Source organism: Cryptosporangium japonicum, assembly GCF_039524755.1.
Taxonomy (GTDB): Bacteria; Actinomycetota; Actinomycetes; order Mycobacteriales; family Cryptosporangiaceae; genus Cryptosporangium; species Cryptosporangium japonicum.
On record NZ_BAAAGX010000046.1, the window covers coordinates 437,859 to 479,538 of the forward strand.

36 protein-coding genes and 3 pseudogenes (1 of these 39 running past the window's edge) are annotated in these 41,680 nt (G+C 71.2%); 23 read left to right on the forward strand and 16 right to left on the reverse strand.

Features of this window, described 5'->3' with window-relative positions; all coding sequences use genetic code 11:
* From ABD437_RS42425 to ABD437_RS42440, 4 genes and pseudogenes are all read right to left on the reverse strand, one after another.
* Window positions 1-432, reverse strand: partial view of a hypothetical protein gene (locus ABD437_RS42425; protein WP_344654655.1) — the 5' end (the start) only. The gene continues 732 nt to the left of window position 1, outside the view; only the first 432 of its 1,164 coding nucleotides appear in the window; it begins with the start codon at window positions 430-432; its stop codon lies off the left edge, out of view.
* A gap of 305 nt (window positions 433-737) precedes the next feature.
* Window positions 738-1,402 (reverse strand): annotated as a pseudogene (locus tag ABD437_RS42430) (HAD family hydrolase).
* Between the two features lie 293 nt (window positions 1,403-1,695).
* Window positions 1,696-2,769 (reverse strand): redox-regulated ATPase YchF, encoded by a 1,074-nt coding sequence (gene ychF, locus ABD437_RS42435; RefSeq protein ID WP_344654656.1) that lies wholly within the window; start codon window positions 2,767-2,769, stop codon window positions 1,696-1,698.
* Window positions 2,770-2,780: 11 nt separating this feature from the next.
* Entirely contained in the window at window positions 2,781-3,368 is a 588-nt protein-coding gene (locus ABD437_RS42440) for an NADPH-dependent FMN reductase (protein ID WP_344654657.1), read from the reverse strand.
* Window positions 3,369-3,469: 101 nt separating this feature from the next.
* Here ABD437_RS42440 and ABD437_RS42445 point away from each other — a divergent pair, with 101 nt between their 5' ends.
* Window positions 3,470-4,348, forward strand: coding sequence for a helix-turn-helix transcriptional regulator (locus ABD437_RS42445; protein ID WP_344654658.1), 879 nt, complete (start codon window positions 3,470-3,472; stop codon window positions 4,346-4,348).
* 77 nt (window positions 4,349-4,425) lie between these two features.
* Here ABD437_RS42445 and ABD437_RS42450 read toward each other — a convergent pair.
* Window positions 4,426-5,037 (reverse strand): annotated as a pseudogene (locus ABD437_RS42450) (CPBP family intramembrane glutamic endopeptidase); the annotation flags it as partial.
* A gap of 63 nt (window positions 5,038-5,100) precedes the next feature.
* Here ABD437_RS42450 and ABD437_RS42455 point away from each other — a divergent pair.
* Window positions 5,101-6,972 (forward strand): sensor histidine kinase, encoded by a 1,872-nt coding sequence (locus ABD437_RS42455; protein ID WP_344654659.1) that lies wholly within the window; start codon window positions 5,101-5,103, stop codon window positions 6,970-6,972.
* On the opposite strand, the gene ABD437_RS42460 is transcribed toward ABD437_RS42455, so the two are convergent.
* Complete coding sequence (locus tag ABD437_RS42460; protein WP_344654660.1) at window positions 6,932-7,822, reverse strand: CPBP family intramembrane glutamic endopeptidase; 891 nt, start codon at window positions 7,820-7,822, stop codon at window positions 6,932-6,934. The genes ABD437_RS42455 and ABD437_RS42460 overlap by 41 nt on opposite strands.
* Window positions 7,823-7,940: 118 nt before the next feature.
* Here ABD437_RS42460 and ABD437_RS42465 point away from each other — a divergent pair, with 118 nt between their 5' ends.
* The 5 genes from ABD437_RS42465 (at window position 7,941) to ABD437_RS42485 (ending at window position 15,067) form a co-directional block, all read left to right on the forward strand.
* Window positions 7,941-9,932 carry a sensor histidine kinase gene (locus ABD437_RS42465; RefSeq protein ID WP_344654661.1) on the forward strand — a complete coding sequence of 664 codons (1,992 nt, stop codon included), beginning with the start codon at window positions 7,941-7,943 and terminating at the stop codon, window positions 9,930-9,932.
* A gap of 8 nt (window positions 9,933-9,940) precedes the next feature.
* Entirely contained in the window at window positions 9,941-10,600 is a 660-nt protein-coding gene (locus tag ABD437_RS42470; protein ID WP_344654745.1) for a response regulator, read from the forward strand.
* Window positions 10,600-11,427: a 1-aminocyclopropane-1-carboxylate deaminase/D-cysteine desulfhydrase gene (locus ABD437_RS42475; RefSeq protein WP_344654662.1), complete on the forward strand. Its 828-nt coding sequence runs from the start codon at window positions 10,600-10,602 to the stop codon at window positions 11,425-11,427. Before ABD437_RS42470 ends, ABD437_RS42475 begins: the two co-directional genes overlap by 1 nt.
* A gap of 71 nt (window positions 11,428-11,498) precedes the next feature.
* Complete coding sequence (locus ABD437_RS42480) at window positions 11,499-13,253, forward strand: ABC transporter ATP-binding protein (RefSeq protein WP_344654663.1); 1,755 nt, start codon at window positions 11,499-11,501, stop codon at window positions 13,251-13,253.
* The gene (locus tag ABD437_RS42485) at window positions 13,250-15,067 is read left to right on the forward strand and encodes an ABC transporter ATP-binding protein (RefSeq protein WP_344654664.1); all 1,818 of its coding nucleotides are present in this window, start codon (window positions 13,250-13,252) and stop codon (window positions 15,065-15,067) included. The genes ABD437_RS42480 and ABD437_RS42485 overlap by 4 nt, the downstream gene beginning before the upstream one ends.
* Here the strand turns inward: ABD437_RS42485 and ABD437_RS42490 are convergent.
* Window positions 15,053-15,859, reverse strand: a complete 807-nt coding sequence (locus ABD437_RS42490; protein ID WP_344654665.1) for a MurR/RpiR family transcriptional regulator — start codon at window positions 15,857-15,859, stop codon at window positions 15,053-15,055. The two genes, ABD437_RS42485 and ABD437_RS42490, sit on opposite strands and share 15 nt — an antisense overlap.
* Before the next feature lie 191 nt (window positions 15,860-16,050).
* Between ABD437_RS42490 and ABD437_RS42495 the strand changes: the two genes are divergently transcribed.
* Window positions 16,051-17,253 carry a DNA recombination protein RmuC gene (locus ABD437_RS42495; RefSeq protein WP_344654666.1) on the forward strand — a complete coding sequence of 401 codons (1,203 nt, stop codon included), beginning with the start codon at window positions 16,051-16,053 and terminating at the stop codon, window positions 17,251-17,253.
* Here the strand turns inward: ABD437_RS42495 and ABD437_RS42500 are convergent.
* From ABD437_RS42500 to ABD437_RS42510, 3 genes are all read right to left on the reverse strand, one after another.
* Entirely contained in the window at window positions 17,188-18,771 is a 1,584-nt protein-coding gene (locus ABD437_RS42500) for a methyl-accepting chemotaxis protein (protein WP_344654667.1), read from the reverse strand. The two genes, ABD437_RS42495 and ABD437_RS42500, sit on opposite strands and share 66 nt — an antisense overlap.
* 67 nt (window positions 18,772-18,838) lie before the next feature.
* Window positions 18,839-19,810, reverse strand: coding sequence for a 4-hydroxy-3-methylbut-2-enyl diphosphate reductase (locus tag ABD437_RS42505; RefSeq protein ID WP_344654668.1), 972 nt, complete (start codon window positions 19,808-19,810; stop codon window positions 18,839-18,841).
* Window positions 19,811-19,907: 97 nt separating this feature from the next.
* The gene (locus ABD437_RS42510) at window positions 19,908-20,297 is read right to left on the reverse strand and encodes a hypothetical protein (RefSeq protein ID WP_344654669.1); all 390 of its coding nucleotides are present in this window, start codon (window positions 20,295-20,297) and stop codon (window positions 19,908-19,910) included.
* Between the two features lie 193 nt (window positions 20,298-20,490).
* Between ABD437_RS42510 and xseA the strand changes: the two genes are divergently transcribed.
* A complete protein-coding gene (gene xseA / locus ABD437_RS42515; protein WP_344654670.1) occupies window positions 20,491-21,738 on the forward strand; it encodes an exodeoxyribonuclease VII large subunit in 1,248 nt (415 codons plus the stop codon).
* 19 nt (window positions 21,739-21,757) lie between these two features.
* On the opposite strand, the gene ABD437_RS42520 is transcribed toward xseA, so the two are convergent.
* The gene (locus ABD437_RS42520) at window positions 21,758-22,420 is read right to left on the reverse strand and encodes a hypothetical protein (protein ID WP_344654671.1); all 663 of its coding nucleotides are present in this window, start codon (window positions 22,418-22,420) and stop codon (window positions 21,758-21,760) included.
* A 128-nt stretch (window positions 22,421-22,548) separates the two neighbouring features.
* Between ABD437_RS42520 and ABD437_RS42525 the strand changes: the two genes are divergently transcribed.
* The 3 genes from ABD437_RS42525 (at window position 22,549) to ABD437_RS42535 (ending at window position 25,172) form a co-directional block, all read left to right on the forward strand.
* Window positions 22,549-22,743 carry an exodeoxyribonuclease VII small subunit gene (locus tag ABD437_RS42525; protein WP_344654672.1) on the forward strand — a complete coding sequence of 65 codons (195 nt, stop codon included), beginning with the start codon at window positions 22,549-22,551 and terminating at the stop codon, window positions 22,741-22,743.
* Window positions 22,744-22,849: 106 nt separating this feature from the next.
* Window positions 22,850-23,557, forward strand: a complete 708-nt coding sequence (locus ABD437_RS42530; protein ID WP_344654673.1) for a response regulator transcription factor — start codon at window positions 22,850-22,852, stop codon at window positions 23,555-23,557.
* Between the two features lie 10 nt (window positions 23,558-23,567).
* Window positions 23,568-25,172, forward strand: a complete 1,605-nt coding sequence (locus tag ABD437_RS42535) for a sensor histidine kinase (protein ID WP_344654674.1) — start codon at window positions 23,568-23,570, stop codon at window positions 25,170-25,172.
* Here the strand turns inward: ABD437_RS42535 and ABD437_RS42540 are convergent.
* A complete protein-coding gene (locus ABD437_RS42540) occupies window positions 25,154-25,792 on the reverse strand; it encodes a TetR/AcrR family transcriptional regulator (protein ID WP_344654675.1) in 639 nt (212 codons plus the stop codon). The two genes, ABD437_RS42535 and ABD437_RS42540, sit on opposite strands and share 19 nt — an antisense overlap.
* A gap of 68 nt (window positions 25,793-25,860) precedes the next feature.
* Between ABD437_RS42540 and ABD437_RS42545 the strand changes: the two genes are divergently transcribed.
* The 4 genes from ABD437_RS42545 to ABD437_RS42560 all read left to right on the forward strand — a co-directional run bounded on the left by ABD437_RS42545 (window position 25,861) and on the right by ABD437_RS42560 (window position 29,024).
* Window positions 25,861-26,568, forward strand: a complete 708-nt coding sequence (locus ABD437_RS42545) for an ABC transporter ATP-binding protein (protein WP_344654676.1) — start codon at window positions 25,861-25,863, stop codon at window positions 26,566-26,568.
* A complete protein-coding gene (locus tag ABD437_RS42550) occupies window positions 26,565-27,281 on the forward strand; it encodes an ABC transporter permease (protein ID WP_344654677.1) in 717 nt (238 codons plus the stop codon). The genes ABD437_RS42545 and ABD437_RS42550 overlap by 4 nt, the downstream gene beginning before the upstream one ends.
* A 67-nt stretch (window positions 27,282-27,348) precedes the next feature.
* Complete coding sequence (locus ABD437_RS42555) at window positions 27,349-28,236, forward strand: ABC transporter ATP-binding protein (RefSeq protein WP_344654746.1); 888 nt, start codon at window positions 27,349-27,351, stop codon at window positions 28,234-28,236.
* On the forward strand, window positions 28,233-29,024 hold the full coding sequence (locus ABD437_RS42560; RefSeq protein ID WP_344654678.1) for an ABC transporter permease: 792 nt from the start codon (window positions 28,233-28,235) through the stop codon (window positions 29,022-29,024). The genes ABD437_RS42555 and ABD437_RS42560 overlap by 4 nt, the downstream gene beginning before the upstream one ends.
* 144 nt (window positions 29,025-29,168) lie before the next feature.
* Here the strand turns inward: ABD437_RS42560 and ABD437_RS42565 are convergent, their stop codons facing one another.
* A complete protein-coding gene (locus ABD437_RS42565) occupies window positions 29,169-29,462 on the reverse strand; it encodes a GlsB/YeaQ/YmgE family stress response membrane protein (protein ID WP_344654679.1) in 294 nt (97 codons plus the stop codon).
* 202 nt (window positions 29,463-29,664) lie between these two features.
* Entirely contained in the window at window positions 29,665-30,282 is a 618-nt protein-coding gene (locus tag ABD437_RS42570) for a DUF4245 domain-containing protein (RefSeq protein ID WP_344654680.1), read from the reverse strand.
* Between the two features lie 167 nt (window positions 30,283-30,449).
* On the opposite strand from ABD437_RS42570, the gene glpX reads away from it, so the two are divergent.
* Together glpX and ABD437_RS42580 are read left to right on the forward strand one after the other, a co-directional pair.
* Entirely contained in the window at window positions 30,450-31,475 is a 1,026-nt protein-coding gene (gene glpX, locus ABD437_RS42575; RefSeq protein WP_344654681.1) for a class II fructose-bisphosphatase, read from the forward strand.
* A complete protein-coding gene (locus ABD437_RS42580) occupies window positions 31,472-32,446 on the forward strand; it encodes a carbohydrate kinase family protein (RefSeq protein WP_344654682.1) in 975 nt (324 codons plus the stop codon). The genes glpX and ABD437_RS42580 overlap by 4 nt, the downstream gene beginning before the upstream one ends.
* On the opposite strand, the gene ABD437_RS42585 is transcribed toward ABD437_RS42580, so the two are convergent.
* A complete protein-coding gene (locus ABD437_RS42585; RefSeq protein WP_344654683.1) occupies window positions 32,439-33,137 on the reverse strand; it encodes a TetR/AcrR family transcriptional regulator in 699 nt (232 codons plus the stop codon). The two genes, ABD437_RS42580 and ABD437_RS42585, sit on opposite strands and share 8 nt — an antisense overlap.
* Window positions 33,138-33,202: 65 nt before the next feature.
* Between ABD437_RS42585 and ABD437_RS42590 the strand changes: the two are divergent.
* Both ABD437_RS42590 and ABD437_RS42595 read left to right on the forward strand, forming a co-directional pair.
* Window positions 33,203-34,645, forward strand: a pseudogene (locus ABD437_RS42590) (MFS transporter).
* An 11-nt stretch (window positions 34,646-34,656) separates the two neighbouring features.
* Window positions 34,657-35,991: a serine hydrolase domain-containing protein gene (locus ABD437_RS42595; protein ID WP_344654684.1), complete on the forward strand. Its 1,335-nt coding sequence runs from the start codon at window positions 34,657-34,659 to the stop codon at window positions 35,989-35,991.
* Window positions 35,992-36,006: 15 nt separating this feature from the next.
* Here the strand turns inward: ABD437_RS42595 and ABD437_RS42600 are convergent, their stop codons facing one another.
* Window positions 36,007-37,191 (reverse strand): RtcB family protein, encoded by a 1,185-nt coding sequence (locus tag ABD437_RS42600; protein ID WP_344654685.1) that lies wholly within the window; start codon window positions 37,189-37,191, stop codon window positions 36,007-36,009.
* A gap of 241 nt (window positions 37,192-37,432) precedes the next feature.
* Here ABD437_RS42600 and ABD437_RS42605 point away from each other — a divergent pair, with 241 nt between their 5' ends.
* From ABD437_RS42605 to ABD437_RS42615, 3 genes are all read left to right on the forward strand, one after another.
* Entirely contained in the window at window positions 37,433-39,073 is a 1,641-nt protein-coding gene (locus ABD437_RS42605; protein WP_344654686.1) for a fumarate hydratase, read from the forward strand.
* An 8-nt stretch (window positions 39,074-39,081) separates the two neighbouring features.
* On the forward strand, window positions 39,082-40,083 hold the full coding sequence (locus ABD437_RS42610; RefSeq protein ID WP_344654687.1) for a winged helix DNA-binding domain-containing protein: 1,002 nt from the start codon (window positions 39,082-39,084) through the stop codon (window positions 40,081-40,083).
* Between the two features lie 205 nt (window positions 40,084-40,288).
* Window positions 40,289-41,680 (forward strand): class II fumarate hydratase, encoded by a 1,392-nt coding sequence (locus tag ABD437_RS42615; protein WP_344654688.1) that lies wholly within the window; start codon window positions 40,289-40,291, stop codon window positions 41,678-41,680.

Here is a 41,680-nt window from a genome sequence, read left to right on the forward strand (position 1 = left end):
ATCGACGCAAAACGCCTTGCCAGCGGGATGCCAGTCAAGTATTGATCCGTTTGACAGTGCGAGCGACTGCTTAATTCCGTTGACGTGCACCGTGGAAAGAACTAGATGGTAGGACGCTAGAAACTCGCCTGGCTTCGCCCCGGCCTCCTTCCTGTCGTCTTCATATTTGTCGACTATGCATATCCACTTCCCGGCAGGGATCCCGCTAATCGCAGTCTTAGCCTCCGGGTAGAGCTGGCGACTTGCTGAACGGGCCCGTTCTTTCCACAGCACGGAATGCTCATCTAAGTCACGCATTTCGCGAAATAGCCAGCCAAAGAATGGGAGCGTGAACAGAAAGTATCCGACCGTGATCGCCACTCTAACGACTGTTCCGAGCTTGATTATGAGTATCTCCACCACCGCCGCAAAGCACAGGATATAGAGCGCCATCCTTAGGATGGAAATAGGTGTACGCACCAAGAAGGCAACGGGGGTGCATTCGCACAGGTGTTCGGGGGGAACTCGAACTCGCGAGTGTCTAGTAGCCACTCGGTCCTCGAGCGATCGAGTATTTATGCGGACGGCCAGCATGAAGAGAGTGGTAATGCGACCCCATGGCGGTACAGCTTAACGATCCGCCCGTTGCGCCACAGGCGGATCGAAATTCATGCCGTTAGTCATCAATATGTCGGGTAGCTAAGCACTCCTGTTCAGGATTGCTAGCGCGACGAGCGAGCTTCCAGAGGCAGATGTGACTATCGGTCGCTGATGTTAATTGATAGCTGTCGCAAGTGGTGGATCTCTAGAGAAGCGTCAACTTTTCTGAGCGCAGCCGGTGTCATAGTCTGGCAGGGCTGTTGCACGTATCCCCAAGGCCCTCGCCGTATCCAAACCGTAAATAGGCCTGCTTTCGCGGCGGGCGCGATGTCGTTGTCGAGGCGGTCGCCGACGTAGGCGATTTCGTCGGGGCGGTGGCCGCTGACCTCGATGAGCTTCTCGAAGAGGGCGACGTCAGGCTTTGTGACGGCCCAGTCGTCGGACGTGGCGAGCAGGTCGCACGGCAAGTTGAGCTCTCGCAGGAACTGGCCGGCGCGAACCGTCTGGTTGCCCGCGATGCCGACGAAGTAGCCGCCCTCGCGGAGCTCGGTGAGGCAGTCGCGGACGTCGGGTAGAGGTTGAGGGCGTTGAGGTACTCGCCCATCCCGGCGTCGAGGCGTGCTTGACGTTCCTTCTCCAGGTTGAAGCCGGGCTTGAAATGCTCGAAGACAGTGCGGTAGTCCTCGCCGCGGGCTAGGACGGCGCCGAACATGGCGGTGAAGGTGTGTCGGGGGACGCCGAGCCAGTCGGCCCATGTGCCGTACTCGTGGGACTCGTCGATGAGGGTTTCGCCGACGTCGAACCAGACAGCACGGATGGGCACGGCGGTAGAACCTCCCGGCTCGGGTGAACGAAGCTGCGAACCTCAGACGAGTGCGATGAGCTGCTCATCGAGCAGGCGCACCGCCTCGGAAGTCTTCCACGGGGCGACCGCGGCCCGGAACTCGCGGATGCGGTCGGCTCCGGTGGCGTAGCCGGCCTGGTGCAGCTGTTCGGCTGCGTCGCCGACGATGCGGCATGCTTCGTCGAGGTTGCCGTTGTGCAGCTCGACGGGCCGTGCCCCCGATGTGCCCAGAACAAGCGCAAGCGAGTCTGACCAGCCGAGACAGCAGAGACTCAGACGTTGAAGCGGAACTCCACCACGTCGCCGTCCTGCATCACGTAGTCCTTGCCCTCCATGCGCACCCGGCCGCGGCTCCTGGCCTCCTGCATCGAGCCCGCTGCCGTCAGGTCCTCGAACGACACGACCTCGGCCTTGATGAAGCCGCGCTGGAAGTCCGAGTGGATCACGCCGGCCGCCTCGGGGGCCGTCGCGCCGATCGGGATCGTCCACGCGCGGGCCTCTTTCGGGCCGGCCGTGAGGTAGGTCTGCAGGCCGAGCGTGCGGAAACCGACCCGGATCAGCTGGTTGAGGCCCGGCTCGTCCTGTCCGACGGATTCCAGCAGCTCACGTGCCTCGTCCTCGGGCAGGTCGATGAGCTCGGACTCGATCTTCGCGTCCAAGAACACCGCCTCGGCCGGTGCCACCAGGGCACGCAGCTCGTCCAGGAACGACGCGTTGCCCAGCTCGTCCTCGTCGACGTTGAAGACGTAGAGGAACGGCTTGACGGTCAGCAGGCTGAGCTCGCGGAGCGGCTCGACGTCGACCCCGGCGGCGTAGAGGGTGGTGCCGCCGTCGAGCACCGCGGACGCCGCCTTCGCGGCCTCCAGCACCGGCACCCGGTCCTTCTTCATCCGGGCTTCCTTCTCCAGCCGCGGAATCGCCTTCTCCAGCGTCTGCAGGTCGGCGAGGATCAGCTCGGTGTTGATCGTCTCCATGTCGTCGGCCGGGCTGACCTTGCCGTCCACGTGGACCACGTTCGGGTCGCTGAACGCGCGGATGACCTGGCAGATCGCGCTGGCCTCGCGGATGTTCGCGAGGAACGCGTTACCGCGGCCCTGGCCGGTGGACGCGCCCCGCACCAGGCCCGCGATGTCGACGAAGCTCACCGCCGCGGGCACGATCTTCTGCGAGTCGAAGATCTTGGCGAGCGCGTTCAACCGCTCGTCGGGCACGCCCACCACCCCGACGTTGGGCTCGATCGTCGCGAACGGGTAGTTCGCCGCGAGAACGTCGTTCTTGGTCAGGGCGTTGAAGAGGGTCGACTTGCCGACGTTCGGCAGACCGACGATACCCAGCGTAAGGCTCACGCCGACCAAGGTTACGCGTCGGCGTACGGCCGGACCTCCCGGGCGTCGTGCAGTGCCCTGGCCCACCACGCCAGCTGGTCCAGCAGCGCCTTCGCGGCGGCGACGGGGCCGTCGGCGTCCACCAGCACGCCGTCGGCACCGAACCGCTCCCAGTGCCGGTCGAAGCTTACCGACTCGCGCACGGTGGCCGCGTGCAGTTCGGCGAACACGAGCCGCAGCTGCTCGATCGCGCGCAGGCCACCGCCGTGCCCGCCGTACGAGACGAACCCGACCGGTTTCGCCTGCCACTCGGTGAAGTGCCAGTCGATCAGGTGCTTCAGCGACGCCGGGAAACTGTGGTTGTACTCCGGCGTGACGACGACGAACGCGTCCGCCGCCGCGAGCCGCGCCGCCACCGCACGCAACGGGGCCGGTCGCGTCGACACGTCGGACAACGCGCCGAGGTCCGGCGGCAGCGCCCGGGGCAACTCCACGTCCGCCACGTCCAGCACGTCGACGTCGAAATGGCCGTGTTCCTGGGCCTGGGCCCGGAACCAGTCGGCGACCCGCCGGCCGAATCGGCCCTGCCGGACGCTTCCCACGATGATGACGAGTTTCATGCCACTCACCCTGGGCGAACGTCGCGGCCGCAGGAACACCGTGCGAAGGCTGGCCCTCGCAGGGCGACGATAAGAGCCGGCTCCGCTACTAGCCTCGAACCATGAGCGAGCTCGGCGATTTCCTGCGATCGCGCCGCGAAGGGTTGCCGCCGGAGAAGGCCGGACTACCCCGGGGATCCCGCCGGCGCACGCCCGGGCTGCGTCGCGGTGAGCTCGCCACGCTGGCCGGAGTGAGCGTCGAGTACCTCGCCCGCCTCGAACAGGGCCGTGACCGCCACCCGTCGGCGCAGGTCATCGGCGCGCTCGCGGACGCACTGCAGCTCTCCGACGCCGACCGGCTGCACCTGCGCGGCATCGCCAAGGCGCAGGACGGCGTCGCGTGCCTGATCGTCGAGCCACCGGCCACCGAGGTCAGCGGGGCGGTGCGGATGGTGCTCGACCGGCTCGAACCGTCGCCGGCGGTGGTGCTCAACCGGATCAGCGACGTCCTCGCGTTCACCGAGGGGTTCCGGCTGCTGGCCGAGCCGATCGGCCTGCTGGCGTGCGGCAACCTCGCCCGCTACGTGTTCACCGATCCGCGGGCCCACGAGGTCTACCCGGAGTGGGACGCGGTGGCGGCCCGGCGCAGCGCCGACCTGCCGCACTCCTCAGACCCATACGTGACCGACGATCTCGCCCGGCCCTCCGCCGCGCCGCCGGCCGGTGAGCGGCGGGAGGTCCTGCGCCACCCGGACGTCGGCGAACTGCGGCTGCGTCCCGAGACGATGGTGTTCCCGGACGCCGCCGACCTGCGTCTGGTGCTCTACCTCCCGCACGACGACGACACCTCCGAGCGAATGGACCGCCTGGTCAGGACCGGTCCGCGGGCGGTGGGCACGGTGCGCCTGGACACCTCGGCGAGCGGGGTCAGCGACGCGGCGCCCCGCGCCCTCGTCGCGACCCGCAACCGGGTGGCCAACCAGCGCACGACCAGGCCGTAGACGACGACGAAGACGACGTTCGCCGCGGTCGGGTGGCCGAAACCCAGCACGGTGCTGACGACGGAGAACGCGATGGCGGCCTCCAGACCACCGGTACGCACCGTGAGCCACCCGGCCACCGCACCGATCACCGCGTACGTCCACGAGCCGTGCACCAGCGCGAACAGCAGCGCCTGCCCGCCCACCGCCGGCCACGGCGACGTCAGGTGCGCCCCGATCGTCTGCAGGATCCACCCGCGGAACAGGTACTCCTCGGCGGCGGCCTGCACCGGCACCAGCGCGACGGCGACCATGATCATCGGCACGAACGTCGTCCAGCCCGGCCAGGTGAACGAGAGCGCGGCCGCCGGGAGGGCCACCAGCGCGCAGATGCCGAGCCACCGCATCCGCAGGTGTCCCCGGACCGACGAGAGCGTCCCCGGTCTCCGCTCCTGCGTCCACCGGACCGCCAGGAAGGTGAGCGGGAGCAGCAGGACGAAGGGGGCGAGATCGAGCGCGTAGCGCGCGGCCGGGTTCACGTCCGGCGTTCTCAGTCCGAACACCACCAGCACGAAGACGCTCGCTACCAGCGTGAGCGCGACGAGCGTCGGACGCAGGCGGTCCGCGGTCGACGCCGCGAGACGGTGGTAGGGGATCAGCGGCGTGGCATAGATCAGCATGACTTCAGCGTCGGGCCGGGGTCGGTCCATCTCGTCGGCTGCGAGCAGGAAAACGGCCTCTACCGAGCGATAGAGCCCTTAGGGTTCGACTCGATGAAAAACTGGACGCTGCCGGTCGCGCTGGGCGTGGCGCAGCTGTTCTACTGGCCGCGGCACGTGCTCCCGCACCCCGACGAGTACCTCGGTGTGCTGGCGATCGTCGTCGTCGCGGTCGCGCTGGGGTGGCGTCGGCGGCGTCCGCTGTTCGCGCTCGCCGGGGTGGTCGCCGGGCTCACGGTCGGGCAGTTGAGCACGTCCGGCGAGGCGCTCGCGGTGATGCAGATCGGCGACATGATCGCGCTCTACTCGGTGGTCGTCCGCGAGGCCGGGCGCACCTGGCCGCCCGCGCTCGGCGCCCTCTGCGTCTGGCAGGCGGTGATCGCGACCGCGGTCTGGGACAGCGCCGCCCGGTACGTGGCCGAGACCGGGTTGATGGTGCTGAGCTACCTGCTGGTGGCCGGCGGCGGGGTGGCGCGCAGGCAGTGGCTGGCCGGACGCCGGGCGGCGGCCGACGCGTTGCGGCAGGCGCGGGTCGCGCACCAGGAGGCGGGCGCGGGCGAGCGGCATCGGCTCTCCGAGGAGCTGCACGACGTCAGCGCCCACCACCTGACCTCGATCGTCGTCACGATGAACGCCGCCGCGCGGCGCAAGTCGCTGGAGGCGGAGAGCCTGCGGATGGCCGCGGAGAACGGCCGGGCCGCCCAGGAGGAGCTGCGCCGGCTCCTGGGCGACGACGTGGCCCCGGCGGAGGCGCCGCTGCACGAACGGCTGGCCGAACTCGCCGACGCGTTCACGCGGCTCGGCCAGCGCGTCACCGTGGAGCTGCCGCCGGTGGACTCCCTCACCGAGCCGGTGGCCGACCTGATCCACGCGGTCGTGCGCGAAGCACTGACCAACACGGTGCGCTACGCACCCGGCGCCGCGGTCCGCGTCCGTCTTCGTCCCGACGTCGGGCAGCTGCACGTCGTCGTCGAGAACGACGCCGGCGCGGGCCCCGGCGAGCGGCTCGGCTCCGGACGCGGCCTCGCCGGCCTGCGTCGACGGGCGCACCTGCTGGGTGGGGCAGTGGCCGCGGGCCCGGTCGAGGAGGGCGGCTGGCGCGTGGTGGCCACCGTGTCGAGGTCGGCGACGGCCCGGAGCCGCTGGGCTCCCGAACTGATCGACGTCACCACGACCGCCCTGCTGCTCGCGATGCCGCTGGGCCTGGCCCTCATCCCGGACGAGGCGGCGCCGCTCGACGGCCGCACCTGGCTGTGGCTCGCGGTCGTGGCGCCCCTGCACACGCTGCCGCTGCTGTACCGGCGCCAGGCCCCGTGGGCGGTGTGGGCCGCGGTGTTCGCCACGATCGGGATGTGGCCGCTCTGGATGTTCGACGCCGACGGGGCCACCGCGCAGGGACGGCTCGACCTGCCGCTCTTCGCTCTCGGCACGGAGTTCGTCGCCGTCTACGCGGTGGGGTCGCACGCCCGGCGCAAGTGGGCGAGCCTGCTGGTGGTGCCGGCCACCGGCGCGGTCACCGGGCTGCTGGGCGTGGTCGGCGTGGCGGTGTACGAGGGCGGCGACCCGGGGAAGACCGCGCTCGGGCACCTGGTGACGTTCGCGATCACCGCGGCCGCGATCACCGTCGTCGCCGCGGTGCCCTGGGCGGCCGGGTTCGGGGTGCGGCTGCGCCGCGACCGGATCGTCGGCCGGGAGGACGGTGCGCTCACGGCCGCGGTCTCGGCGGCCGAGCACGAGGCGCGGGCGGAACGTGCCCGGCTCGTCGGCGGCCTGCGCGAGCAGGTGCTGCAGCAGACCGACCGGGTCGTGCTGGCGGCCGACCGCGGTGACCCGGACGAGGTGCTGGCCGCCGCGCGGTCCGCGCTGGCCGCCATGCGCGAGCTGCTCACGGCACTCGATCCCCGACCGGCACGAGCTCTGGTGTGAGCGGCGCGGGCTCCGGGCGTGCCGAGGCGATCCGGGTCCGCGTCCCGAGCCGGTGCACGAGCACCGCGTAACCGACGATCGCCACGCAGTCGACGAGCGCCACCAGCCACCCGGAGTCCGCCGCGGTCTCGTCGATCGACAGGCCGCCGACCGCGCTCACCGCTATCCCGAACGCCAGCACGTTGTTCACCACGTGGATCGCGATGCCGGCCTCCAGCCCGCCGGTGCGGATCGCCAGCCACCCGGCGACCCCGCCGAACACCATCAGGTCGACGAAGCCCCAGCCCGTTCCGATGCCGTGCAGCAGCGTGAACACGAGCGCCTGGACGCCGATCGCGATCCAGCGCAGCCCGACGAACGCGGCGACCGACTGCAGGATCCAGCCGCGGCACAGGTACTCCTCGGCCGCCGCCTGCACCGGCACCAGCGCGAGCACGACCAGCAGCGCCGGCGCGAACGCCGTCCAGCCGGCCCACCGGTACTCCCCGCCGCCCTGGCCGAGGACCGTGAGCAGCCCCAGCGACAGCACGGTCGTGCCGAGGGCGAGCAGACCGCAGAGCAGCATCCACCGCCAGCGCAACCGCCCCAGCACCGACGAGAGCGTGCCGGGACGGCGGCCCTGCGTCACCCACGCGACGAGCAGGACGACCGGCAGCATCAGCGCCACCGCCCCGATACCCAGCGTGAAGTCGGCGAGCGGCCCGACGTCGGTCCCGCCGCTGGGCACGAAGATCACCAGCGCTCCGGCGCCGGCGACCACCAGGTACGCGATCGGCGCCAGCACGAACCCGAGCAGGGTCTTCCACCAGCGGTTCGTCGGGGTCCGGGCGAGCCGGTGGTAGGGGGTCACCCCTCCAGCGTGAACGCGGTGGGCGCCGGGCGCGTCGGCTGCGCGCAGGATCTCGGTCTCTACCGAGAGATAGAGACCTGACAGATGTTGTCGGACCGACCCCCTAAGGTCGATGCCGATGAAGACGGTGATCCTGCCCCTGGTGCTCGCCGCTACCCAGCTGGTGTGGTGGCCGGGCGGGTGGGTGCCCGGTGCGCCCGCCGTCGAGGATCCGCTGGCCGCCGCGGTCACCGTGCTCGCGACCGTGGGCGCCGCGGCCGCGCTGTGCCTGCGTCGCTCCCGGCCGGTCGCCTCGTTGGTGGGCTCGGCCGCCGCGATCACGGTCGCGGTACTGGCCAGCCCGTACGACGCCGCGCTGACGGTCGCGCTGGCCGACCTGATCGCGCTGTACTCGGTGGCCGCCTGGAAACCGCGGCGCACCTGGGGCGTCGCGCTGGTGTCGCTGGTGGTGTGGCAGGGCGCCCTCGGCGCGCTCGAGTTCGGCGTCACCAGCGAAGGCATCGCCGAGTTCGGGTTCATGGTCGTCGCCTACCTGGTCACCGCGGGCGGCGGCGTCGCACGCCAGCAGTGGCGGGCCGGTCGGGAGGCCGCCGCCGCCGCGCTGCGGCAGGCCCGCACCGCTCACCGCGAGGCCGGCTCGGGCGAACGCCAGCGCCTCTCGGCCGAGTTGCACGACGTCAGCGCCCACCACCTGACCTCGATCGTCGTCTCGACGAACGCGGCGCTGCGGCTGCGTCGCAGCCGTCCGGAGCTGCTCGCCGAGAGCCTCACGGCGGCCGCCGCCACCGGCCGGGAGGCCCTCGCCGAGCTGCGTGCGCTGCTCGGCGGCTCCGGCCCCGCTCCGGCCGGCCCGCACCTCACCGATCGTCTGGCCGAGCTGAGCGACGCGTTCACCCGCCTCGGGCAGCACGTCACGCTGGAGGCACCCGACCCGGGGCCGCTCCCGCTGCCGGTCACCGAGGCCGCCCACGCGGTGGTCCGCGAGGCGCTCACCAACACCCTGCGCTACGCGCCCGGCGGCACGGTACGCGTCCACCTCCGTCTCGACGTCGGGCAGCTGCACGTCGTCGTCGAGAACGAGGCCGGGGCCGGCGGCAACGTGGTGCGCCTGGGCTCGGGGCGCGGCCTGGCGGGCCTGCGGCGGCGGGTCACCGCGCTCGGCGGCACGCTCACCGCCGGTCCGGCCGGCGGCGCGGGCTGGCGGGTGAGCGTCACCGTGCCGGCGGCCGAGCCGGTCGGGAAGCGCCCCGAGCGCTGGTGGGCCGCGCACCGCACACCGCTGATCGACGTCGGCATCGTCGCGCTGCTGCTCGCGTTCTCGATCGCCGGTCTCTACATCCCCGACGAGGACGGCTGGGCGGTGCGGCCGGTCCCGCTCGGCATCTGGCCGCTGTTCCTGCTGATCGCGCACAGCGCCCCGCTGCTGTTCCGGCGCCGCGCGCCCTGGGCGGCCTGGGCGGGCGTGTTCGCCACCGCCGGGCTGTGGCCGCTGTGGCTCACGCCCGACGGGATGACCGACAACCTCGCGTCCGCGCTGATCTTCGCGATCGGCGCCGAGGCCGTCGCCGTCTACACGGTCGGCGCCCACGCGCGGCACCAGTGGCGGAGCCTGCTCGTGCTGCCCGCGTCGGCCGCCGTGCTCGGCGCGGTGTCCCTCGCCGTGCTGGTGAAGAGCGCCGGGGACGCCGGCCAGCCGGTCCGTCCGGTGCTCGCGGTGTTCCTCGGCGCGGCGTGGGGTGCGGCGCTGACGGTGCCGCTCGTGTTCGCCTGGGCCGGCGGCTTCGTGGTCCGCGTCCAGCGTGACGGTGTGGTGCGTCGCGAGCACACGGCGGTCACCGCGGCGGTCGCCGCCGCCGAGAGCGAGGCGCGGGCCGAGCGGGCGCGACTGGTCGGCGGGTTGCGTGAGCAGGTGCTGCAGCACACCGAGCGGGTCGTTTCGGCCGCCGACGCCGGCGATCCGGACGACGTGGTCGCCGCGGCCAGGGCGGCGCTGGCGGCGATGCGTGAACTGCTCACCGCGCTCGACCCGCCTACCGCCACCGACCCCGCCACCACCGCCGAGCCGGTGGGCGCCGTCGAGCGGCCGGGCACGCTGGCGGCGTCGGCGTGATCAGGGTGATGGTCGTCGAGGACCAACCGGTGCTGCGGGCCGGGTTCGCCGCGATCCTCGACTCGGAGCCCGACATCACCGTGGTCGGCGAAGCCGGTGACGGCGCCGCGGGCGTCGAGCTGGCGGAGTCGCTCCAGCCCGACGTCGTCGTGATGGACATCCGGATGCCGGGCATGGACGGCCTCACCGCCACCCGGCTGCTCACCGACCGGCCCGGCGCGCCCAAGGTCGTCGTGCTCACCACGTTCGATCTCGATTCCTACGTGTACGAGGCGCTCCGGGCCGGCGCCGCCGGATACCTGCTCAAGGACGCCGAGCCCGAGGAACTCCTGAACGCGGTGCGGGTGGTGGCCGCCGGCGAGGGCATGCTCGCGCCCACGGTCACCCGCCGGCTGATCGCCACGTTCGCCGAGGGCGGCCCGCCGCCCGACCCCGACGCGGAGGCCACCCTCGCCGGGCTGACCGCCCGGGAACGCCAGGTCTTCGTGCTGCTGGCCTCCGGCCTCTCCAACGCCGAGCTCGCCGAGGAGCTGGGCGTCGGGGTCGGCACCGTGAAAACCCACGTCAACGCACTGCTGACGAAGCTGGGCGTGCGCGACCGGGTGCGCGCGACGATCCTCGCCTACGACCTGGGCATCGTCCGCGCGAAGGGCGGCCGCCCCGCTTGATGGCCGAGTGGCGCGTGGCCGGTGGCGTCACCGTGCTCCTCAAACGCGACGACCTGATCCACCCGGAGCTGACCGGCAACAAGTACCGCAAGCTGCGCCTGAACCTCGACGCGGCGCGGGCGCAGGGGCATCGCCGGCTGCTGGCCTTCGGCGGCGCGTACTCGAACCTGATCCGCGCGGTCGCGGCGGCCGGCACGCTCCACGGGTTCGAGACGGTCGGCGTCATCCGCGGCGAGGAACACCGGCCGCTCAATCCCGGCCTCGCCGACGCGGTCGCACGCGGGATGCGGCTCACCTACCTCGACCGGGCCACCTACCGCCGGAACACCGATCCCGACGTCCTCGCGGCGCTGCGTCGCGAGTTCGGGCCCTTCTACCTGATTCCGGAGGGCGGCTCGAACGAACTCGCGGTCCGCGGCTGCCTCGACATCGTGGCCGAGATCGACGTGCCGTTCGACGTGATCTGCTGCCCGGTGGGCACCGGGGGCACGCTGGCCGGCATCGCGGGCGGTCTGCGCCCCGGCCGGCGGGCGATCGGGTTCTCCGCGCTGAAAGGCGGCGGCTTCCTCGACGCCACGGTCGAGGATCTGCAGCGACGCACGTTCGGCCGCCGGGTCGGCGACTGGTCGATCGAGACGCGCTACCACCACCGCGGCTTCGCCCGGTCGACGCCCGAACTCGAGGCGTTCCTCGACGACTTCGCCGGTGAGCACGGCTGGCGCCCGGACCCGATCTACGTCGGCAAGATGCTGTTCGGCCTGTCCGCTCTGGCCCGCAACGGCGAACTGCCCCACGGCACCACCGCCGTGGCCGTCGTCACGGGCTGACGTCGGCCCGCGCGGGGGTGGGGCCGGAAAAAGCATTCGGGCCGTGGTCGCATCCCGCTTATCGTCGAAGGATGGGGGCGGATCGGCCGGTAGGGCCGGGGAAGACACTGTTGCGGCTGCGTACGTACGCGCGGCCGCACGCTGCTCGCCTGCTCGTTCTGCTCTTCTCCGCCGCCGCGGCGCAAGCGCTGCAGATCGTCGGCCCGCTGCTCACCCAGCGCCTGATCGACGGGCCGGTCCGGCACCGGACGACCGACGGGCTGTGGGTCCTCGCGGGGCTCGCGCTGCTCGCCGCGCTGCTCATCCAGGTCAGTGACTACATCGGACGACGTGCGCACGCCACCGGCTCGGTCGGGATCGAGACGGCGTTGCGTACCGACCTCTACGGGCACATGCAGCGCCTCTCGCTGAGTTTCCACGAGCGCTGGCAGAGCGGGCAGTTGCTCTCGCGGGCGACGTCGGACCTGCGTGCGGTCGGGAGCTTCCTGGCGTTCGGGTCGGTCTTCATCGTGCTGCAGACCGTCACGTACCTCGGGGTCTCGATCGTGCTGATCTCGATCTACTGGCCGCTCGGGCTGCTGGTCACGGCCGGTGTGCTCCCGGTGATGGTGTTGACCTACGGCCTGAGCCGGAGCTACCTCCCGCTGTCCCGGCGGCTGCAGGACGAGGTCGGCGACCTCACCAGCCTGGTGGAGGAGTCGGTCCTCGGCTTCCGCACGATCCGCGCGTTCGGCCGGCACCGCTACCTGAACGAGAAGTTCGCCGAGGCGGCCGGGCAGGTGAAGCGCACCGGGCTCGCGCAGGGCATGGTGATCGCCCGGTACTGGCCGGCGATCGAGGCCGTGCCGGGGTTCCTGCTCGGCGCGACGCTGCTCGGCGGCGCACACGCGGTGGCGAACGGGGCCATGACCGTCGGCGAGCTCGTCGCGTTCGTGGGCCTGCTGACGTTCGCGATCTGGCCGCTGGACTCGTTGGGCTGGCTGCTCGGCGAGGCCCAGCAGGCCGCGACCGCGGCGCAGCGCGTCTACGAGATCCTGGACGCCGAACCCGGGATCGTCGACCGGACACCGACCGAACAGCTCGACGTCCGGGGCCACCTCCGCTTCGAAGACGTCAGTTTCCGGTACCCGACCGAGAAGGACCCGGTTCTCCAGCACGTCGACCTGGACGTCCGGCCCGGCGAGACCCTCGCGCTGGCCGGTGTCTCCGGCTCCGGGAAGACGACGCTGACGTTGCTCGTCGACCGGCTCCACGACGTGTCCGGCGGGCGCATCACGCTCGACGGCGTCGACATCCGCGACCTGCCGCTGGAGACGCTGCGCACGCACGTCAGCGCCGCGTTCGAGGATCCGACGCTGTTCTCCGCGAGCGTGCGCGAGAACATCACGCTCGGGCGCCCCGACGCGACCGACGAGGAAGTGGCCGCCGCGCTGCGCATCGCGCAGGCCGAGTTCGCCTACGACCTGCCGTGGGGCCTCGACACCCGGATCGGCGAGAAAGGACTCTCGCTCTCCGGCGGTCAGCGGCAGCGGCTGGCGCTGGCCCGGGCGGTCGTGGGGCGGCCACGCGTCCTCGTGCTCGACGACCCGCTCTCGGCCCTCGACGTGGAGACCGAGGCGCTGGTGGAGAAGGCGCTGCGCACGGTGCTGACCGGCACCACCGCGCTGCTGGTCGTGCACCGCCCGTCCACGGTCGTCCTCGCCGACCGGGTCGCGCTGCTCGACGGCGGCACGATCGCGGCCGTCGGCACCCACGAGGAACTGCTGGCGACCGTCCCCGCCTACCGGAACGTGCTCGACGCGACCCCCCAGGAAGTACCGCGATGACCACCACCGACTGGCACGGCGTCGCCGCCGAGGAGATCGACGACGTCCCGGACGACGCCGGCCTCCGGCTGCGGCGGCGCAGCCGGAAGCTCCTGGGCAGCCTCGTGCGCCCGTACCGCCGCTCGATCGGCGTCGCGTCGTTGCTGCTGATCGTCCAGAACGTCAGTGGCCTGGCCGGCCCGTACCTGATCAGCGTCGGCATCGACGCGGGGCTCCCGCCGCTGATCGACCGCGGCGACAGCAGCGTCATCGTGACCGTCGCGGCCGCGCTCGTCGTCGCCACCGTCGTCGAGTCGCTGAGCCGGCACGTCTACCTCCGCTTCAGCGCACGCATCACCAACGGCATCCTGTTCGACCTGCGGCGGCGCGCGTTCGCGCACCTCCAGCGCCTCTCGCCGGCGTTCCACGAGCGCTACACGTCCGGCCGGGTGATCTCCCGCCTGACCTCGGACGTCGACTCGCTCGCCGACATGCTCGACGGCAGCCTCGACGACCTGGTCATCCAGAGCCTGAACGTGCTGGTGATCGGCGTCGTGCTGCTCGTGCTGGACTGGCGGATGGGGCTGCTGGCGCTGCTCGCATTCCCGTTCCTGTGGTTGATCATCCGGTGGTTCCGGAAGGAGTCCGGGCCCGCCTACCGCCGGACCCGTGAGGCCGTGGCGTCGGTGATCGTCCACATCGTCGAGACGCTCGGCGGCATCCGCGCGGTGCAGGCCTTCCGCCGCGAACCGCGCAACAACGTGCTGTTCGGCCGGCTCGCCGGTGACCTGGCCGCGGCCGACGCGAAAGTGCTGCGGCTGATGGCGGTGTTCGTGCCGGGGGTGTTCGGGGTGTCCACCGGGGCGACCGCGGTGATCCTGGCCGCCGGTGGCTGGCTCGCCGTCCACGGGCAGCTGCAGGTGGGTGTGCTCGCCGCGATCCTGCTCTACGTCCGCCGGTTCTTCGACCCGATGATGCAGCTGTCGATGTTCTACAACAGCCTGCAGTCGGCGACCGCCGCGCTGGAGAAGATCTCCGGCGTGCTGGAGGAGGAGCCCGACGTCGCACCTCCGGCGCGTCCGGTGCCGCTGCCGGTCCGGGCCGGCCGGGGCCGCTCGATCGCGCTCGAGAACGTCACGTTCGGCTACCGCGAGGGCCGCACGATCCTGCCCGAGCTCGACCTGACGATCCCGGCCGGGCAGACCGTGGCCCTGCTCGGCGCGACCGGCGCGGGCAAGACAACGATCGCCCGCCTGATCGGCCGGTTCTACGATCCGCTGGCCGGACACGTGCGCCTGGACGGCGTCGACCTGACCGACGTGGACGAGGACGCGCTGCGCGCGGCCATCGTGACCGTGACCCAGGAGAACTTCCTGTTCGGCGGAACGGTCGCGGAGAACATCGTCTTCGGACGTCCGGGCGCGAGCCCGGCGCAGGTCGAGGCGGCCGCGGTCCAGGTCGGAGCCGACCGGATGATCCGCGAGCTGCCGCTGGGGTTCGCCACCCCGGTCGGGCAGCGCGGCTCGCGGCTGTCCGCGGGGCAGCGGCAACTGGTCGCGTTCTCCCGTGCGGTGCTGGCCGACCCGGACGTGCTGATCCTGGACGAGGCGACCTCGTCGCTGGACATCCCGAGCGAACGCGCCGTGCAGCGCGCGCTGCGGACACTGCTCGCCGACCGCACCGCGGTGATCATCGCCCACCGCCTCTCGACGGTGGAGATCGCCGACCGCGTGCTCGTGCTGGACGCCGGCCGCATCGTCGAGGACGGACCGCCGGCCGAGCTGCTGGCGACCGGCGGCCGGTACGCGGCGCTGCGTGAGCTATCCGGTCGCTAAGTCGCCGGCCAGTGCCTCGGCCTGCTCCATCCGGCGGGCGCCCTCCCGGCCCAGCCGCTCCAGCACGCGTCCGGCGATCGCCTCGACCAGCGCCACCGCCGGGGTCAGCGCCCGGGGCGAAGCCTCGCTGGGCAGCACCACCTCGGCGTGCGCCGCGGCCGGCGACAACCCGGCCGCGGTGAACAGCACGACTTTCGCGTGCTGCTTCGCGGCGTACCGGGCCAGCGCGGTCACCACCGGCTCGTACGGCGGCAGGTCGAACACGACGAGCACGTCACGGGACGTGAGGTCGGCGACCGTCGCCACCGGCGGCGCGCCGACCACGTGCACGCCGGGGCGCACGGTGGCCAGCAGCTGGTGCAGGTACCCGGCGAGCAACGAGCCGCCGACGACGTAGACCTGCCGGCGGCGGTCGGCCAGCAACTCGACCGCCTCCTGCACGTCGTAGGGCGGAAGCCCGGCCACCGTGCGCACCATCGCCTTGGTCGCGTCGTCCACCGACGCGAGCATCGCCGCGTCCCGGGCGGTCGGCGACCGACCGGCCGCGGTGGTCTCGGTACGCAGGCCGCGCTGGAAGTCCGGAAAACCCTGGAACCCCAGCCGGGTCGCGAAGCGGACCACGGTCGGACCGCTCACCCCGGCACGCAACGCCAACCGCGCGACGGTCTCGAACCCAGCGGCCGGATAGTCGGCCAGCAGCACCCGGGCCACCTTCCGTTCCGCCGGGCTGCATTCGCCCAGTCGTTGTCGGATCACGTCCGCCAACGTTTCTTCCACAACTCGCTCGATCACGACGCCTCCCCCGCGCCCGATGTCCGACCCGCCGTTGGGTGTCCCCCGACACGCCTGCGGCGTGATGCCCCCACGAAGGTCTGACGGACGAAGACTTCTTAAGGTCATTTATCGGACGTTTGAGCGAGAAACTGTCCCCCGCGAGGGCGTGCCGCCGTGGCACCGCCGGGCCGATGGGTCACGATTCGCTCATGTCCACCTCCACCCTCATCGGACTGATCGTCGTCGCCCTGATCTGTCTGGCCGCCGGTGCGGCCGCGGGGTGGTTCGCCGCACTGGCCCGGCACGCGGCCGACACCGCCGGGCTCCGTGCGACGGTCGAGGCGTCGAAGGCGAACGAGGACCGGCTGGAGCACGCGCTGCGGTCGATGACGACGGAGGCGATCGAGCGGAACAACACCGCGTTCTCCCAACTCGTCGGCCCGATCCGGGAGAGCATCGCGAACGTCGAGCACACCGTCGTCGAGCTGGAGAAGGACCGGGCAGTCGCGCACGCGGCACTGCGCGAGCAGGTCAACGCGATGCAGCAGACCGGCGAGAAGCTCCGGGTCGAGACCGGACAGCTGGTGTCCGCGCTGAAAGCACCCCAGGTCCGCGGACGCTGGGGCGAGCACCAGCTGCGCCGGATCGTCGAGGTGGCCGGCATGGTCGAGCACTGCGACTTCGTCGAGCAGGCGGTCTCCAACACCGAGGACGGCATCCTGCGTCCCGACCTCGTGGTGACCCTCGCCGGCGGGAAGAACGTCGTGGTGGACGCCAAAGTGCCGTTCGCCGCCTACCTGGAGGCGATGGAGGCCCGGGACGAGCAGGCACGCAACGCCCGGATGGAGGCGCACGCGCGGCACCTGCGCATGCACGTCGAGCAGCTCTCGGCGAAGTCGTACTGGCAGCGGTTCGAGCCGACGCCCGAATTCGTCGTGCTGTTCGTCCCGGCCGACACGTTCCTGGACGCCGCGCTGCAGCGGGAGCCGAACCTGCTCGAGCACGCGTTCAGCCGGAACATCGTCGTCGCGACGCCGTCGACGCTCGTCGCGCTGCTGCGCACGATCGCGTACACGTGGCGGCAGGAGGCGCTGGCCGAGAACGCGGCCGCGGTGCACGCGCTGGGGCGCGACCTGTACCAGCGGCTGTCCACGATGGGTGGTCACGTCGACAAGCTGGGCACCGCGCTGAGCGCGGCGGTGGCCCGCTACAACGACGCGGTCGGATCGCTGGAGGCGCGCGTGCTGGTGACCGCGCGGCGGTTCACCGACCTGCAGGTGGCGACGACCGACATCACGCCGCCGCGCCAGGTGGAGGCCGTGCCACGGGCGTTGCAAGCACCTGAGCTAGTGCCGGAACCCACTGATCAGCCCCTGCAGGTCGGCCGCCATGCCGGCCAGCTCTCCGGCTGACGCGCGCGACCCCGCCGCCTGGCCGCTTATCGACTCGGCCGTGTCGGCGACGCCCCGGATCGTCGAGGCGATGCTCATCGTTCCGGTCGCGGCCTCGGTGACGCTGCGGTTCATCTCGGTGACGGTCGCGCTCTGCTCCTCCACCGCCGCCGCGATCGTCGTCTGGAACTCGTTGATCTGATTGATGACGTCGGCGATCGCGGCGATCGCGGCGACGGCGCCCTCGGTGTCGGCCTGGATCGCCGCGACGCGCTGCGCGATGTCGTCGGTGGCCCGCGCGGTCTCCTGGGCCAGGTCCTTCACCTCGCCGGCCACGACCGCGAAGCCCTTGCCGAGGTCACCGGCCCTGGCGGCCTCGATCGTGGCGTTCAGCGCCAGCAGGTTGGTCTGCTCGGCGATCGAGGTGATCACCCGGACGACCTCCCCCACCTGGGCCGACGAGGAGCCGAGGCGCTCGACCGTGTCCCGGGCGTCGGACGCGTTGCGCACCGCCGAGGACGCGACGTCGGCGGCGCGGGCCGCGTTCTGGGCGATCTCCGAGATCGAGGCCCCCATCTGCTCCGAGCCGGCCGACACCGCCTGCACGTGCGTGGAAACCTCCTCGGCCCGGTGCGCGACCGACCCGGCGGTCGACGCCGCCCCGGACGCGCTCCGGCTGATCTGCTCCCCGACGCCGGCCAGGTCGGACGAGGACACCGAGAGCCGCTGGGCCGAGGCCCCGATCGCGGAGACCATGCCGTTCAGGCTCTCCACCGCCCGGTCGAACTCCGCGCCGAGCCGGCCGAGTTCGTCGCGCCCGGTCAGGCCCGACCGCCGGGAGAGGTCACCACCGGCCATGCCGACGACGACGTACTCGAGCGAGCCGAGCCGCGACACCATCGAGCGGATCAGCGCGGCCGCCGCGGCCAGCACGGCGAACCCGAGGAGCACGTTCGTGAGCACGATCGCGAGCAACGCGTCGCTGCGTGCGGCGTCGACCCGGGCGGCGTCCCGGTCGGCCTGGGCCTCGACGCCGTCGGCGACGGTGGGGAGCGCCTCCTCGACCGCGGTGAACGCCTGGTTGAACGTCGGCAGCTGGGCCCTGGCCGCCACCGGGTCGGTCGCCGCGGCGTCGAGCAGCGCGCCGGCCCGGGAGACGTAGGTGTCGATGGCGGCGAGCGAGGTCTCGGCCGCCGTCGTGACCGCGGGCGAGACCCCGGCGTCGCGGACCTGCTCGACCAGCTTCCGCAGTTCGGCCGAGTGGTCGGCGAACTCGCCCCGCACCTCGGAGAGGTTCGCCTGCGGGTCGACCAGCGCGAGCAGCACGTCGCCGCGGATCGCGTCGTGGTCCATGTCCGCCTGGAGCGTCGCCCGGGTCAGCACGTTCGCCGCCAGCACGCGCTCGGCCGAGTCGTGCGCCTCGGACAGGCCGTGCACACCGGCGACTCCGACGCCGACCGCGCCGGTCACCGCGAGCAGACCGAACGCGGAGAGTTTCTGGCCCACCGAGCGGTCAGCGAGGAACGAACTTAGCGACATGCGCTCAGGATCCGCGCAAAACGGATCTATCCCAGCCCAGGCGCGCCGATCAGTTCCCGACAGACTCTCACGACGTGGGCAGCCCGGCGGCCTTCAGATCGCGGCGGAGCTCCTGCGGGAGGGAGAACGCCAGCCGCTCCTGCGCCGACAGGACCTCCTCGACCTCGCCGTAGCCGCGCTCGGCCAGCCAGGCCAGCACCTGCTCGACGAGCTCCTCCGGCACCGAGGCGCCGGACGTGAGACCGACCGTCGTGACGCCGTCGAGCCAGGCCTCGTCGATCTGGTGGGCGAAGTCGACCAGCCGGGCGTCGTTCGCGCCGGCCTGCTTGGCCACCTCGACCAGGCGCACCGAGTTCGACGAGTTCGTCGACCCGACGACGAGGACGAGCTCGCACTGCGCGGCGATGTCCTTCACGGCCTGCTGCCGGTTCGACGTCGCGTAGCAGATGTCGTCGCTCGGCGGCGACTCCAGCCCGGGGAACCGCATCTTCAGGCGGTCGACGGTGGCCATCGTCTCGTCGACGCTCAACGTGGTCTGGGACAGCCAGACCACCTTCGACTCGTCACGCACAGTGACGTTGGCGACGTCCTCCGGCCCGTCGACCAGGTGGACGTGGTCGGGCGCCTCGCCGCTGGTGCCGATGACCTCTTCGTGGCCCTCGTGGCCGATCAGCAGGATGTCGTAGTCGGCGGCGGCGAACCGGCGCGCCTCGTGGTGGACCTTGGTGACCAGCGGACAGGTCGCGTCGATCGACTTCAGGTTGCGGGCCGCCGCCTCCTGGTGCACGACCGGCGCCACCCCGTGCGCCGAGAAGATCACTGTCGCGCCTTCCGGCACTTCTTCGGTTTCTTCGACGAAAATCGCGCCGCGCTTCTCCAACTCGGCCACGACGTGCCGGTTGTGCACGATCTGCTTACGGACGTAAACGGGGGCGCCGTACAGGTCGAGCGCCTTTTCCACCGTGACGACCGCCCGGTCGACGCCGGCGCAGTAGCCCCGGGGCTTGGCGAGCAGGACGCGCTTGACGGTCGAAGTCATGACCCCATGGTAGGCAGCAGAAACCCCGGCCACCTGATGAGGTGACCGGGGCAACCCTGCTTGCGGTCATCGCCGGGCCGCCACCCGGCGAGGATCGTCAGTCCTCGACGTAGAGCGCCCAGACTCCGTACCGGTGACCCCAGCGGTCCCAGTCGTTGCCCCAGTTGCCCCAACGGTTGCTGCGGTCCCAGCCGCGACGCCACTGGTTGCTGCGCACGCAGATGTAGTCGTCGCTGCGGTCCCAGCGGGTCTGCCAGCGACCGGCGCGCTCGCACGCCCAGCGGCTGTTGTAGACGCCACGGAAGTCCCAGTCGTCGTCGTCCCAGCCGCCCCAGTTCCCGCCGTGGGCCCCACGCTGCTGGGTCTGGTTGGCCGGAGCGCCGTGGGCCGTGTCGGCCGACGCCGGGTTGGCAACACCCAGAACGGCGCCGGTGGCCAGGGTCAGCCCGGCCAGCGCGACCGCGGTGCGGCGAATGGTGGTGTTCATTTCAGTGCCTCCCTTGGATCTTGCGGCAGAACGGAGCTAATCAGACAAAAAGTGCTTTTGGGGAGCTTGAGTCGCCTTTGTGTCAATCCTGGGCGCTAAATGGCGATCTTTTGTCTTTATGGGCTAATCGGACTTAACCGTTCGGATGATGCCTTGCTGCCCAGGTGGCCAAGGGGGCACGTAGGCTCGGGGGGTGACCGACCTCGCGCCCGCGCCGTCGAAGTCCGAGAAGAGCTCCGCCGAGGCACCGTGGCCGGTGCGCGTGGTGAGCATGAAGATCGGCCAGTGGGTCGCCCGGCTCGGCGACGTCTGGGTCGAAGGCCAGGTGGCACAGGTGTCCCGCCGCCCCGGCGCACCGACCGTCTTCCTCACCCTGCGTGACCCCGCGGCGGACATCAGCATCCCGGTGACGTGCCCCCGAATGGTCTTCGACGCGGTGCGCCCGCCGCTCTCGGAGGGCGCGCGGGTACTCGTGCACGCCAAACCGGACTACTACCTCCAGCGAGGCTCGCTGTCGCTGCGCGCGACCGAGCTGCGTGCCGTCGGCATCGGTGAACTGCTCGCCCGGCTGGCCCGGCTCAAGGAGCTGCTCGCGGCCGAAGGGCTCTTCGCCACCGAGCGCAAGCGCCGGCTGCCGTTCCTGCCCGGGACGGTCGGCCTGATCACCGGCCGGGCCAGCGCGGCCGAGCGCGACGTGCTGGAGAACGCGCGGCGCCGGTGGCCGGCCGTCCGCTTCGCCGTGCGCCCGGTCGCGGTGCAGGGCACCTCGGCGGTGACACAGATCCTCGAAGCGCTCCGCGAGCTCGACGCCGACCCCGAGGTGGACGTCATCGTGCTGGCCCGCGGCGGCGGCTCGGTGGAGGACCTGTTGCCGTTCAGCGACGAGACGCTGTGCCGGGCGGTGTTCGGGTGCCGCACCCCGGTCGTGAGCGCGATCGGGCACGAGACCGACACGCCGCTCGTCGACTACGTGGCCGACGTCCGCGCGTCCACGCCGACCGACGCGGCCAAACGCGTGGTTCCCGACCTCTCCGAGGAGCGGCAGCGCATCGACGTCGCCCGGCAGCGGCTCCGGCGCGGTGTGCTCTCCCGGCTGGAGGCCGGGCAGCAGTGGCTCGACGGGGTCCGGTCCCGGCCGGCGTTCGCGCGGCCGACCGTGCTGGTGGAGCAGCGCGAGACCGAGGTGGACGGGCTCCGGGAGCGGGCCCGGCGGACGCTCGGTCACCGGCTCGACGCCGCCGGCGGGGAGTTGGCGCAGGTCCGGGCCCGGGTGCGGGCACTGTCCCCGCAGGCCACGCTCGACCGGGGCTACGCGGTGGTGCAACGCGCGGACGGCGCGGTGCTCCGCGACGCGGCGGACGCGGCACCCGGCGACGCACTGCGGGTGCGGTTGGCGTCCGGCGAACTACCCGCCGTGGTGAGCGGCCCCGACGGGCCCTAGCCGGGGCCGCTCCGGTGGTTCACCGGTTGTCGAACTCCGCGGTGGCGATGACCTGGCCGGTCCGGAACCAGTCGGTGCCCAGTGCGCGGTCGAGCAGGCGCTCGCCGTCGCGGGTGAGGCGCAGCGTGACCTCGTCCCGGTCGGCGCCGCCCCCGCCGCTGGCGGGCCGCTGCTGACCACCCCGGTCACCGTCCCGGTCCCGATTGCGGTCGCCGTCCCGGTTCCGGTCGCCGTCGCGGTCACGGCCCTGGTCGCGGCCCTGGTCACGGCCCTGGTCGCGGCCCCGGTCGCGGGTGTCGAGGCTGAGCAGCGTCACCCGCTCGCGGCCGATCGCGAAGCTCACGGTCTCCCGGCGCAGGTCCACGGTCGGGCGTGAGATCTCCACGTCCGGCCGCCAGCGGCGGTCGAACCGCACCCCGCCGCGGTGCTCGATCAACCCCGGACGCGAGCTCCGGTCCACCCGGAACGTGATCCGCAGATCGTCACCGCGGCCACGCTGCTCGGCGTCCACCGCACGGACCCGGACACCGAGCCGGTTCAGCTGACGCACCACGTCCCGGTCGAACGTCACCTCGGTCCGGTCGGCCCGCCCGGGCCCCACCTCCGCCGCCTGGGCGGGGACGGCTCCGAAAACCGCGGCCGCCGCCAGCCCGCTGGCCAGGACACGTGTTCGCGTACGCATGGAAGACTCCTTCTCGTCTGCGACACAGACCTTCGCGGGAGTGATGACCGGCAGCACGACCGACATTCGCGACTAATGGTCATAATTCGGAAAACAGTCCCTGCGGTGGAGGCGCTACGCTGTCGGCCATGGCGGAACGGCTGAGCTACGAGGACGCCCGCGCACAGCTCGTCGAGGTCGTACAGCGGCTCGAAGCCGGTGGTACGACGCTCGAGGAGGCGCTGGCGCTCTGGGAGCGTGGCGAGCAGCTCGCCACCGTCTGCCAGGAGTGGCTCGACGGGGCCCGCGCCCGGCTCGAATCGGCCCGCTCCAGCGCCGAGTAGCGCTCACAGCTCAAGCACAGGATCGGCACAGGAGCTCCTCAGCCGACCTGATCATCGTGGGTGCCATGACGACGAACAACTCCCTTCGCGTGTCAGGCTGGACAGCATGAGCGACCGTTCGGGACAGCGTCGGGTCCTCGTCGTCGACGACGAGGAGAACGTCTCCCACCTGGTGTCGACCGCGCTGCGGCTGGACGGCTTCACCACGGTGGTGGCCGACACCGCTCCGGGCGCGCTCGCCGCGGTGGCCGAGCACGAGCCCGACCTGGTCGTCCTCGACATCATGCTCGGCGACGCCGGGGGCATGGACGGCGTCGGAGTGCTGCGTCGCCTGCGTGAGGCCGGCGCCGAGGTGCCGGTGATCTTCCTGACCGCGCGGGACGCGAGCGGCGACGTCGTCGCGGGCCTGCGTGCCGGCGCGGACGACTACGTGGTGAAGCCGTTCCGGGTGGAGGAACTGCTCGCCCGGGTGCACGCGGTGATGCGCCGGGCGGTACCCGACCCGAGCCGCTCGGCCACGCTCCAGGTCGCCGACCTGGAGCTGGACGAGGAGAGCCGCGAGGTGCACCGCGCCGGCCAGGAGGTGCACCTGACCGCGACCGAGTTCGAGCTGCTGCGGTACCTGATGCGCAACGAGCGGGTCGTGGTGAGCAAGGCGCAGATCCTGGAGCGGGTGTGGCGCTACGACTTCGGTGGTCAGTCGAACATCGTCGAGCTCTACATCGGTTACCTGCGCAAGAAGATCGACAACGTCGAGCCGCGACTGATCCACACCGTGCGTGGCGCCGGCTACGTGCTCAAAGCTCCACGATGAGCCGACGACGATGACGCGGTTCTCGCTGCGCACCCGGCTGGTCGCGGTCGTCGTCGCGGTCACGATCTTCGCCCTGACCGCCGGCGGCGCCGCCACCTGGCTCGCCCTCCGCGCGTACCTCTATAACCGCATGGACGACCAGCTCCACTTCATGAGCGGCGGGTGGATCCGCGGAGTCAACGAGCGGATCGCCACCGGCATCCCCCGTTCCGGGCTCACCGTCGACGGCGGACCCGGCCCCGCGGACGACAAGGGCGGATCGCAGATCTGGCTGGCCATCCTGGAGCCGGACGGCACCCCGGCCACCACGAAGATCACCGCGACGAACGAATTCTTCGGTACGAGCGAGAGCATCTATCTCTCGCTCTCGGCCGAGGACATCGCGGACCTGATCGCCGCGTCCGAGACCGACGACGACGCGCTGACCGTGGAGACCACGGACGGCCAGTCGATGCTCGCGATGGCACAGCCGGTCTACGACGGCTATTACCTGCTCACCGGGCTCCGCACGACGAGTACCGACGCGAACTTGAACCAGTTGCTGATGCTCGAGCTGGCGGTGGGGGGTGCGGCGGTGTTGGCGGCGGTGGGGCTCGGGGCGTACGGCGTCCGGGCCGGCATGCGCCCGCTCACCCGGGTGAGCCAGACCGCGCACGAGATCGCGGAGAACCTCAAGCGGCACGGCAGCGGGCTGGAGCGGCGGGTGCCGCCGAGCGACCCGCGCACCGAGGTGGGCCAGCTCACCGAAGCGGTGAACACCATGCTCGGCGAGGCCCAGGCCGCCTACGCGCAACGCGTCGAGAACGAGGACCGCATGCGCCGCTTCCTCGCCGACGCCTCGCACGAACTCCGGACCCCGCTCACCTCCCTGCGCGGCTACGCCGAGCTGGAACGGCTGCGCGCGGGCACGCTGGGCGCCGAGGACCCGGCCGCCACCCAGGACGCACTGCGCCGGATCGAGACCGAGGGCGACCGGATGGCGCGTCTCGTCGACGACCTGCTGTTGCTGGCCCGCACCGACCAGGGTTCGTCGGCGCCGGAGCTGGGCCCGGTCCCGGTCGACGAGCTGCTGGACGAGGCGGCCGACCGGGCCGGCGCCGCCCACCCCAACCGCCCGTTCGTCGTCGACACCCCGAGCACCGGCCTGATGCTCGTCGGCGACCGCGAGGCGCTGCTGCAGGTGCTGGGCAACCTGATGCGCAACGCGGCGATCCACACGCCCGGCCCGCGTCCGATCCGGCTCGGCGCCCGCCCCGACGGCAACTCGGTGTTGCTGCTGGTCGCCGACGAGGGGCCGGGCATGTCCCCGGAGCAGGCCGCGCACGCCTTCGAGCGGTTCTGGCGCGCGGACTCCGGACGCACCAGGGCCACCGGCGGCAGTGGTCTGGGCCTGGCGATCGTGCACGCGCTGGTCGCCGCCCAGTCCGGTTCGGTCACGCTGACCAGCGACGTGGCGACCGGAACGACGGTGCTGGTCCGGATGCCCGGCCTGCTCGACGACACCGGCCGGCTCGTCCACCGGCCCACCCCGGAGCACTATCCGCAGCAGTACACCGACCCGGCCACCGGCGCGCACCGCTCGGTCGGCACCCCGGACTACCGCCGGCTGCCGTAGCCGGCCGGGATCCCGTTCTCCAGCTGGTCGAACGCGTGCCGGTAGGCGTCGGCCGCCCAGCGCTTGACCTCGTCGAACGGCTCGTCGTCGAGCAGACGGCGACGGGCCTCGGCCAGCACGGCGTGCCGGGCGCCGACGATCAGCCCGGCGACGATCAGCGGCACCGGGTCGTCCTCGGTGGCGCCGGTCTCGGCGGCGAGCGTCCGGGCCAGCGCGGCCTCGGTGCGCCCGGCCAGCTCCCGCTCGCGGGCCCGGAGCGACGGGCTGCTCTCGACCAGCCGGAAGAAGTCGGTGGCGCCGTCCCACAAGCCCGTCGACCAGTCGTCGGCGGCGAACCCCTCGAGGGTGTGCCGACGGATCGCCGCCAGGGCGCCCTCCCCCGGCCGTCGGTCGCGCACGATCGCGGCGAGCAGGTCCTCCACCACGGCCTGCCGGTCGAAGAACAGGTCTTCCTTGGTGGGGAAGTAGTTGAAGACGGTGTTGACCGAGACGTCGGCCGCCCGCGCCACCTCGGCCACCGTGACTCCGTCGAAGCCCCGCGCGGCGAACAGCCCCATCGCGATGTCCGCGATCAGCAGCCTGGTCTGCGCCTTCTTGCGCTCACGCAGCGACGTCCCCATGCCGCGATCGTATCAACGCCAATTTTGGTGTCATTGCAAATTTGGTGTCACTCTGTTTTTATGGCCGCATGATGATCTCCGTACAGGGTTTGCGGAAGGACTATCCGGGGCCCGTCACCGCGGTCCACGGGCTCGACCTCGAGGTCGGTGCCGGTGAGGTCGTGGGGTTGCTGGGTCCGAACGGCGCCGGAAAGACCACCACGCTGCGCATGCTGACGACGCTGCTGCGCCCCACCGCCGGCACGGCGACGATCGCCGGGGCCGACCTGGTCGGCGACCCGGCCGCGGTGCGGCGCCGGATCGGCACCGTCGCCCAGGGAGGCAGCACCGACCCGACCTGCTCGGTGCGTGAGGAACTGGTGCTCCAGGGCCGGCTCCACGGCCTCTCCGGCGCGGCCGCCGCCACCCGCACCGACGAGCTGCTCGAGCAGTTCGACCTCGGCGACGACCGACCCACCGGCCACCTCTCCGGCGGTCAGCGCCGACGTCTGGACGTCGCGCTCGGCCTCGTCCACCGCCCGTCGGTGCTCTTCCTCGACGAGCCGAGCACCGGCCTCGACCCACGCAGCCGGTCGACGCTCTGGGCCCACCTGCGCCGGGCCGGCACGACGATCGTCCTCAGTACCCACTACCTGGACGAGGCCGACGCCCTGTGCGACCGGGTGGTGGTGATCGACGCGGGGCGGGTCGTCGCCGACGGCACCCCGGCGGCGCTCAAGCAGGAGGTCGGCGAGAACTCGACGCTCGACGACGTGTTCCTGGCGCTGACCGCATGAGGGCCACGTGGTTGATCTTCCGGCGTTATCTCCGCCAGACCCTGCGCACGAAGGTCGGGGTGGTGCTCGGCGCGCTGCAGCCGCTGCTCTACCTGCTGTTCTTCGCCCCGCTGGTGGACTCGTGGCCGGTGTCGGTGCCGGGCCTGCTCGTGCAGCTGGTGCTGCTCTCGGCCGGGCTGGCCGGCTTCGGGATGGTCTTCGACCAGCGGTTCGGCGTCCTCGACCGGATGCGTGCGACACCGGCGCCGCGGCTCGCGCTGCTGCTCGGTCGCGTCCTGCGTGACGTCGTCGTGCTGCTCGTCCAGGCCGTGCTGATCGTCCTGGTGGGGGTCGCGCTCGGGCTGCGTGCCCCGGTGGCCGGCGTCGTACTGACGCTGGTGTTGCTGGTGCCGCTCGCCGGCGGGGTGGCCGCCGCGTCGTACGCGGTGGCGCTGCGGCCGGGCGCGAGCGAGCTGTTCGCTCCGCTGATGAGCACGGTCGTGGTGCCGTTGACGCTGCTCTCCGGCGCGTTCCTCCCGATGACGTCCGGTCCGCGGTGGCTGGACGTGCTCTCCCACCTCGACCCGTTCCGGTACGCGGTCGACGCGCTGCGCGAGCTGTTCGCCGGGCACTACACCAGCGGCCCGGTGCTGCTCGGCACCGCGCTGACCCTGGCGATCGCGGCGGGGGCGACCGCGTTCGGGGTGCGCGCCTTCCATTCCGAACCATTCTGAAACTCCGTCGAGTTTTGTCGGGGGGCGCATCTACCGTGTAGCCGTGCCTGTGGTGAATGCGATCGAAATGTCCGGCGTCGTCAAACGATTCGGGGCGGTGACGGCGGTCAATGGGCTCGATCTCACCGTGCCGGCCGGCACCTGCCTCGGGCTGCTCGGCCCCAACGGCGCCGGCAAGTCCACCACGATGCGGATGCTCACCGGCCAGGCCCGTCCCGATGAGGGCGGCATCCGGGTCCTCGGCTACCGGGTCCCGGCCGAGTCGAAACACGCGCGGGCGCAGATGGGCGTCGTCCCCCAGCTCGACAACCTCGACGCCGAGCTCACCGCGCGGGAGAACCTGTCGGTGTTCGCCCGGCTCTACCGCGTTCCCCGCGCGGAGCGCCGGGACGCCGTCGAGGCCGCGCTCGCGATCGGGCAGCTCGCCGACCGGGCCGATACGAAGGTCGGCGATCTGTCCGGCGGCATGCGGCGCCGCCTGCTGATCGCCCGCGGGCTGGTCCACCGCCCGCGGCTGGTCCTGCTCGACGAGCCGACGGTGGGGCTCGATCCCCAGGTGCGGCAGGAGCTCTGGGGCCTCATCGACCGGCTGCGCCGCGACGGCACGACCGTGTTGATGTCCACGCACTACATCGAGGAGGCCGAGCGCCTGGCCGATGCGGTGGCCGTGGTCAGCAAGGGGCGGGTGATCGCCAGGGGCACCCCGGCGGAGCTGCTCGCCGGGCACGCCGGGCGGTCCGCCGTGGAGTACTCCGGCCCGCCCGACCGGCTCACCGAGGTCGAGCGCATCGCCGCCGCGGCCGGCCTGTCCACCCGGCGCACCGGCCCCAGCGTCTCGATCCTGCGCGCCGAGGACATGCCCGCGTCGGTGGCCGCCGCGCTCGGGCCCGGCACCGCGCGCCCCGCCAATCTCGAAGACGTCTTCGTCACGCTCACCGGGGAGTACGTCGCATGAGCAGCCCTGATACCCAGCGGCTCCGGTTCATCGAGCCGGCCGCGTTGGCCGGCGTCGTGGCGCACGATCTCGCGGTGTTCCGCCGCTACTGGCTCAACGCCACGTTCTCCGCCGTGGTGGAACCGACGATCTACCTGCTGGCGTTCGGGTTCGGCTTCGGTTCGCTGGTGTCGGTCGTCGCCGGGTACCGCTACCTGGACTTCCTCGGGACGGGAGTGGTGGGCACCGCGGTGCTCTTCACGTCGGCGTTCGCCGGGATGTTCCAGACGTTCGTGCGGCGGACGTTCCAGCACACCTACGACGCGATGCTCGCCGCCCCGGTCGACGTGCACGAACTGGTGACCGGCGAGGCACTCTGGATCGCCACCAGGGCCGGCGTCTACGGCTGCGCGCCGCTCGGCGTCGCCGTGCTGTTCGGGCTGCGCCCGTCGCCGACGGTCGTGCTGGTACCGCTGGTCGGGTTCGTCACCGGCCTGGGCTTTTCGCTGTTCGGGATGTGGATGTCGGCACTGGTGCCGAACATCGACAGCTTCAACTACATCATCTCCGGGGTACTGACCCCGCTGTTCCTCGTCGCCGGAACGTTCTTTCCGTTGGACACGCTGCCGTCCTGGGCGCACACCGTGGCCCAACTCAACCCGCTGTACCACTGCGTCGAACTCGTCCGGCACGCGGTCTTCAACCGACTGGGAGTCAACGATCTGGGGCACCTTCTGGCACTTATGTTTTTCGCCGCCGCTATGTGGGTAGGAGCGGTCGTTTTTCTCCGGCGGAAGTTGATTGATTAAAGCGAATCGGGAGTCTTAACCAGTGCGCGCACTCGTTAAACCAACCGATTCTCCGGACACGAAAAAGCGGCCGGGCCCGCTTCCCCGGAGGGAAGCGGGCCCGGCCGCTTTTAGTGGTGCTGGTGTTTCAGTGGTGCTGGTGCGTCAGCGGGCCAGCGGGCGACGACGGCCACCGCTGCGGCCGTAGAGACCGGCAACCAGGGCCACACCCACGGCGGCGAGCAGGACCTGGACGGCCAGCTCACGCCAGTCGATGCCCGAGGTGGCGGTCGGGATGCCGATCGCACGAGCGAGCGCGGTGCCGAGGAAGGCAGCGATGATTCCGACGACGATCGTCAGCCAGATCGGCAGGTTCTGCTTGCCCGGAACGACAAGCCGACCCAGCGCGCCGACGATAGCACCGATGATCAGCGCCATAATGATACCGGTGATGGTCATGGCTTCTCCCTTTAATCCCTGGAGGTTTCTCGCACCCTGTCGGGTTGGCGTTGACCATCTAATGCCCGGGGTGTCGCGCTCTCACACACTTCCCGAAAGAATTTTTTCGCCCGCGGCCTTTCCGCACGTAAAAGGCTTGGACGATTAACGGGTGCAGCAAAAGGGGCTCAGGAAAGTAACCGACATTCAGAGCAATTGGGACTTATTGCAGTGACTTGATCATCGTGCGTGCCGTATCGACCGACGCGTCACCGACCACCACCACGGTCACGTCCGGCTCGATCAGCACGAAGGCGTTCTCCTTGCCCTCACGTGCGGTGTACCGGGTCCAGCTCTCGCCCTCGATCTGCTCGACGCCGACCGGCGCACCCCGGTCGATGATGCTGGTGATCAGCGAGTCGGCGGCGGCATTGCTCTGCACCAGCTGCAGGTAACCGTCGTCGGGGATCGAGTAGCTCACGCGGATCGTGAACCGGCCGCCGGCCGCCGGGTTGTAGACGGCCGTGGTCGGACGCCAGTCCGCGACACCTTGCGGCTCGCGCACCCGGAACGCCTTCTCCGCCCGTGCGGTGTCGTAGACCCGGGCCGGGTCGACGGCGGGGGCGTCGGACTCCTTCGGCTGGAACAGCGCCACGATCGCGACCAGCGGGATGACCAGGATCCCCAGCGCGATGGCCAGGTTCCGGACGGTGGCGTCGGCCCGGGTCGGCTTCGACGGCGGCATGCTCGCGCCGGCGTCCGTGCTCATCCCGACCGTGACGTGCGTGGGCTCCGGGGCGGTATCCACGATGTCGACGATCGGACGCTCTTCACTGGCCATACCCCTATCGTCGTACACCCGGGCCGTACCGCCCACCCGGGGCACGCTGAATCGAAACACCCCACTCCCTCGCGGTGGCATACGCCACGTGCGGCCTCATAGCTCCGGGAACGCGTAGTCCGTTCTGCGAGGATGAGGCCCCCGCCGTCCGTTGATGGAGGACATTCATGTCGCTCGACACCCAGCCCCAAGCTCCGGACCGGAACCTCGCCCTCGAGTTGGTCCGGGTCACCGAAGCCGCCGCGATGGCCGCCGGACGCTGGGTCGGCCGAGGTGACAAGAACGGGGGCGACGGCGCCGCCGTGGACGCGATGCGCCAGCTGATCAACAGCGTCTCGATGCGTGGCGTCGTCGTCATCGGCGAGGGCGAGAAGGACAACGCGCCGATGCTCTACAACGGCGAGGAGGTCGGCGACGGCACCGGCCCCGAGGTCGACGTGGCGGTGGACCCGATCGACGGCACCACGCTGATGGCCAAGGGCATGCCGAACTCGATCGCGGTACTGGCGGTCGCCGAGCGCGGCGCGATGTTCGACCCGTCCGCCGTCTTCTACATGGAGAAGCTCGCGGTCGGCCCGGACGCCGTCGGGGTCATCGACATCAACGCGCCGATCAGCGAGAACATCAAGCGGGTCGCGAAGGCCAAGCGCACCGGCGTCCGGGACGTGACCGTCTGCATCCTCGACCGCCCGCGCCACGAGAAGCTCGTGCACGAGATCCGCCAGACCGGCGCCCGCATCCAGTTCATCTCCGACGGCGACGTGGCCGGTGCGATCTCGGCGGCGCGCGAGCAGACCGGCGTGGACCTGCTGGTGGGCATCGGCGGCACGCCGGAGGGCATCATCGCGGCCTGCGCGCTCAAGTGCCTCGGCGGTGAGATCCAGGGCAAGCTCTGGCCGCGCGACGACGAGGAACGCCAGAAGGCCCTCGACGCCGGGCACGACCTGGACCGCGTCCTCACCACCGACGACCTGGTCCGCGGCGACAACGTGTTCTTCTGCGCCACCGGTGTCACCGACGGTGAGCTGCTGCGTGGCGTCCACTACCGGCGCGGTGGCGCGACCACCGAGTCGTTGGTGATGAGGTCGCGCAGTGGCACGATCCGGACCGTGGGAAGCTGGCACTCGTTGGAGAAACTGCGGGCATACTCGCTGATCGACTTCGGACACCGCGGCGACGACGAGGACGAGTGACCACAAACCTGATTACGGTCGTTGGCGAGAACATCATCGACTTGGTCCCCGACCAGGGCGACGATGCTCCGTACCACGCGCGCGCCGGCGGCAGCCCGGCCAACATCGCGGTCTCACTGGCCAAGCTCGGTTCCCGGGCCGCACTCGCGGCCCGGGTGAGCCGGGACGTCTTCGGCGGACGCATCCGCACCCGCCTGGCCGAGGCCGGCGTCGAGAACCGCTACCTGGTCGACGCGGCCGAGCCGTCGTCGCTGGCGGTCGTGACGTTCGACGAGGAGCGCCGGGCGAGCTACGACTTCTGGCTCAACGGCACGGCCGACTGGCAGTGGCGCGACAACGACCTGCCCAACCCGCTCGACGACGACGTCGTCGCGCTGCACATCGGCTCGCTCGCGGCATACCTGTCGCCGGGCGCCGAGGCGATCGAGCAGATGATCGCCCGCGAGGGCTACCGCGGGCGGGTGACGCTCAGCTACGACCCGAACATCCGCCCGACGATCATCGCCGCGCCCGACGGCTCGCTGGACGCCGCCCGGGTGCGTACCGAACGCCTGGTGCGCCTGGTCGACGTCGTGAAGGTGAGCGACGAGGACCTGGGCTGGCTCTACCCCGACTCCCCGCCCGAGGACGCCGCCGCCGAGTGGGCGGAGAACGGGCCGGCGCTGGTGGTCGTGACGCGTGGCGGGCAGGGCGCGCTCGCGATCGGCCGCGCCGCGACCGTGACCGTGTCGGCGCCGAAGGTCGACGTGGCCGACACGATCGGCGCCGGCGACTCGTTCGCCGGGGCCCTGCTGCACGCCCTGGGGGTTCGCGGGCTGTTGGGCCCGGGCGGCGCCGACCGCATCGCGGGCCTCGACGAGGCGACCCTCACCGAGATCATCCGCACCGCGACGACGGCGGCCGCGCTGACGTGCACGCGGATCGGCGCGGTGCCTCCCACCGCGGAGGAACTCGAGGTCGCACTCAAGTGAGCTTGGCGGCCAGTCCGTCGAGCATCGTCTCGAGCCCGTAGTCGAACGCGTCCTGATCCGCGCCGTCGTCCGCGGCGCTGAACGCCGCCACCAGGCGGGGATACGGCGCCGCGGCGGCGAGAGTGATCGGTTTCAGGCGCTCGTTCCACTCCTCTTCCGTGAGGCCGCTGCGAGTCAGCGAGGTCAGCCAGGCGGCCTCGCTGACCCCGGCGCCGATGACGTAGGCGAGGAGCGCGGACAGCGCCTTCTCGGCTTCGGCGAGTGAGAATCCGGCCTTCTCGAAGAGGCCGAGCATGTGGTTGCTCAACCGCATGACGTTGGGACCGAGGTACGACAGGCCCACCTGCCCGAGCACCGCGGCGACCCACGGATGCCGGGTGACCATCGCCCGCACCGAGTGGGCGCAAGCGGTCAGGCCCGCTCGCCACTCCGCGTCGACCGAGAACGCGTCGACTTCGCCGTAGACCTCGTCGATGACGAACTCGATCAGTTCGTCCTTGCTCGCCACGTGCCGGTAGAGCGACGTCGCTCCCGCGCCGAGTTGTTTGCCCAAATTGCGCATGCTGAGCGCGTCGAGACCTTCGCTGTCCAGCAGTTTCACGGCCTCGGCGACGATCTGCTCCCGGCTCAGTGCCGGCTGCTCGCGCCCTCGCTTCGGCCGAGCCCAGACCGACGGGATCTCACTCGTCATGCGGCCATGCTAGCGCACGCCGTTCGCTATTGAGTTTCCGTTCGCACTGTGCGTACAGTGTGCGCATGACGGAAACACTGTTCGCGGCTCGGCATCGTTTGTGGATTCTGGTCGTGCTGGCACTCAGCACGCTCGTCCTGATCATCGACAACATGGCGCTCACGGTGGCGGTGCCACCGCTGTCCGCGGACCTTGGCGCCAGTGCGCAGGACATCCAGTGGGTGCTGGACTCCTACCTCCTGGTGTTCGCCGGTCTGCTGCTCACGTCGGGCAGTCTCGGCGACCGATTCGGCCGTCGACGCGTCATGGTCGTCGGCTTGACGCTCTTCGGTGCGTCGTCGCTGCTCGCGGCCTTCGCCGCGGATCCGACCCAGTTGATCGCCGCCCGGGTGGTGATGGGCGTCGGCGGCGCGCTGATCATGCCGAGCACACTCTCCATCCTCATCACGGTGTTCGACGACACCGAGCGCCCGAAGGCGATGGCCGTCTGGAGTACGGCCGCGACCGTCGGCTTCGTCGGCGGTCCGGTGGCGGGCGGCGCTCTGATCGCGTAGTTCTGGTGGGGAGCGGTGTTCCTGATCAACGTGCCGATCACCCTGGTCGCGATCGTCGCCGCTCTGGTGCTGATGCCGGAGTCCAAGGGGCCGTGGCGGAAGGCCGATCCGCTGGGTGCGGTGCTGTCCGCGGTCGGCATGACCGCCCTCGTCTGGACGATCATCGAGCTGCCGCACGACACGAACGTGTTCGCACCGCTGACGATCGGCGTCACGAGCCTGATCGCCTTCGTGCTCTGGGAGCTGCACACCCCGTCGCCGATGGTTCCGCTCGGGTTGTTCACCGCGCGCAACTTCAGCGGAGGGAGCTTCGCGCTGACCCTGTCGCAGGTCGCCAACGGCGGCTTGATGATCGTCATCACGCAGTACTTGCAGTTCGTGCTCGGCTATACGCCGACCGAAGCGGGCCTGGCGTTTCTCCCCATGGCGACCGGTTCGCTGACCGCCAACTGGTTCGGCGCCACGCTCGGTCAGACGGTGGCCAACCGGTCGCGGGTGGCCATCGGCCTGACGCTCTACGCGGCCGCGTTCGGCTGGATGTCGACCTTCTCGCCGGACGCCGGGGTCCTGACCGTGAGCGCAGCGCTGTTGGTGCTGGGCTGCGGTGGCGGGCTGGCGGTGCCCGCCGCGATCGCCGCCCTGATGGACACGGTCCCACCGGATCAGGCCGGCGTCGGGTCCGCGCTGAACGACACCGTCCAGCAGCTGGGGGCGGCCCTCGGTGTGGCCGCTCTCGGCAGCCTGGTGAGTGGTGCGTTCAGCGCGGCCATGCCCGCCGGTTCGCCCACCTCGATCGGTGACGCCGTCCGGATGCCCGCCCTCGTCGGCGCGGCGAGAACCGCCTTCACCGACGCGATGTCCACGACCTTCGTCATCAGCGCCGCGGCCGTGCTCGCCGCGGCCGTCCTCGCACTCGTCGTCATGCGCGACGAGAAGACCCTCGTCGCGGTCTGAAAGGAAACGACATGACCAACTGGCAGACCCGTCTCGACACGCTCCGCGCCGCATGTCACGTCCCGGGGGCCTCGCTCGCCGTGCTGGCCGACGGCGAGATCCACGAATGGGCCAGCGGCGTGCTGCACCGGGGAACCGGCGTCGAGGCCACCACCGACTCGGTGTACCAGCTCGGTTCGGTGGCCAAGGTCTACACCGCCACGCTCGTGATGACGCTGGTCGAGGAAGGGAAGCTCGACCTGGACGCGCCGGTCGTGGACGTCCTGCCGGAGTTCGCCACCGCGGATCCGGGCGCCACGAAAGTCATCACACCACGGCAGTTACTCAGCCACACCGGCGGTTTGACGTGCGACTTCATGTACGACGGCGGGCGCGGGGACGACTGCCTGGCCAACTACGTCCGCGCCGCTCGGGGCGTGGCGATGGACTGCCCGCCCGGCGTCGCGGTCTCCTACAGCGGCGTCGGGTACGTCACGCTCGGCCGGATCGTCGAGGTGCTGACCGGTCGGACCTGGGACGAGGCGCTGAAGGAGCGGGTCTTCCGGCCGCTGGGGCTGACCCACTCGATGACCCTCCCGGAGGAGGCACTGAGCTTCCGGGCCGCGATGTCCCACCTCGGCGAGCCGGGTGCCTATCCGGAGCCCGCGCCCGCCTGGGACCTGATCCCCCGGGCCTCCGGACCGGGTGCCCGCGTCATCGCCTCCGCGGGCGACGTCGTGCGGCTCGCCGGCATGCACCTCGGCGGCGGTGCGGCGGTGCTGCGCCCGGAGACCGTCGCGGCCATGCAGCAACGCCAGGTCGACGTGCCGGACAAATGGACGGTCAGCGCCGACGGCTGGGGCCTCGGCTGGACGCTGTACGACTGGGACGGTCGGTTCGGCTACGGCCACGACGGTGCCGCGGTCGGTCAGTACGCGTACCTGCGGGTGATCCCGGACGCCGGCGTGGCGATCGCGCTGACCACCAACGGTGGCGGCGCTCGCCGGCTCTACGCGGAACTGTTCCGCGAGCTGCTCGAGGAACTGGCGGGAATCACCATGCCGGAGCCGTTCGGGCCGGCGGGTCAGCCACCAGCGGTGGGCATCGGCCAGCACGCCGGGACATACCGGCGCGAAGGCGTCCTGATCACGGTGACCGAGGACGCGCACCTCACCTACGAGTTCGTCGACGGCATGAAGGACCTTTCCCCGCCGATCGAGGCCGAGCTGGTACCCGTCTCCGAGACGGTGTGGGCCGCTACCGGGGCGGGCCCGTCGTTCAGCGAAGGCTGGATGCCGGTGGTGTTCGCCGAACTGGACGGGCACGACTACTGCTACATCGGCATGCGCGCCGCGCCCAGGATCTGAGCGCGGCGCGCGACCTCATCCCTTCACGCAGACGACCTGCTTGAGGTGGGCGACCACCTCGACCAGGTCGGTCTGCTGGGCCAGCACCTGCTCGACGTCCTTGTAGGCGCCGGGGATCTCGTCGACGACCCCGGCGTCCTTGCGGCACTCGACGCCGGCGGTCTGGGCCGCGAGGTCGTCGGTGGTGAACGTCTTCTTGGCCTTCGCCCGGCTCATGCGCCGTCCCGCTCCGTGCGACGCGGAGTTGAACGCGTCCGCGTTGCCGCGGCCACGCACGATGTACGAACCGGTGCCCATCGAGCCGGGGATGATCCCGAGGTCGCCGCTCCCGGCCCGGATCGCGCCCTTGCGGGTCACGAGCAGGTCGACACCGCCGTACGTCTCCTCGGACACGTAGTTGTGGTGGCACGAGATCGGCTCGTCGAACGTGACCTGCGCGAACGCGTCCCGCACGACCTGCTGGAACAGGCCCAGCATCAGCGCGCGGTTGCGCCGTGCGTACTCCTGCGCCCAGTACAGGTCGCGACGGTAGGCGTCCATCTCCGGCGTGTTCGCGAGGAACACCGCCAGGTCACGGTCGGGCAGGTCGGCGTTGTGCGGCAGCGTGCGCGCGACCGCGATGTGCCGCTCCGCGAGCTCCTTGCCGATGTTGCGCGAACCGCTGTGCAGCATCAGCCACACGGTCCCGGACGTGTCCAGGCACACCTCGAGGAAGTGGTTACCGCCGCCCAGCGTGCCCAGCTGCTTACCGGCCCGGCTGCGCAGCTGGCTCACGCCGGCGTGCAGACCGTCGAAGCCCTTCCAGAACGCGTCCAGGCCCTTCGTGTCGACGCCGCGGACACGCCGCGGGTCGACCTGGTCGTCATGCGTGTGGAACCCGACCGGGATCGCGTCCTCGATCGCGCCCCGCAGCGGCCCGAGGTCGTCCGGCAGGTCCTCGGCGGTCAGCGACGTACGGACCGCGGACATGCCACAGCCGATGTCGACGCCGACCGCGGCCGGCGAGACGGCCTGGCGCATCGCGATGACCGAACCGACGGTCGCGCCCTTACCGAAGTGCACGTCGGGCATGACCGCGACGCCCTCGACCCACGGCAGCGAACCGATGTTCCGGAGCTGCTTCGCGGCCTCCGGCTCGATCGTGTTCGGGTCGGTCCAGACCTTGACCGGTGCCCGCGTCCCGGGCAGCAACGTGTACATGGATTTCTCCTTCGACAATGGGGGGACGCCGGAGGGCCGGGCGTCGGCGGCGGAGAGCTCAGGACCTGCCGGGGCGCGCGAGGCAGCCCGCGGCCGGGGCGTACGTGCCCCCGGTGCCGGTCGGCTGTCGCATGGCGCTGGCTCCTTCAGTCAGGTCGATGGGATCAGTGTGCTGGCCGAGGGCGCTGCGCCGCGAACGATTAATCTGGCGGTAACTCTCCAACGCCGTGAGGTCTCACCAATGCCTGACTTCCGCTACTCGGATCTGCTCCCGCTCGGGCCGGACGAAACGCAGTACCGGCTGCTGACGTCGGAGGGGGTGGAGGCCCGCGACGGGTTCCTCCACGTGGCCCCGGAGGCGCTGACCACGCTCACCAGGGCCGCGATGCGCGACATCGCCCACCTGCTCCGCCCGGCCCACCTGCAGCAGCTACGCAACATCCTGGACGACCCGGAGGCCTCGGGCAACGACCGGTTCGTCGCGCTCGACCTGTTGAAGAACGCCAACATCTCGGCCGGCGGCGTGCTGCCGATGTGCCAGGACACCGGCACGGCGATCGTCATGGGAAAGAAGGGTGAGCGGGTACTCACCGGCGGCGGCCAGATCGACGGCGAGGCGATCAGCCGCGGTGTGTACGACGCCTACACCGAGCTGAACCTGCGGTACTCGCAGCTCGCGCCGCTGACGATGTGGGACGAGAAGAACACCGGCTCGAACCTCCCGGCGCAGGTCGAGCTGTACGCGGACGGCAAGCCGAACGAGTACAAGTTCCTGTTCATGGCCAAGGGCGGCGGCTCGGCGAACAAGAGTTTCCTATACCAGGAGACCAAGGCCGTGCTGAACCCCACCCGCATGATGCAGTTCCTGGAGGAGAAGCTCCGGTCGCTGGGCACCGCGGCCTGCCCGCCGTACCACCTGGCGATCGTCGTGGGTGGCACCAGCGCCGAGTACGCGCTGAAGACCGCGAAGTACGCGAGCGCGAAGTACCTGGACTCGCTGCCCACCGAGGGGTCGATGGCCGCCCACGGTTTCCGGGACATCGAGCTGGAGTGGCAGGTGCTGGAGCTGACCCGTCGCTTCGGGATCGGCGCCCAGTTCGGCGGCAAGTACTTCTGTCACGACGTCCGGGTCGTGCGCCTCCCCCGGCACGGCGCGTCCTGCCCGGTCGCGATCGCGGTGTCCTGCTCGGCCGACCGCCAGGCGCTCGGCAAGATCACCGCGGAAGGCGTCTTCCTGGAGCAGTTGGAGACGGATCCGGCGCAGTACCTGCCGGAGACGACGCACGAGGACCTCGACTCCGACGTCGTGCCGATCGATCTGAACCGGCCGATGTCGGAGATCCGCGCGGAACTGTCGCGGCACCCGGTGAAGACGCGGCTGTCGCTGACCGGGCCGTTGGTCGTGGCGCGCGACATCGCGCACGCGAAGATCGCCGAGCGGTTGGACGCCGGCGAGCCGATGCCCCAGTACCTGCGTGACCACGCGGTGTACTACGCCGGGCCGGCGAAGACACCCGACGGGTACGCGTCCGGATCGTTCGGGCCCACCACCGCGGGCCGGATGGACTCCTACGTCGAGAAGTTCCAGGCGGCCGGCGGGTCGCTGGTGATGCTGGCCAAGGGCAACCGGTCGAAGCAGGTCACCGACGCGTGCCACGCGCACGGCGGGTTCTACCTCGGTTCGATCGGCGGCCCGGCGGCGCGGCTCGCGCAGGACTGCATCACCCACGTCGAGGTGCTCGAGTACCAGGAGCTGGGGATGGAGGCGGTGTGGAAGATCGAGGTCCGCGACTTCCCCGCGTTCATCGTGGTCGACGACAAGGGTGAGGACTTCTTCGCCGACACCACCAAACCCGTGCTCACGATCGGCCCGCGTCCCTGACCGATCCGGTGACGCGATCGGGCGCGCTCGCCGCCCGCACGGCGTCGCAGTTGCTGGCGGCGCCGCGGGCGGCGTCGGTGGCGGAGGTCGTCGAGCGGCTCGGGGCGCTGCAGGCGCAGGATCTGTCGGCGACCGCGCTCGCGGTGCGGGCGCGGTCGTCCGGGCTGGTCGCGTCCGAGCTCGGGCTGGAGTCGCCGGCGTTCGTCCGGACGTGGCTGATGCGCGGGACGTTGCACCTGGTGGCGGCGTCCGACGCCGGTTGGATGCTCAGCGTGCTGGGCCCTCGCAACCGGGCGCGGGACGCCCGCCGCCGGGCCCAGCTGGGCTTGGACGACGCGGTGTGCGACCGTGCCGTGGCGGCCCTGCCCGACGTGCTCGCCGACGGCCCGCTGGACCGCGCCGAGGTCGTGGCGCGGCTGGCGTCGGCCGGTGTGGTGATCGGGCCCGGCCAGGCGGCACCCCATCTGCTGGCGTACGCGGCGTCGTTGGGGGTGCTGGCGCTCGGCCCCGAGGTGGCCCGGGGCAAGGCGACCTACCGCCTGCTCGACCCGGGCCCGCCGCCCTCGGCCGACGCCACCGCGGAGCTGGCGCGGCGCTACCTCGACGGCCACCAGCCGGCCGGGTGGGCGGACTTCGCCGCCTGGTCCGGGCTCGGCGCCCGCCCGGCCAGGGCCGCGTTCGCCGCGCTCGACGACCCGACGCCCACCCCACGCGGCCCGGCCGGACCGACCGTGCGGCTGGTGGGCCACTTCGACCCGTACTTGCTGGGCTACGCCGACAAGACCGCCGCCGTCCCGGCCGAGTTCGTCGCCCGGGTCCGCACCGGCGGCGGCTTCGTCACCCCGACCGTCCTCGTGGACGGCCGGGCGGTGGCCACCTGGCGCCGACACGGCTCCGCACTGTCGGTGGAACCGTTCACCCCGCTGAGCGACGCCACCCGAGCCGCCGTGGCCACCGAAGCCACCGACCTGGCCCGCTTCCTGGCCGAGCCTCTCGAGTTGTCCTTCTAAGCCTTCGGGTCCAAGCATCGGCTTGATCCACCGGTCGTTCCTACTGCGGTGTAGCCGCCTGCAGGCATCCGGAGGACCAGCTCGGGACCGCGCCTCCATTTCTTCCTCATTGGCACGATGGTTCCACTTGTTCCATCGTGTCGGCAAGTGAAGATCACCCCGCCCTGCGGCGGCGGAGCGTCGAAAGTGGGCGTAGGTATGAGGAATGAGCGAGAGCGAATACCGGATCGAGCACGACACGATGGGTGAGGTCAAAGTGCCCGCCGCCGCGAAGTGGCGCGCCCAGACCCAACGCGCGGTGGAGAACTTCCCGATCTCGGGTACGCCGATCGAGCCGGCGCTGATCGCCGCGCTCGGCCGGATCAAGGCCTCCGCCGCACGCGTCAACGCCGCGCTGGGTGTGATCGACGCCGACCTCGCCGAGGCGATCGCGGCCGCCGCCGAGGAGGTGGCCACCGGTGTGCACGACGCGGAGTTCCCGGTGGACGTGTTCCAGACCGGCTCCGGCACGTCCAGCAACATGAACACCAACGAGGTGATCGCCACCCTCGCCACCGAGCGGCTCGGGAAGCCGGTCCACCCGAACGACCACGTCAACGCGTCCCAGTCGTCGAACGACGTGTTCCCGTCGTCGATCCACCTGGCCGCCACCGGCGCGGTCTCCGACGACCTGATCCCGGCGCTGGAGCACCTCAAAGACGCGCTGCGCCGCAAGCAGGACGAGTTCAAAGACGTCGTGAAGTCCGGCCGCACCCACCTGATGGACGCCACCCCGGTCACCCTCGGGCAGGAGTTCGGCGGTTACGCCACCCAGGTCGAGCTGGGCGTCGAGCGGCTGCGTGCGGCGCTGCCCCGGCTGGCCGAACTCCCGCTCGGCGGCACCGCGGTCGGTACCGGCATCAACACCCCGCCGGGGTTCGCCGCCCAGGTGATCGCCGACCTCGCGACACGCACGGGCCTGCCGGTCACCGAGGCACGCGACCACTTCGAGGCCCAGGGCGCCCGCGACGGCCTGGTGGAGGCCTCCGGGCAGCTCCGCACGATCGCCGTCGGCCTGGTGAAGATCGCGAACGACCTGCGCTGGATGGGGTCGGGTCCGCGCGCGGGCCTGGCCGAGATCGCGCTGCCCGACCTGCAGCCGGGTTCGTCGATCATGCCCGGCAAGGTGAACCCGGTCATCCCGGAGGCGGTCGCGCAGGTGGCGGCCCAGGTGATCGGCAACGACGCCACCGTGACGTTCGCCGGCGCGTCCGGGTCGTTCGAGCTCAACGTCATGCTGCCGGTGCTGGCCCGTAACGTGCTGGAGTCGGTGCGTCTGCTGTCCAACGTGTCGCGGCTGCTGGCCGACCGCTGCGTCGACGGCATCGTGGCGAACGTCGAGCGGATGCGTGAGTACGCCGAGTCGTCGCCGTCGATCGTGACGCCGCTCAACAAGTACATCGGCTACGAGGAGGCGGCGGCGATCGCGAAGCAGGCCCTCAAGGAGCGCAAGACGATCCGCGAGGTCGTGATCGAGCGCGGTCACGTCGAGGACGGCACGCTCACCGAGCAGCAGCTCGACGCGGCCCTCGACGTCCTGTCGATGACCCGGCCGTAA

What these genes read in the sequence shown, in the direction of transcription:
- ABD437_RS42550 (WP_344654677.1), top strand. Translation starts at nt 26,565, where the DNA reads ATGAGGGCCACGTGGTTGATCTTCCGGCGTTATCTCCGCCAGACCCTG.
- ABD437_RS42560 (WP_344654678.1), top strand. Translation starts at nt 28,233, where the DNA reads ATGAGCAGCCCTGATACCCAGCGGCTCCGGTTCATCGAGCCGGCCGCG.
- ABD437_RS42600 (WP_344654685.1), bottom strand. Translation starts at nt 37,191, where the DNA reads ATGTACACGTTGCTGCCCGGGACGCGGGCACCGGTCAAGGTCTGGACC.
- ABD437_RS42485 (WP_344654664.1), top strand. Translation starts at nt 13,250, where the DNA reads ATGACCACCACCGACTGGCACGGCGTCGCCGCCGAGGAGATCGACGAC.
- ABD437_RS42570 (WP_344654680.1), bottom strand. Translation starts at nt 30,282, where the DNA reads ATGGCCAGTGAAGAGCGTCCGATCGTCGACATCGTGGATACCGCCCCG.
- ABD437_RS42595 (WP_344654684.1), top strand. Translation starts at nt 34,657, where the DNA reads ATGACCAACTGGCAGACCCGTCTCGACACGCTCCGCGCCGCATGTCAC.
- ABD437_RS42615 (WP_344654688.1), top strand. Translation starts at nt 40,289, where the DNA reads ATGAGCGAGAGCGAATACCGGATCGAGCACGACACGATGGGTGAGGTC.
- glpX (WP_344654681.1), top strand. Translation starts at nt 30,450, where the DNA reads ATGTCGCTCGACACCCAGCCCCAAGCTCCGGACCGGAACCTCGCCCTC.
- ABD437_RS42440 (WP_344654657.1), bottom strand. Translation starts at nt 3,368, where the DNA reads ATGAAACTCGTCATCATCGTGGGAAGCGTCCGGCAGGGCCGATTCGGC.
- ABD437_RS42455 (WP_344654659.1), top strand. Translation starts at nt 5,101, where the DNA reads ATGAAAAACTGGACGCTGCCGGTCGCGCTGGGCGTGGCGCAGCTGTTC.
- ABD437_RS42495 (WP_344654666.1), top strand. Translation starts at nt 16,051, where the DNA reads ATGTCCACCTCCACCCTCATCGGACTGATCGTCGTCGCCCTGATCTGT.
- ABD437_RS42505 (WP_344654668.1), bottom strand. Translation starts at nt 19,810, where the DNA reads ATGACTTCGACCGTCAAGCGCGTCCTGCTCGCCAAGCCCCGGGGCTAC.
- ABD437_RS42545 (WP_344654676.1), top strand. Translation starts at nt 25,861, where the DNA reads ATGATGATCTCCGTACAGGGTTTGCGGAAGGACTATCCGGGGCCCGTC.
- ABD437_RS42510 (WP_344654669.1), bottom strand. Translation starts at nt 20,297, where the DNA reads ATGAACACCACCATTCGCCGCACCGCGGTCGCGCTGGCCGGGCTGACC.
- ABD437_RS42585 (WP_344654683.1), bottom strand. Translation starts at nt 33,137, where the DNA reads ATGACGAGTGAGATCCCGTCGGTCTGGGCTCGGCCGAAGCGAGGGCGC.
- ABD437_RS42470 (WP_344654745.1), top strand. Translation starts at nt 9,941, where the DNA reads ATGGTCGTCGAGGACCAACCGGTGCTGCGGGCCGGGTTCGCCGCGATC.
- ABD437_RS42475 (WP_344654662.1), top strand. Translation starts at nt 10,600, where the DNA reads ATGGCCGAGTGGCGCGTGGCCGGTGGCGTCACCGTGCTCCTCAAACGC.
- ABD437_RS42465 (WP_344654661.1), top strand. Translation starts at nt 7,941, where the DNA reads ATGAAGACGGTGATCCTGCCCCTGGTGCTCGCCGCTACCCAGCTGGTG.
- ABD437_RS42530 (WP_344654673.1), top strand. Translation starts at nt 22,850, where the DNA reads ATGAGCGACCGTTCGGGACAGCGTCGGGTCCTCGTCGTCGACGACGAG.
- ABD437_RS42525 (WP_344654672.1), top strand. Translation starts at nt 22,549, where the DNA reads ATGGCGGAACGGCTGAGCTACGAGGACGCCCGCGCACAGCTCGTCGAG.
- ABD437_RS42535 (WP_344654674.1), top strand. Translation starts at nt 23,568, where the DNA reads ATGACGCGGTTCTCGCTGCGCACCCGGCTGGTCGCGGTCGTCGTCGCG.
- ABD437_RS42605 (WP_344654686.1), top strand. Translation starts at nt 37,433, where the DNA reads ATGCCTGACTTCCGCTACTCGGATCTGCTCCCGCTCGGGCCGGACGAA.
- ABD437_RS42445 (WP_344654658.1), top strand. Translation starts at nt 3,470, where the DNA reads ATGAGCGAGCTCGGCGATTTCCTGCGATCGCGCCGCGAAGGGTTGCCG.
- ABD437_RS42540 (WP_344654675.1), bottom strand. Translation starts at nt 25,792, where the DNA reads ATGGGGACGTCGCTGCGTGAGCGCAAGAAGGCGCAGACCAGGCTGCTG.
- ABD437_RS42555 (WP_344654746.1), top strand. Translation starts at nt 27,349, where the DNA reads ATGTCCGGCGTCGTCAAACGATTCGGGGCGGTGACGGCGGTCAATGGG.
- ABD437_RS42480 (WP_344654663.1), top strand. Translation starts at nt 11,499, where the DNA reads ATGGGGGCGGATCGGCCGGTAGGGCCGGGGAAGACACTGTTGCGGCTG.
- ABD437_RS42500 (WP_344654667.1), bottom strand. Translation starts at nt 18,771, where the DNA reads ATGTCGCTAAGTTCGTTCCTCGCTGACCGCTCGGTGGGCCAGAAACTC.
- ABD437_RS42520 (WP_344654671.1), bottom strand. Translation starts at nt 22,420, where the DNA reads ATGCGTACGCGAACACGTGTCCTGGCCAGCGGGCTGGCGGCGGCCGCG.
- ABD437_RS42565 (WP_344654679.1), bottom strand. Translation starts at nt 29,462, where the DNA reads ATGACCATCACCGGTATCATTATGGCGCTGATCATCGGTGCTATCGTC.